This window comes from Microbacterium sp. NFH-22A-Y, assembly GCF_021401375.1.
Lineage (GTDB): Bacteria > Actinomycetota > Actinomycetes > Actinomycetales > Microbacteriaceae > Microbacterium > Microbacterium hominis.
On the sequence record NZ_JACBGF010000001.1, the window covers coordinates 1,189,903 to 1,245,779 of the forward strand.

A 55,877-nucleotide genomic window follows, 5' to 3' on the forward strand; every position below is an offset into this window, starting at 1 on the left:
AACTGACCTGCAAAAGCTGCAGAAGAGGCTTCCCACCTTCTATGAGCTACAGACCGAGCTTGCTCTCCCGATCAGCGTGTCAATCGGCCAGTTGGCAGGAAAGCCAGCCAGCCCCCTTCAGGACCGCGGGAAGCGAACTGGCCTCCTTGGCGCGCTCTTTGGGATCTCGTCACCGGGCGACCCGACCGTGGTCGGAAGTGTCGTCGTGCCGGCGCTTACGCAGAGTGTAGGAAGCGCAAACGCAGAGGCTGAGAAGAAGCGACTGGCGGAGTACAACCTCGCGCGTACCTTGCTTGTCGACATAGCCAACGTTGACCAGTCGACGTTCGTCGACCTCGAGAAGGCGATCGCGGCTGAACGTGAGGGCGAGGTCGCGGCAATTGTTGGTGGGATTAACGCGGCTATCCGTGAGAACCTCAACATTCAGCGCTGGTGGACTCAGGACCGAGACTTCGATCTGTTAGTGGAAGCGCGGGAGCAGGAGCTGGCCTTCACTATCCAAGATCGCACGGCGTCGAAGTACTCGTTTGGAGAACGGAGTCAGGGACTCCGGTTCTTCTTATCTTACTTCGTGCAGCTTACGGCGCATCGCCTGAGTGATCATGTATCCGACATTCTGCTTCTCGATGAGCCGGATGCGTTCCTGTCGAGCGTCGGTCAGCAAGACCTCCTTCGCGTGCTGCAAGAGTATGCGATACCCGAAAGCGGCGCCGCACCCAGCCAGGTCGTCTACGTCACGCATTCTCCGTTCTTGATCGACAAGAACGCGCCCCATCGGATTCGTGTCCTTGATAAGGGGCCGGACGACGAGGGGACACGTGTCGTTCGAGACGCCGCAAACAATCGGTATGAGCCACTGCGCTCCTCTCTCGGCGCTTATGTTGCGGAGACTGCCTTCATTGGCGGACGCAATCTCTTCGTTGAAGGCGCCGGGGATCAGATTCTCATCGCAGGCATTGGGGCCCACCTCACACGCCGTAGCGGGTCTACCGACGGAGGGCTGAATCTCAACGCTGTCACGGTTGTCGCCGCAGGAGGTGCCGACGGTGTTCCATACCTCGCCTATCTTGCTCGAGGTCGAGACTCGGTCAAACCCGCCTGCGTGGCGCTGCTAGATGGTGACCAAGCAGGCAGACACGCGGAATTGGTGCTCAAGCGCGGTGAGGCGCGAAAGAAGCGCGTCCTTGATGACAAGTACATCATCAGGCTTGACCTTTGGGCTCAAACTCAGGAGTTGCAGCTCGAGCCGAAAGTCTCGGTCATCGAGATCGAGGACCTCCTGCCGGTGGCGATCGCCCATCGGGCGGCGCTCAACTACTTGGCTAGGTTCACCGACCTTGCCGAGCATCCCGGTGTAACGCTCTTTACCACCGAGGGGATCTTGAGTCGACTCGACCAACACGAAGGACGCGTTTGGGACTCGCTAGCCGACGCGTACATGACCGCATTCCCAGAGGAACACCTCGAGAAGGCTGGACTCGCGCGGGAAGTCGTCTCTCTCCTCAGTATCGAGCCGGAAGCGGACGGCTCGGACGCTCTCAGGTTGCGATTCTCCGCGCTGCTGTCATACCTGGCCGAGGTACTAGATGACGCCTTCGACGAGGAGGAGCGGTCACGAACCGATGACCGCCTCAAACGTGCCGTGCGGAACTTTTCTCGCAACTACACCGCGGGAATCAAGAAGCCAGATGCTAAGCGCGTGCTCCGCGAGATCGAGGGTGCGATCAGCGACTCGCCGTTCGGGGATGAGCTTCGTACGCGCGTTCGTGCCCTTCATCGAGATTTTGAGCTAGGAGATGCCGCGGACCAGGCGGTACCCCGTTTCGATGAGTTCCGCGAGCGAGTACGCGGTTTCGCCACTGGTGAGCGCATCGCATATCAAGACGATGCTGCTCAAGATCCGGCCGGTGCGATTCTCTCAGAGCCGCTGGACGAACGCTCCACAACGCGTGCGGGCAAAAAGCCTGCCGGCGAGGCGAAGAGGGATAGCGCGCGCACGAGGTCGTGAGTCGCGTCCTCGACGCGGTTCGCGCGATTGGGTCGATCGGATGGTTGCCGTTGACGGCGCGCCGTCGTTCACTGGAGGACTGGCCCACAGTCTCGTTGCCGGTCTGCGGTCTCCTAGAGAACTCGTCCTTGAGTTCTCGGCCGTACCCGTCAAGGAGGTGACCCGCTCATGAGCGAGTCCAACGTCAACATCCGCCCGCCACTGCTGCGTCCGCCAATGGACTTGGCTACGGCCCGATCAAACCCCTCGCGGTCAGACTCAACGAGTCGACCCGGACCCAGCTGGACATCATCGCTGGGCTCAACGACCGGACCGTCACCGACGAAGTCCGCCTCGCCATCGAAGCCTGGATCGACAAGGCCCGCACCGACCCGCACAGCCAACGCCGCGCGAAGGACGTGCGCGATGAGATCGAACGGGAAGCAGCAGGCAAACGCGACGCCATCGCCGCCATCTTCGACGCCACACCAGCAGCGAAGACGCCGCGAACGCCGTTGAAGCCCCAGGGCACCTGACGGCTCGACCTCAATGGGCGGCCGTCTCGAGCGACGTCCCACCCGGACGCTTGCTCGCCGGTCGCCCTGCACCCGCTCGCCCACGCTGATTGCCCGACCTCGTTGTGCTCTGCGATTCCACGAGAACTGTCCCGGTTCCCGGTCGCACGCACAAAGGAGACCCTCGACGGGCGGACGCGGTGAAGTACGCGATTCAATTCACGCATGGATCTCGCCGCCGCGGAGGCGGCGCTTCATTGTGTAAACAACAACCAAGCGCCTTTTGCCACGGCGGCTCGAGTGCCTCATAACGAAGGACGCAAACGAGAATGGCAACATCCGGCTTTTCGCTCGAGGATGAGACACCCGATGACGACAACACCCCTGACAACCGTCGATCTCCGCGCCCGCCTCGGCGCGTCTGAAACGGGCGGCACACGATGAAGGTGCGCCACCTACGAGTCCAGAACTTCCGAGGGATCGAAGACAGCGAGATTCACTTCAAGACGCACACGCTGCTCGTGGGTGGCAACAACGCTGGGAAGTCGACGATCTGCGAGGCACTTGACCTGGTGCTCGGCCCTGAGCGTCTATATCGTCGCCCGGTCGTTGACGAGCACGACTTCTACCTCGGGCGCTACCTCGACGAAGAAGGAGCACCAGTCGAGATCCGCATCAACGTCATCTTGACCCAACTCACCCCGGAAGAGCGGCGCCGGTTTGGAGACCAGCACCTTCGGCTCTGGGACCACAACGCGAGTGAATTCATTGACGAGGAGCAAGGCGGCGTCGACCGTTCCGCCGAAGATGGCTTGGACTGGGCGCTCCCCGTCTGCTTCATCGGTCGGTACGACCGCGAGGAGGACGACTTCGTCGGCGACACCTTCTTCTGCCACCCGGAGCCGCTGATTGATGCCGATGACGCAGAGGCTCTCGCAGAGCTCGGCGCTGGCCTGTCTCGCTTCTCGCGTTCCCACAAGCGACTCGCTGGATACGTGTACCTGCGAGCGCTGCGCACGGGCTCGCGCGCGCTGAGCCTCCAGCGCGGCTCGCTTCTGGACACGATCCTGCAGCTCGGCGGCGACGGATCCGCCGAGATGTGGAGCGACACCCTCAGCAAGCTCGGCACTCTCGACCCAGCCGTCGGCGATATCCCGCAGCTCAAAGAGGTTCGTGAGGATCTTCGCGAGCGGCTCGGGCGTTTCGTAAACATGGCTCCGGGCGATGACTCTGCGGCCTTCTTCGCCTCAGACCTGACCCGCCAGCACCTTCGCGAAGTCGTGCGGCTCTTCGTTGCAGCGCAACCGAGCGACCACCTCGTGCCGTATGCCAAACAAGGCACCGGCTCGATCAATCTGCTGGTCTTCGCCCTGCTCACGATTATTGCCGATCTCAAAGGCACGCAGTCCGTCATCTTCGCGATGGAGGAGCCGGAGATCGCGCTGCCTCCGCACACCCAACGCCGCGTCACGAGGTACGTCCTGAGTGAGATGGGTCAGTCGATTGTCACCTCCCACTCTGCTCCGGTCATCGAGCAGTTCGAGCCCGACAGCATCGTCATGCTGCACCGGGACGGCGCGAAGTTGATCGGCACGCCGATCGATCCTGCCAAGGTGAAGCGCAAGACTTACCTGACGAACAAGCGACAGTTCGCTGAAGCGGTGCTTGCGCGCGGCGTGCTCGTCGTCGAAGGGTCTACGGAGGCGGTCGTCTTCCCTGCTGTGTCGGCTGTTCTCGAACGAGTACGCGCTGACTACACCCACCTCGACTTTTCCGGCGTCTCGATGTTCACCGCCCCGGGCGACGGCTCCATCGCCAAGTTCGGTCCTATCTTCAAAGCGCTCGGCAAGAAGACCTGGGGTGTCTGCGACAAGCCGAACGGACCGTTGCCGCAGGACGTGCTTGACGACCGAGCCGAGTTCGACGAGTTCTGGGAGTCGGAGGAACTCGGTATCGAGGACGTGCTCGTGAAGGGCATCCCGGTCGAGACGCAGCGGCGATTCCTCGAGGACGCATCCACCCGCGGCGACTATCCGACAACGAATCACCCGTTCGATCCAGCGATCGACGACGCTGACGTGCCGACGCTTGTCCGCAAAGTCCTCAAGGCGCGCAAGGGAGAGGCCTACGCCTACGCAGCGGTGCTGATCGAGCACTGCGAAACCGAGGTGGAGCTGCCCACCGAACTCGTCGGCATCCTGGTCGCGATTGATGCAGAACTCCGAGGCGAGCCTGAAGTCGGCTTCGACCCCGAGACTGCCGTGCCGAACACCGACCCCGAAGAGGCGGGACCGGAGGCCGATACGGAAGCCGCTGCGCCCGAGGAACCGACTGAGACATGACGTTCCAGCTGAGCGAGACCGCCCAGCAGGCATTCGACCACGATGGCCGGATCATGGTGCTCGGCGGACCGGGCTCCGGCAAGACCACCTTGTCTCTCCTGAAGACGCAGCGTCTCATCCCGGCGCTCGAGGCTGGACAGAGCGTGCTCTTCCTGAGCTTCTCGCGGGCCGCGGTGCGTCAAGTGCTGAGTCGGACCAAGGACGTCCTGACGCGCGAGGAACGGTCGCGCATTGCCGTGCAGACCTACCACGCCTTCTGTATGGACATCTTGCGCGCCCATGGCCGCTTGCTCACCGGGACCGGAGCACGGATCCTCTTCCCTGATCGCGAGAAGGTCGCGAAAGCCAACTATGAGGGCGACTGGAATGAAGAGCGGAACCGCCTCGCTGAGGAGGAGGGGCTTTTCGCATTCGACAATTTCGCGAGTGGCGCGGGCGCGCTGATCGCGAAGGTGCCGAAGGTGGCTGAGCTCGTCGCCGACCGATTCCCGATAATCATCCTTGACGAGTTCCAAGACACGAGCGATTCGCAGTGGGAGCTAGTTCAGGCTCTCTCCGAGCGGAGCGAACTGATCATCCTGGCCGACCCGGATCAGCGCATCTTCGAGTACGACGACCGAGTCGACCCCGAGCGCCTGAACCATGTGCGCGCCGTGCTTTCGCCGGTCGAGTTCGATCTCGGCGGTGAGAATCATCGGAGCCCGGACGCCGGTATCCTGCAGTTCGCCGACGCAGTGCTGCACAACCGGGAGCTCCCGAAAACCGCCGACGTTCAGCAGATCGCGGTGTACGCCAGCCAACTGGAGATGATCACGCATGTAGCTTCGATATGGCTCTACCAGGAGCTGCGCAACTTGGGCATCAAGAAGCCGAGCATCGTCGTACTGGCTCGCACCAACGCCATGATTGCGGAGATCTCCAATTGGCTATCGAGGCCGCACATCTACAAGGGGCACGAGTACGCGCCCCTCGCCCACGACGTGCTCTGGGATGCCGAGGTCTCAGCAGCAGCCGCGCAGATCATCGCAGGCATGCTCGAGTGGCCGGACATGGAGCCTGCCGAGCGTGCGGCGATGACACTCGAAGCCGTCGCAGACTTCTTCGAAGTGAAGAGCGCAGCCGCGTCGGCTCCGATCAGGAGCGCCCTCACTCTCCGCGATCGGTACCGCACCAACGCTGCCAACCTCCGGGCTGGTCGGTCCGTGCGACCGCGGGGTGCGAAGCACATCGTCGAGCAGGCCGAACATGGCTTGCTCCTAGTAGGCGACCCTCGTAAGGACTGGGTCGCTGCGCGCAAGATCCTCGAGGGCGCGGACGGGCTGAACGAGATCGTGCAGGCTGCTCGGTTCATTCGTCTCTTCGGCGCCACCGACGAGATTGGTGGGCGTCTTGCGGCCCAATGGGATCGGTCTGGCTCCTATGGGCGCGCGACCGACTTGGTGCGAAGAACACTCGATCAGCAGAAGCTCGCAACCGAGCAGCGAGATCCTCAAGGCTTTGTACTGATGAATATGCATAAGTCGAAGGGCAAGGAGTTCGACGGGGTGGTCATCGTCGAAGGCTATCGACGAGCTGAGTTCTTCACCGAGCGCGAGGGTGCCCCGCATCTCCAAACGAGGCGACTGCTTCGGGTGGCGATTACTCGAGCGCGGCACAAAGTTCTATTCGTAAGACCGTCCGGAATGCCAGGGCTCGGCGGGTAGGTCTTCCCCGCACGTGCCATCCGTGAGCGAATCGAATACCCGGTCCGGCCTCGATCTGGACTGCTTCCGGCGGTCGCAGTCCGGAGGGCTACTGAGAATATGGTGCCCACTTGAGCTGGAGGTTTTCCCAACGCTCGATCTTTAGGCGCTCTGCTCCGATGGCGATGAGCTTACGTTTATTCAGCGGATCCTCGAAGACGAAGGGGGCGCCGTCGCGGATGAGCTCGCGAAGCTTTGACGCGGTCACGAAATCGTCGAGTTTGCGGTGTCCGGATGGCATCGCATTCAGTACTGACTCTCGGTAGGGCATGGTCGCACCGTGCAGATATCCGTACTTGACTTCGTGGGCCTCGAAGACTTGTCTTCCTTCGTTCCACGCCAACACGAATAGATCACTCATATCGCGAACTCCCCAGCCCTTGGAGAGCGCAACGATGACGTCTGCGTTCGCGTTCTCCAGTTCATCAAACCCGGGGGAATTGGGTAAGGCTCCGGTGGCGGCATCGATCTTCTCGGACACAAAGACCGCGAGACTCTGGTCGCCCGCGGCGGCGGACGTCGCTGATACTCCTAGGGCGGAGAGGTTACCGAGAACTGATCCAGGAGCTTCCGGGTATCCGGGGCTTCGGTCGACGACAGCAACAGAAGCGTCCTCGGGCACCTGGGCGATGAGGTGACTAGCAACTCGGTCTTCCGGGGGCAGGGAGTAGCCGATGAGCGTCACACTCTCTGCCGTCGATATATGCGATCTCGCCATTCGCCAGAGCGTGTTGGCGAGGTAGGAGCCGTAGTAGACGTCCTTGGTCGTGATCGGTGGAATCAGATAGCGATCAAGAGTTGCGATGCCAGAGAAGTCCGTTTCGGTTGCGAGGGGCGTGTTGGTTCCGAGGGCGTGCTTCTCTCTGATTCGGACTAGTGTCGATCCCGTCGGGTCGCCTGATGCCCAATACCAAGTGAGCGAACCATGCATTTTCAGAAGCTCGAAGGAGCCATCTGTGTGACCCGCTCCTGAGTCGCCGATGTACTGAGCCTGCGGCGCAGGCGGGGCAGGAAAGACGATGTGGTCGCCGAGAACATAACTAACCTGCCCTTCCGGCGTCGTCATCGTCGGGGCGGAGGAATTTACGGCTCGCTCAACTAATGTGTCGTAGTTGAACGTCAGAACCACCGCTTGCTCCATGTGCCAAATTGCGATGAGCTGAAGTAGCCAGAGAGGAGCCGATTCTGCGGAGGCCGTATGCACCCGCTCATCGATAACCCGCGCGATCTCATCGATGATCCGCGAGGCGTTGGCCGACCTTTGGGCGTTCTCGAAGCCTTGTAGGAACGGCAACGGAGTGACCTGGAGGGTGAGCCATGACTCGAATGTCTCACCAGGCCGAAGGTCGAAGTCAACTTTGCCAGCGAGACGCTCCGAGAGTGAGATACCGAGCTCGTTGGTGATGGGCATGGCGTTGTTGACTGCCTTGGAGAATCCCGCGCCAAGCACGTAGATGGGTCGGCGTGACGAGATGAGGCTCACCCTCACAACCTAGCTGGCCCGAGCGCCCACCCCATCCGAGTGCACCAACTTCGCGATAGTCGCGGGGTTGCGACGGAGCGTCTTGGCAATGTCCTTGATGAGCATGCCCGACGCGTACAGCAGCTTTGCCTGTTGCCGCTCGGCATCGGTGATGGTGAGACGGAGCGTGACGCCCGCTTCGACGAGATGGGTCGTCACGGTCTGACGGTGGAAGCCGTGCTTCTCTGCGATGGCGTAGACGCTGAGTCCGGATCGGTAGTCCGAGATGACCAGTTCGAGAAGCGCCGGGGTCATCTGTCCGAGCGAGCGTGTCCCAGCTATGTGCGCACGAGCCGGACCCTGCAGGACGCGCCGAATCTCGCCTCTTCGCAGCGCATCACGCAGAGCTAACAGGGGTCGCGAATTGTTTCCAAACGCTTCCGATGGGGCCGCCACATCGGTCGCTTTGGAACAAGCGACCCCGTAAGAGCCAGTTGGTAGCGGCGTGTTTACCCGAGGAGATACGCCGCTCCTGGTTTTCGCAGTGTACTCAATGAGTGCGACGGCGTGGCGGCATCTTTGGTGCACTGACGGGTGGAGTTCGGCTCCCTGCATCCTCAGGAGGAAGGCCAGTATTGCCATGACGGCGACGAAAAATGGTCCTCGAGTTCCAGCTCTGACGGTCGAGTTTCGTGGCGCGTCGATTCGCGTCTCGACTATCCCCGTCGCGGCGCTCACGGGCACGGCATTCGTGCTCGGAACGCTCCTTCCGACGGGTCGCTTGGGGCTCCCCGCTCTGTTGTTCGGTGTCGTCGGAGCGGTCGTCGTCACGTTACTCATACGCATGACGGTGCTGCGCTGGCGTGGCCTGCGCAGGCGGGCCGATCGCATCCAGGTCCGCGAAGGATACCTCGCAACGATCCTGTTCACAGAGGTCCTGATCACATCGGGAACCAGAGTCTCCAAGAACGGTCCGGGAATCATCGCGCTCACCCCGCAGGCGCTCCTCCTCCTGGACGAGACCGGGGAACACGGACTATCGGAACCCATTCCGAGGTCGTCCCTCGTGCGCGCTCAACGTATCGATCACGCGCTCCGCGCGGCCGTGCCGGCTCTCTCGATCGAATCAGGCACCGTGAGCGTTGCTCTCGCGCTCCCCACGCAATCGGGAGTATCGATCGGAGCGGTCACCGAGCTCGACGTGGATTCTCTGGCGGCGGGGCCTAATGCCTGGATCGCCGAGACCTCATCCTGAGTCCCGGGGTCGACCCACCGCACGCGCGCCGCGCCTCCAGGCGATCGCCGCAACAAGCATCGCCGTGGTCGTCGTGTTCGCGGCGCTGTACGTTCTCGTGCTCCGCGACGTCTTCACAATGCGCCAGGTGGTCAACTCGATGTCGAGCTGCCAGTAGGCCGGGGCGACCCCTCGGATCGCCTCCGACCTTTGCCCGGGCAGCGGCAACCAGAAGGGCGCCAGCCAACTCGGCGGCTTCCCTCTCCTGCGTGTTCGACGTGCCGCCACAGCCCGCCCCCGCTCGCACGCGTGCGCCGGGGAGGGCGCTAATGCGGCGACGGCTGCCGTCGTGACCGACGGCAGCCGTGCAGCGCGCGGCACGGGTGGTGGTTCGGCGCGAGCCATTTCCGGTCGCTCGTCCCAGCCCCGGCGCGATCGCCTCAGAGCTCTCGGCTCCGAGTATGGGGCACCGCTACTTCGCGAGCTGCGGGTACAGCGCCTCGAAGGGTCCGGACAGCGCCGCCTTCAGCTGCACCGAGGTCTCATCGGCCAGCACCTCGTACTCGCCCGCCTCGGTGGCATCGAACACCTTCGCGACGAGCACGGCAGGGTCGAGTTTCGGATCGGTCGATCCTGCGGCCATCGCCGTGTCGACCCAGCCCACATGCACACCCAAGACCTGCACGCCGGCGGGGTGCAGCTCGAGGCGCATCGAGTTCGTCGCCGACCAGAGGGCGGCCTTCGTTGCCGAGTAGATGCCGCCGACGGCGAACCAGGCCATCGCGGAGTGGATGTCGATGATCGCGGTCTCTCCGGCCTGGGCCGACAACAGCGGGGCATAGGCGCGTGCGAGCATGAGTGGTCCGACGAAGTTCGTCTCGATGTTGCGACGGATTTCGTCGTCGGTGTGGTTCAGGATGCCGAAGCTCGAGGGCGATGCGCCGGCGTTGTTGATCAGGATTGTGACGTCGGGCGCGGCGGCGACGGCGGCCTCGATCGATGCGGCATCCGTCACGTCGAGCTGCAGGGGGACGATGCGCTCGTCGTCCCAGGTGCGCGGTGTGCGGGCGGTGGCGTAGACCTTCGCCGCGCCGCGGACGAGCGCCTCGCGCACGAAGTGGGTGCCGATGCCTCCGTTCGCGCCGGTGACGAGGACGGTGGCTCCGTTGAGTGAGGTCATGGGTGCGTTCTCTTCCTGTTTCGGGTCAGACGTGGGTGAGGGTGGGGTAGTCGACGTACCCGCGGGCGCCGCCGGTGTACAGCGTGCCGGGGTCGACCTCGGTGAGCGGGGCATCGGCCTTCAGCCGCTCCACAACGTCGGGATTCGCCAGCGCGAACCGTCCGAGCGGGGTGATGTCGGCCAGGCCCGCCTCGATGTCGTCCGCGATCTGCTCGCGCGTGCGGCCGTAGCGGACGACCAGCACGGCCGTCGGCCAGGCTTCGCGCAGCGCGGCGAGCAACTCGTCGTCGCCCAGGTGGTGCACGTGGAGGTAAGCGAGGTTCAGGGGCGCGAGGCGCGCGACGAGGTCGAGGTACTGGGCGTGCACGTCCGCGCGCGCCCCCTCGTCGATGCCGCCGAGGGGGAAGGCGGGGGAGATGCGGATGCCGGTACGGTCGGCGCCGATCTCATCAGCGACGGCCGCGGCGACCTCGACGACGAAACGCGACCGGTTCTCGATCGACCCGCCGTACTGATCGGTGCGCTCGTTGGCGTTGGGGGAGAGGAACTGGTGCAGGAGGTAGCCGTTGGCCGCGTGGATCTCGATGCCGTCCGCTCCCGCGGCGATGGCGGATGCCGCTGCGTGACGGAACTCCGCGATGACGCCCGGGATCTCGTCGGTGGCGAGGGCGCGCGGAACGGGCAGGGGCTGCGGGCCGGACGCCGTGAACATGTCCTGACCCGCGGCGATAGCCGACGGCGCCACGGGCTGGCGGTGGTGGGGGGTGTTGTCGGGGTGGGAGACGCGGCCCACGTGCATGAGCTGGATGAACAGGTGACCGCCCCCGTCGTGCACGGTGTCGGCGACCTTCCGCCAGCCGGCGATGTGCGCGTCTGTGTAGATTCCGGGAGTGTTCACGTATCCCTGGCCGTCCGCGGAGGGCTGGGTTCCCTCGGTGATGAGCAGTCCGAGCGATGCGCGCTGGCCGTAGTACTCGGCGACCAAGTCGCCGGGGGTGCCGTCGGCATCTGCTCGGTTGCGCGTCATCGGTGCGAGCGCCAGGCGGTGGGGGAGTTCGAGGCGACCGAGCGCGAAAGGCTGCCAGAGAGCGTCGAGAGTCATCGTGAGTGTCGTTCCTTGTGTTGTGGGGCAGGTGGTGTTGTGGGACAGGTCGTCACCGGGTCGAGGATGGGAGAATCGAAGAGGCCCATGACGTTAGTGACTACGCTCATAACCGGGGCCACTCAGTATTCATTCCCGGAGGAGCGAAGATGTCACCGACCTCACCGCCCGTGGGGCGTCGCGAGCGCAACAAGCAGGAGAAACTCGAGCGCATCATGGTTGCGGCCGGCGCGCTCTTCGCCGAGCGCGGCGTCGATGACGTCACGACGCAGGAGATCGCCGACGCCGCAGACATCGGCACCGGTACCCTCTTCCTCTACGCCAAGACCAAGGGGGAGTTGCTCCTCCTCGTGCAGAACGCCCACTACTCTCGAGCCCTCGAAGAAGGTCGCAGCGCCGCGGCTGCCACATCCGGAGCGATCGACGGTGTCCTCGCGCTGCTGGCGCCGGTCGTCGCGTGCAACCGGACGCAGGTCGACAACGGCCGCACATACCTGCGGGAGATGATCTTCGGTGACGCGGCGGAGCCGCACCACGCGGAGGCGCTCCGGGTCGTCAGCGAGAGCGAGCAGACCCTCATTGACCTGATCGTCACGCGCGCCGGTCGCAGCGAGGCCGATGCGGCTGTGTTGGCGCGGGTGATCTCTTCCGGGCTGGTGGTCGCGATGGCCTCGGCTCCGACGGCGGACACGAGCGTCGACGAGATCCTCGCGATCGTCCGCGCTCAGGTCACGGCGATCCTCTCCGGCGTCGAGGGCGAGACGTGGGTGCCGACCACGTAGCCTGCACCCGCCTCGTGATCGCGCCGCTCTCGCTGCGTCCGCCTGACGGGGCCCACGGCCCGGCTCGCACCTGCCGGGTGGCCTCGTCTGCGAGCACTTCGAAGCGATCGGCCTCGAGCCCGTCGCCGCCGGGGTGCGCGGCCATCGGTGTGTCGAAGACGTTGACCCCGAAGATGGTGTCATGCCCGAACGTCGGTGAGGAATTTCGCGGCGACCGGCGCGAACTCCTCCCAGTACTGGAAGATGCCACCGTGTCCGGAGTTCGGGTAGATGATGAGCTCGGAGCCGGTGATGCGGCGGTGCAGGTCCTCCGAGAGGATGCTGGGGACCATGCGGTCGTTGTCGCCGTTGGCGATGAGCGTGGGCGATGAGATCACCGAGAGGTCGGACGGTGCGGAGCGGCCGAACTTCACGATGGCCTTCAGCTGTGTGCGAAACGCCTTGGTGGAGATCGCCTTGTCGCGGTCGATGGTGCGCTCCTTGAGCCGCCCGATGAACGCCTTTCCGGCCCTCTTGCCCTGGGCGTCGCGGTTGAAGAAGAGGAACTCCTTAGGGTCCGAGCGCGTGAGGACCGACCGGAGGATGTCCCCGTAGGTCGTGCCGACGACTTTGTCCATGTCTTTGCCGCCGCGCGGACCCGTGCCGGTGAGGATGAGGCCGCGAACGAGGTCGGGGTGCTTCACCACGAGGTCTTGAGCGATCATCCCGCCCATCGAGAACGAGAACACATCGATCTTCTTCAGGCCGAGACCCCTCGTGATGAACCGGTAGGCGTCATCGGCGGCCTCATCGAGGGTGTCGGGCACGCGGCCGCTGGACGCACCGACGCCGAGCTGATCGAACGTGATCACGTGACGGATCTTCGCGATCGCGTCGATGATGCGAGGGTCCCAGTTGTCGAGGGTTGCGGCGAGGTGGACGAAGAAGACGACGGGGATTTCCTCCTTCGGGCCGAGCTCGCGGTAGGCGAAGGTGTCCGGGCCGACCGCGACGGTCTTCGCGGGGGCGTGGGCGTACGAGGTGATGACTGTTTCGTTCATGGGAGACGTCCTTGGGTTCGGTGGTGAGTGTGAGGGGCGCGGGTGGGCGGTGGGAAGGGAATCACGCGCCGAGGAGGACGGACTTTCCGCGGATGCCACCGCGGTGCAGCGACGCGAGAGCCTTCGGTGCATCCTCGAAGGGGGAGGTGGCGCCCACGATCGGGCGGATCGCACCGGCGTCCACGAGTTCGGCGATGGCCCGCAGCTGCTCGCCGTCGGCGCGCATGAAGAGGAACTCGTAGGTGACGCCGAGTCTCTTCGCTTGCCCGCGCACCCTCCTGCTCAGCGCGCCGGTCACGAGACGCAGGGCCGGGCTCAGGTCGATCTGCCGGGCGAACGCGGGTGTCGGCGGGCCGGCGATGCCGACGGCCGTGCCCCCGGGGCGCAGGACGCGCAGCGACCTCGTCAGGTTCTCGCCGCCGAGGCTGTCCAGCACGAAGTCGTACCCCGACAGCTCTGCCGAGAAGTCCCGGCTGGCGTAGTCGATCACGATGTCGGCGCCGAGGGACCGCACGAACTCCGCGTTCTTCGCCGAGGCGGTCGTCGCCACCTCCGCACCGAGATGCTTCGCCAGTTGGATGGCGATCGTTCCGACACCGCCGGCCCCTCCGTGGATGAGGACCTTCTGACCGGCCTTCACGCCGCCCTTCTCGACGAGAGCTTGCCACGCGGTCAGGGCGACGAGGGGAAGGGATGCCGCTTCGACGAGATCGACCGACGAGGGAACGCGGGCGACATCCGCCTGATCGACCGCGATGCGCTCCGCGAAGGTTCCGATCCGATGGTCGCGCGCCCGGGAGAACACCTCGTCGCCGGGCGAGAAGGAGCGGACCTGCGCGCCCACCCGGATCACCGTCCCGGCCACATCGTGGCCGAGCGTGAACGGCGGTCGGTACGGGAGGAACGCCTTGAAGTCCCCGACGCGGATCCGCTCGTCCAGGCTGTTGAGTCCGGCCGCACCCACCGCGATGAGGACGTCGTTCGGACCGACGGTCGGCTCGGGGACGTCTGCCTCGTGGAGGGGCTTCTTGTAGCCGTCGATGACGAATGCACGCATGTCGAGATTTCCTGTTCTGGGAGAGAGGTTCGGGCACTGCGTCAGGCGCGCAGGAAGGACTGGATCCGACCGGTCACGATGTCGCGGTGCTGCGAGACCACGCCGTGCCCGGCATGCCGGAAGGTCACCACATCGAGAGCGGAGAACGCCGTACGCAGCTGGTTCGCGTTGGCCACCGGGACGAGGATGTCGTCCTCGCCGTGGAAGGTGAGCGTCGGCGTGCTCATCCGCTCGTGGGCTGGGCCGGGCTGGGCTCCCCACCGCGCGACGGCGCGGAGCTGCGCGCGCATGACGCCCGGGGTGACGGCCGCATCGCGGTCGGTGCGGCGGCGCTTCAGCCGGCGTTGATACGCGGCCGCGGCACGCGTCCCGCTCTCTGTGCGGGGGAAGAAGAGGACGGAGGTCGCGGTGCGCGCGGTCATGACGCTGCGCGCGATGCCGCGGAGCATGACGCCCGTCATCCGGGTGAGGCCGGCGCCGCCCCGCGGGCCGGTTCCGGACATCACGAGGTGGTCCACCAGGGTCGCCTCCTCCTCGACGATCGTTTGGGCGACCATGCCTCCCATCGAGAGGCCGAAGAGGTCGATGCGGTTGAGGCCCAGCGCGAGCACGGCGGCGATGGTGTCGCGGGCCATGTCGTCGAAGGTGTCCCGCACCCGGCCGGTCGATCGACCCACGCCGCGGTAGCCGAGCACGATGACCCGGCGATCCTGCGCGAGCGCATCGATCACCTCGGGGTCCCACGCATCCAGATTTCCGCCGAGATGCGTCAAAGCCACGAGAGGCGGCCGGTCGCCCGATCCGATCTCGCGGTAAGCGATGTCGGCCCCGTCGACGTGCACCATCCGCGTGTTGGCGTCGATGATGGACGCTCTGCGGCGGTCGCCGCGCGAGCCCGTGGCCATATGTGCTCCCGGGTCCGATGAGGATTGTGCAGCCCTCGCTTTTGCGAGCACACTCATTATTGACTGAACTCAGTCAGAGATCAAGGAGGCGATGTGATGCGGCGGTCCGGTTCGGTCGGGCGTCGGGGGAAAGCGAGACCGGCGGTGGATACCGCGCTCCTCTGTAGTGGGGCACGCACTGAGCCCTGACCGGTCGTCCGAGAAGCGCCGGCGTCAACTGCCGATGTGAACGCGTCCCGGAGACCTCCGCACGGACCGAACCGTGCTAAAGGCGCCGAATCTCGCCTCTTCGCTTTCGGTCATCGTGACGATCGCGGCGCGTCCTCGCGCGAGACGCGCCGTTGCCCCGTCGCGGCGGGGATGACCAGCATCACGGTCAGCGCGCCCGCGATCGCGTACGCCGCGGGGATCGGGAGCCATGCAGCGAGCAGTGCTCCAGCGCCGAGGCCTGCGAGGCCGGTCGCTTCGACGAGGAAACTGGCCGACGACATCGTGCGTGCGACGTCGTGGCTTCCCGCTCCCGATTGCAGCTCGCCGTAGAGGGTGGCCATCACGAGCGTTCCGCCGAAGGCGGTCGAGAACTCGATCGCCACCAGTGCGACGTACGTCCACGGACTGTTCGCAGGAGCGAGGGCCACACCGATGGTGGCGAGTCCCATCGCCAGGAGTCCGATCACGACGACCGTCGCCGTGCTCCAGCGGGCGTAGAGCCGACCGAGCGCGACGCCCCCTGTGATGCCGCCCAGTGCGCCCGTCGCCACGACAAGACCGAGCAGCGGAGGGTCTACGCCCAGCGTGTTCACGAAGTAGTAGACGCCCAAGGGGGCGGTGAGCGAGGAGAACAGGCCGGCCGCGGCGGCGATCCACAGCGTCGGGTTGCGCGACAACTGCCGGGCGATGAGCCTCAGAGAGGGCCGCGGCTCCTCCGCCGGGTCCGCGTCGACATCGGGGATCCTCGTCCACGACAACGCTGCGATCCACGAGGCCACGGTGTCGATCAACAGCGCAAGGGGTGCCGGCATGAAGGCGATGAGAAGGGGTGCTCCCGACTGGCCGACGATTTCGCCGGTACTGGTCGCCGAGCTCAACAGGCCGACTTGTCGCACGCGGTCTTCGGGTTCGGTCAGGTGGTTCAAGACACCGTGACCCAGAACCGACAGCGCAGTGAGAAGCAGGATGTTCACCGCGAGCCAGGCGATCAGGGTGACGGGGGACAGTGCTCCGACCGACCACATGATCGGCGCCACGGTCGACCACAGTCCTGACAGTGTCGCGGTCAGGATCATCAGCCTCACGTGTCTGCGGCTGCGGTCGGCCCAGACCGCGAGCGGAATCCGTAGAAGCATGCTCGTCGCGAGCATCACGGCCAACAGGACCGCGACGTGGGCAGGCGTCCCGCCGAGTGTCGACACGAGGATGAGAGGCGCGAGGACCTCGGTCGCGGCCCCACCAGCGGAGGTGAAGGCCCGCCCCGCGCGAAATCGTGCGACGTCGGAAATCACGGGCTCCTCCGACCCGAGTGCCTGACATTTGTGGCGATTGCCGTCAATTCTCGAGTTCCTCGCCCGTGTCGCGGGTGTGCCGTGGGAGGCAGGCTATTGCCGCCCGAATACGGCGTCAACGTCCCCGCCGAAATCCCACACTTTGGTCGAGCATTTCGAGCACGTCGTCCTCTCCGGTGAGAGGACGACGTGATGATGCTGAAGGGCTGCGGAACGCCGGCCGGGTGATGACCCGTCGCCCGGGGTCACGCGATGCCTCTGTTCTAGAGCGATGCCGGCGAATGGAATGCGCGGGCGAGGAAAGCCACGACGAGCCACACGAGTGCCGCGACAAGCAGCAGAACGCCGGGCCGTTCGGCGAGGAACGACTGTGGGCACCGATGAGAACGATCGTTCCCAGCGGTGCCCACGGTGTCGTGCGCGTGAATCCGATCAGTGCGCCGCGGTGTACGCCTCGAGCACGGCGGCGGGAACGCGTCCGCGCTCGCTGACGGTGTGACCATTGGCACGCGCCCATTCACGAACGACGCCGAGGTCCTTGCCGGAGGCCTTTCGCGATGAGCGGGCGCCGGTTCGACGTGCGCCGCCGTTCGTCGCGGGCGAGGATGCGCGTGCAGCGCTGATGAAAGGCGCGAGTGCGTCCTCGAGCTTCGCGAGATTCTCGTCGGAAAGGTCGATCTCGTAGGACTTCTTACCGAGCGCGAAGCTCACGCTGCCGCCCTTACCGTGTGCGATCGGGGTGCCATCGAGGTCGTCGACGAGCTCGACGATGACTTTCTGTGCCATGAGTGGGGCTTCTCTCAGGTTGTATGGGGCGCTGGGCAGTCGGGTTATCGACCCGTCTGCGGAAAAGCCTACTCACTCATTTGAGTGAAAGCGGTTCATTCCCCTGCCCCTTGACAACTTTTTCCCGGCGCCGTGGCGAGCGTTCCCGATTCGGTGCGCGGTGACATCGCGGTCGGGTGAATGCCACGTGCAGACACCGCGGGGCGAGCCCCATTCCGTCGCGGGCCGTTTGGCGGCGAAGGGCACCCCTGGTTAGCCTTCGTGAGGACGGGAACGACGCGGAGAAGAGGCTGGTCCCGATGAGCTCCTACCGTCAGGCGGACTGGGACGCGAGCCCGACGCATCCCAGCTCGCTGCGGGCGCCCTACCTCATGAGCACGGGCGTCATCACCGCCGACGACGTCTCGTCGCGACCGATCTCGCCTCCGCACGCCCACCCCGACGCCCTGCTCGCGTGGTGCTACCGCGGCACGGTGTGGGTGTACCTGCGTGACGCCATGTGGCGTTTGGCCCCCGGCCAGGGCATGTGGATCCCCGCGGGCACGCCGCATACTGCACGCCATGAGCGCGACTCGACCGGCTGCTACACCTACATCCCCGACGCCTCGCTCGTCACCCCGGTGGTCGAGGTCACGCGAGTGCTCGTTCCTCGCGCGGTGCAGGAGATGCTGCTCCACCTCGGGACCGATGACATGCCCGACCGTCTGCGCGTGCGCATCCAAGCGGTGCTGCTGGAGATGCTGCAGCAGCCCGTGCGCGAGTCGTCGGACGAGTGGAGCGAGGTGCCGATGCCCGCTGACGAGCGCGTGCGCGCCCTCGTGCAGGCCGTGCTCTCCGATCCGGGCGACGTGCGGACCGCCCGTGAGCTCGTCGCCGCCCACGGCCTGCACGAACGCACGGTGCTGCGCGTGTTCACCCGCGACATCGGGATGAGCTTCGGCCAGTGGAGGACGTGGGTGCGCATGGTGCTGGCGGCGCGATTGATCGTCGACGGAACGCCGATCGGGATGGCGGCCCGCCGGTGCGGCTATGCGACGACGAGCGCATTCTCGGCCGCGTTCAAAGACAGGTTCGGGGTGACTCCGCGCCAGCACGTCGCGCGCGTGAGCGCGGATCCGGCGCACCGCCTCTACGGCCGCTGACTCCGAACGGCGGTTCGGCGGGAGAGGACGCGCCACGTGAGGTGTCGCTTCTGCGACACAACTCGTCCGTCCTGCGACACTGTCGGGCCGCAAGCGGCCCTAGCATCGTGTTGTTAGGTGAGCGTTACCTAACTTCCGGCCGCGTCGTCGCGGCATCCCTCCCACCCTCATCTCGCAAGGAGAACAATGCCGCACGCTCTTGCGCGCCCGAAAGCGCGACGCGTATCCGCACTCGCCGCCGCCCTCGCCGTAGTGGTCGCCCTCACCGGGTGCGATGCCGCCGATGAGACGGCCGCGTCCTCGACGGCCACCTCGAGCGGGGTCGTCATCACGCACGCCCACGGATCGACCACGATCGCCGAGAAGCCGAAGCGCATCGTGGCGCTGGGATGGATGTCCGGTGACATCGTCGCCGCTCTGGGTGAGAACCCCGTCGGCATGGAGAAGGTCTGGGGCGCCGACGACAGCGGTTTCCAGCCCTGGTTCACGGACTACGCCACCGAGCACTACGGCGAGTTGCCCACCCTGATCTCCCCGCTCGACGAGGGTCCGAATTACGAGGCCATCAAGGCGCTCGAGCCCGACCTCATCCTGGGCCTGTACACCGGCATCAGCGACGTCGAGTATCAGCGGTTGAGCGGGATCGCGCCGACCGTGCCGTACATCGAAGGCCCCTGGAACCCCGGCACGTGGGAGGAGATGACCCGCACGATCGGCGCCGCGATGTGGGAGAGCGACAGAGCGGAGGAGGTCATCGCGGACACCGAGCAGCAGATCGCCACGCTCGCCGCCGCCCACCCCGAGTTCGAGGGGAAGACCTTCGTGTGGGGGCTGACTCTCAACGAGGGCGGCACCGACCTCGGGGTCTACCTGAAGTACGACCCCCGCGTGCGCATCACGGAAGCGCTCGGATTCACCTCGACCTCGGCGATGGACAGCTTCCTCGCCTCGGCAGAGGGCGACAACTGGTACACGGGAGTGAGTCTCGAAAAGCTCTACGACGTGCAGGCCGACCTCTTCGTCGCCTGGGGAAGTTCCGCCGCCGAGGGCACGTACACGGTCGAGAACAAGGTCGTATCACGGTGGCAGCCGATCGCCGCGAACGCGTACGTGATCTACGCCGACCAGGCCCAGGCGGCCGCGATCAGCGCCCCGACCGTCCTCTCGCTGGCCTCTGTGCTGCCGACCTACGTCGACGACCTCGCCGCAGCCCTGCGCGGTACGCCGACCATCACGGGCGAGTGAGCGCCGGGGTGTCCGCGCCGCTGTCGTCGCCGGAACGACCGGCGACGCCGGCGGGTGGCGACGCCCCGACCCACCACGCGGGGAGGCGGCGCGAACGGGCCGGCTCCCCGCGCCGCACCGCCAGGCGCGTGGCGGGGGTCGTTGTCGCCGGAGGGATCCTCGGGCTGACCGTGGTCGCGTCGCTCGCGATCGGCAACCGGCCGATCGACCCCACGACGGTGCTCGCCGCGCTCACCGCCTATGACGACGACGACCCGATGCACCTGCTCGTGCAGCAGCTCCGCGTGCCGCGCACCCTCCTGGGCATCGCCGTCGGCGCCGCCCTCGCGGTGTGCGGTGCGCTCATCCAGGCGTTCACCCGCAATCCGCTCGCCGACCCGGGCATCCTCGGGGTCAACGCGGGAGCCTCGTTCGCCGTGACCTTCGCCGTCGCGGTGCTGGGGATCACCGCGCCCGGCGGCTTCGTGCCGTTCGCGCTGCTGGGCGCGCTCGTGCTCACCGTGCTCGTCTCCCTGCTCGGCTCGTTCGGCCCGTCGGGGGCGACGCCCATGAAGCTCACGCTCGCCGGCGTCGCCCTCGGGGCGGCGTTCACGGGATTCACGACCGCGATCGTCCTACAGAACCGCACCTCTTTCGACGTCATGCGCTTCTGGGGCGTCGGCGCGATCGGCGGACACGCGATCGAGGAGCTCGTCTGGGCGGCACCCCTGATCGCGGCTGGACTGGTCATCGCCGTCGTCTGCGCCCGGCCGCTCAACGCGATGGCGCTCGGCGACGACCTCGCCCAGTCGCTCGGCGCGCGCGTGCGCACCACCCGCATCCTGGTGATCGTCGCCGTCACCCTGCTGGCGGGCACGAGCGTCGCAGCGGCGGGACCCATCGCGTTCGTCGGCATCATGATCCCGCACGTCGTGCGCTGGTTCACCGGTCCCGACCAGCGCTGGGTGCTGGCGTACTCGATGCTCGTCGGGCCCACGTTCCTGCTGCTCGCCGACATCCTCGGGCGCCTCGTGCTGCCCAACGGCGAGGTCCGCGTCGGCATCGTCACGGGACTGCTGGGCGCGCCGGTGCTGGTGGCCCTCGTGCGGCGGCGGCGGGTGAGCGGGCTGTGAGCGTCGACGTGCGAACCGACCCTGACCGTCCGCTCGAGCCGTCCCGGCCGTCGCGGCTTCGCTCCACCCCGCAGGCGGTCGACTTCGGCCGGCGTCACCTCCGGATCGACACGCGACGCGTCGCGGCTCTCCTCCCCGTGCGCACCGTCGTCGTCTGCGCGGCCCTGCTCGTGCTGATCGTGGTCGCGGGGCTGTACTCCATGACCCTCGGCGCGTACGACATCGACGTCGCTGGCGTCGTGCGCGGCGTGCTCGATCCCTCGTCCGACCCCGATGTGCGCCAAGTCGTCTGGGAATGGCGGATGCCGCGCATCCTGTTCGCCGTGCTCTGCGGCGCCGCTCTCGCGCTGTCGGGCGGGATCTTCCAGTCGCTGACCCGCAACCCGCTCGGCTCGCCCGACATCATCGGTTTCGGCGTCGGCGCGCAGTTCGGCGTCACGGTGACGATGGTGGTGCTCGAGCTGAACACGTACCTGTTCAAGGCCGCCGGTGCGCTCGTGGGCGGCATCCTCACGGCCGTCCTCGTCTACGCGCTCGCCGCCAAGAACACGATGTCCTCGTTCCGGCTCATCATCGTCGGGATCGGTGTCTCCGCGGGGCTCGGGGCGCTGACTTCGTGGATCCTCCTGTCGGTCAGCGTGGAGAAGGCGATGATGGCGGCGACGTGGGGCGCCGGCTCCATCGCCTCGCTCGGGTTCGACCAGCTCGCCCCGGCGGCCGTCGTGTTCGTCCTCGTCCTCGCGGCATCCATACCGCTGCAGCGCACACTGCCCGTGCTCGAGATGGGCGACGACGCCGCCTCGGCGCTCGGGGTCGCCCCGGCGCGCACGCGACTGGCGGCGATGGTGTGCGGTGTGGCCCTGATCGCCCTCGTCACCGCGGCCGCCGGACCGATCTCGTTCATCGCCCTGGCCGCGCCGCAGATCGCGCAGCGGCTCACCCGCGCGAACACGCCGATGGACATCGTGCCGGTCATGCTCACCGGTGCCGCTCTCGTCGTCGTCTCCGACGCGGTCGCGCAGCTCGCGACGGTGCCCGTCGGGGTGGTGACCGTCTCGGTGGGCGGCCTCTACCTCGCGTGGCTGCTCGCGACACAGTATGCGCGACGCGCCTGACCCGCCCCCGTCCGGAGGAACCCCATGACCGTCTCCCTGCTCGCCCGTGACATCACCCTCGGCTACGGCGACGCCCCGATCGTCTCCGACCTGTCGCTGGAGGTGCCCGACCAGTCGTTCACGATCATCATCGGGCCCAACGCCTGCGGCAAGTCGACGCTGCTGCGCGGGTTCGCGCGTCTGCTGCGCCCCACCACCGGCGCCGTGCTGCTCGACGGTGCGGAGCTGCGCAGTTTCTCCGCGAAGGAGCTGGCCCGTCGGCTCGGGCTGCTGCCGCAGTCGTCCATCGCCCCCGACGGCATCACGGTCGCCGAGCTCGTCGGGCGTGGCCGCTTCCCGCACCAGAGCGCGCTGCGCACCTGGAGTCGCGCCGACGAGCGCGCCGTGACGGAGGCGCTGGCCGCCACCGCGACGACCGCGCTGTCGAGCCGCCTCGTCGACGAGCTCTCCGGCGGTCAGCGCCAGCGCGTCTGGGTGGCCATGGCCCTCGCCCAGCAGACCGGCCATCTGCTGCTGGACGAGCCGACGACGTTCCTCGACATCGCCCATCAGATCGACCTCCTCGAGCTGTTCGCCGACCTGCACCGCGCGGGGACGACGCTCGTCGCCGTCCTCCACGACCTCAACCATGCGGCGCGGTACGCGACCCATCTCGTCGCGATGCGCGACGGCGCGGTCGTCGCGCAGGGAGACCCGCGCGAGATCATCACGGCCGAGCTCGTCGAGGCGGTGTACGACCTGCCGTGCAGGGTGATCACCGACCCCGTCGCGGGGACGCCGCTGGTGCTGCCCCTCGGACGGCGAACGCCATGACGAGCACGGCAGGGCGCCTGTTCCGCATCGCGCTCACCGCACAGGGCCGCGGTCTCGCGCTGGCCGCGGCGACGGCGCTGCTCATGGTGCACGCGCTCGCCGAGGCGGCGATCCCCGTGATCATCGGTGCGACGATCGACCGCGCCGTCCTTCCCGCCGACCCGGCCGCCCTGGCCCTGTGGCTCGGCGTGCTCGTCGCGGTGTTCGCGGTCCTCACCAGCAGCTACCAGTCGGCATCCCGCCTGATGGTGTCGGTGTACGGCCACGGGGAGCAGCACCTGCGTCACCTCGCCCTCTCGCGGATGCTGCGGCCGCGTCTGTCGTCACGGATGCTGAGCCCGGGGGAGGCGCTGACCTTCGTCACGTCGGACACCTACCGGGTCGCCGGCGTCGCCTGGTCGGTGGCGCAGCAGTCGGCGACGGTCGCGGCGATCGCGGGCGCGGCGATCGCCATGCTCGTGATCTCGCCGATCGCCGCGCTCGTCGTGTTCGCCGCGACGATCGCGATGATGGCGGTGATGCAGGCCGTCTCCCGTCCCCTCGAGCGGCGCGGCCATGCGGAGCAGAGCGCGGCCACGGAGGCCGGCGCCGTGGCCGCCGACGTCATGAGCGGTTTCCGGGTCCTGGTCGGCATGGGCGCCCGCCAGGAGGCGGTGCGCCGCTATGTCGCGGCGAGCGACCTGTCGCGCCGGGCGGCGACGTCGGCGGCCCGCGCGCTCGCCGACTACGACGCCGTCAGCGCGGCGCTGGCCGCCGTCGTGGCCACCGCGCTCGCCGGCATGTCGGCCTGGCTGGCCGCCGACGGGCGGATCAGCATCGGCGAGCTCGTCACGGTGCTCGGACTCGCGCAGTTCGTCAGCGGGTCGCTCGCCCACGTGGGATCGTTCCCCTCCAACTGGATCTACAAGGTGGCGTCCGCACGACGACTCGCCGATCTCATCGACGCCGCCGACCTGATCGACGCGCCCGACGACGCGGAGGCCCGGCACCGGGGGGAGGGAGGAAGCTCCGCAGGCGCGGTGCTCGCCGTCCGCACGGGCGCCCGAGACGCCGAACGCATCGAGGTCCACGAGGGAGAGCTGCTCGGCATCCGGCCGTCCTCCAGAGAGGCGGCGCGCCGGCTTTCGCGGGTGCTCGGCCTGCGCACGCGCGTCGCTCGCGGCGCCGTGTCGGTGCGCATCGGCCCCGACCGCCGCGACCTGCGCGACCTCGACCCCGTCGCGTACCGGCGCCACGTGCTGTCGATGCCGCACCGCCACGCGATCGCCACCGGCTCGCTGCGCGACGCGGTGTGCGGACGCTCGGGTGCGCACCCCCGACCGGAGCTCCTGCGCATCGCGGCGCTCGACGACGTCATCCACCAGCTCGGGGGCTGGGAGGCGCCGGTGGGCGAGTCCGGTCGGCGCCTGTCGGGCGGACAGCGTCAGCGCGTCGGACTCGCCCGCGCGCTGCACGCCGCGCCGAGAGTGCTGGTGCTGGACGAGCCGACATCCGCCGTCGACGCCGTGACCGAGTCGCACATCGCCCGGTCGCTGGCCCAGCGTGAAGGGACGACGGTGGTCATCACGACCTCTCCGCTGCTGCTGGCCGCCTGCGACCGCGTGGTCGACCTGCCCGACGACGCGCGGATCGACGCGGATGCCTAGGCCCGTGCTCGCCGCATCGACGCCCGCCCTCCTTCCGATCGCCGCGGCGAGGTCGGTGCGCGCCGTGCTGCGCGCGCTGCTGCGGCACCATCGCGGCCGCCTGGTCGGGGTCGTCGCGCTGCTGATCGTCGCCGCGGGGCTGGGCCTCGTGACACCGGCCTGCCTCGGACGGATCGTGGATGCCGTGATCTCCGGTGCCGGTCCCGCGGCCGTCGCGGCCTGGGTGCTCGCAGCGGGCGTCGGCGCGCTCGCGGCCGTCGGCTGTTCGCTCTGGGGCATGCGGCTGCTGGCCGCGCTCGTGCAGGACGTGCTCGCGCGGCTGCGCGAAGACGTGTTCGCGTCGGCGATGCGCCTGCCCGTGGCGATCATCGACGACGGCGAGAGCGCCGATCTGATCTCGCGCGTGACAGGGGATGTCGACGCGGTCGCCGAGGCCGGCGGCAACGTCGTGCCGACCCTGCTGTCCGCCGTGTTCGCGATCGCCGTCTCGCTCGTCGCCCTCGCCGCGCTCGATCCGTGGCTCGCGCTGGCGGGGCTGGCCTGCGTGCCGTGTTACGTCGTCGGCACCCGCCGGTTCCTGCGGCGCTCGCGAGTGGTCTTCCGCGAGGTGCGTGCGCGGGAAGCCGCCCGCAGCCAGGCGGTGCTGGAAGCGGTGGAGGGCGGCGAGACGCTCGCCGCCCTCAACGAGCAGGACGAGGCCCTCGCTCTCGTGCAGGAGCGTGCTGAGTCGTCGATCGCGGCGCAGATCGACGGCGTGCGGCTGCGCAACCGGCTGTTCCGATGGATCAACGGGGGAGAGGCGATCGGTCTCGTGTGCATCCTCGCGACGGGGTTCGCTCTCCACGCGGACGGAGCCCTCACCGTGGGCACGGTGACGACCGCCGCGCTCGTGTTCCATCGCCTGTTCGACCCGATCGGCCAGCTCATCCTCGGACTCGATGAGATCCAGCGGGCCACGGTCGGACTCGCCCGGCTCGTCGGCGTGATCGAGCTCGCCCGGGAGACCCGCGAGACCCGCGAGGCCCGGGAGACCCGCGAGGCGGCATCCACCGTCTCGACGTCGCGACCCGCGCGGGCTCCGCGGGCGCGCGTCGGGGTGAGCGTGGAGGCGGTCTCGTTCCAGTACGCGACGACACGGCGCGGTCTGCGTGACGTGACCCTCCGCGTGGAGCCGGGCACCACGACCGCGCTGGTGGGGGCGTCGGGCTCGGGCAAGAGCACGCTCGCGCGGCTCATCGCCGGGCACTACCCGCCGTCGGCGGGGCGCGTGCGCCTGGACGATCCGACGGTGCAGCCGTACTACATCTCGCAGGAGCTGCATCACTTCCGTGGGGGCATCGCCGACAACCTGCGGTGGGCCGCGCCGGAGGCGACCCGGCACGAGATGGATGCCGCGCTGCGGGCCGTCGGCGCCGTGTGGGCGCTGGTGCCCGGCGACGGGGTCGACGACGACCGCGCGGGCGGTGGTCCCCGCCTGGACGAGGGGCGCATCCAGCAGCTCGCCATCGCGCGGGCTCTGCTCGCCGACCCGGCCGTCGTGATCCTCGACGAGGCGACGGCCGATGTCGGGCTGCAGCACCGGCCCGCCGTCGAGGCGGCGATCGAGCGGCTGCGCGTCGATCGCACCGTCATCCTCATCGCCCACCGCCTGCACCAGGCGGCCACCGCCGATCGGATCGTCGTCTTCGCGTCGGGCGAGGTGCAGCAGTGCGGCACCCACGACGAGCTGAACGCGGTGGACGGGCCGTACCGCCGACTGTGGCGCGCCCAGGCCGGGCGCGACGCCGACCCCGAAAGGACCGAGATCCGATGAAGATCCACCGCGGCACCGTTCGCCGTGTCCACCCGCTGTCACCCCACATGGTGCGCGTCACGCTGGGCGGCGACGGCATCGCCGACTTCGTGAGCACGGGCGTCGGCGACGAGTACGTCCGGCTGTTCTTCCCGCACGGGGAGGACCCCACCGACGTGTCGCTGCCCGTCGTCGACGGCGACGGGTGGTCGACGCCCGAGGGGGAGCCCGAGGCGCCGATGCGCACCTACACGATCCGTGCCGTCCGCCCCGACGAGGCCGAGGTCGACATCGACTTCGTGGTGCATCGCGACGGCGTCGCGGGGCCGTGGGCGGCCCGGGCACGTCCCGGTCACGTGCTGGGGCTCAACAGCCCGACCGGCCTGTACGCGCCTCCGGACGACACCTCCTGGCAGCTCCTCGCCGGCGATCTCACAGGGCTGCCCGCCGTGGCGCGCCTGATCCCCGGCATCCCGGCGCACGTGCGCACCCGCGTGGTGATCGAGGTTCCCGACGACGCGGATCGCATCGAGATGGATGCCGCCGACCACGTCGAGATCACGTGGATCGTCGGCGGCAACGGTCGGGGTCCGAGCCGGCTCGGCGCCATCGTGCGCAGCATCATCGGCTCCGGGCGGTCGCTGGAGGACGGCTACATCTGGGTCGCGGGGGAGACGGTCGCCCTGCGCGACGTGCGGAAGTTCCTGCGCCGCGAGCTCGGCCTGCCCGCCACGCGGTTCAAGGTCGTCGGCTACTGGACGCCGATCGCCGATTGGGAGGCGAAGTACGCGGCGCTGCCGGAGGGGGTGCAGCGCGAGCTCGAGGCGATCTGGGACGAGGTCTCCGACGTCGAAGACGCCCAAGTAAGCGTCGAGGCGCGGCTGGACGCCCTCGGTCTGTGAGGCGCGGGCGGCGCTCGCCGTGACACGTCGCCGCCGCGCGGCCGGGCGCCGCACTAGGTGGAAGCGCGTAAATCCGGCCCCGAATCGGCTGTGCGCCTCGCATCCCGACCGTCGGTCTGTTTTGCTCGAAGACTGCGGCGGTGGTTGAGCCTGCCTGCCGCAGCCTGGGTGCCGACGAATCCTGGGGGATGCGTCGCCCGAACCGTCGCCGGGCACAGCCCCGTGCGTCGCACTCGGGGTGGGCGCCGCTCGCGGACCCACCACCCAGGCCTCATCTTCCCTGGGCGGCGCTGTCCCGCCGCTCAGCGGATGGCGGCGGCGGACTCCAGGGCCGCGAGGCGCGCGGCGGGCGTGCCGGACAGCTCGGTGATGCGAAGGCGGTCGCCCACGAGGTCGGGATCGTCGATGAGCTCCATCAGGATGTCGTCCGTGACCTGGCGCAGCTCGAGGTGCTCGTCGGGCCCGACGTGGATCGGAGCGCTCGCGGCCAGCGGGATCACGGCGACCAGGTCGACGGTCTCGAGCGCCTCCGAGGTGAGCTGCGTCGCCCTCTCGAGCGTCCCGCGGTCGATCCGCGCCTCACCGATCTCGGCGAGGGCCAGCAGGTAGGCGAGGAAGTCGAGCGGTCCGCGCTCGGCGATGAGCGGTCCCCGGTGCGGCCGGTCCGTCAGCCGGTCGGCCGCGACACGCAGCTGTGCGGCGAAGGAGGCGGCCGAGGGCGTGTCGCTCATCTCGTCGATCAGCTCGAACGGATCGGGGAGGACCGCGAACTCCGGATGCCGCCGCGCGAAATCCGAGATCACCGTGCTCTTGCCGCTGGCATGGGTCCCGGAGACGACGATTCGCACGGGGGCAGAGTACCGCGTCGCCGCAGCCCCGGGGCGGGCGCTAGCGAGTGGGCTGCGCGGGCAGCGGCGGGAGCAGTTCCTGCATGTCGACCTCGAGCGCATGGCAGAGAGCCACGATCGTCGCCAGTCGAGGATTCGTCGCAGGCCCGCCCTTCGTCGTGCTCCCGCGCTCGTACTGCTGGTAGGCGTAGAGGGAGATCTCGGCGCGTTCGGCCATCTGATCCTGCGTCAGTCCACGGAGGGCGCGGAGGCGACGCAACTGCATTCCCAGGTCTCGCGCGAACGTCGCCCACTCGGGGGACGAGGCGAGGCCGGAACTCATTCCTCAAGCGTGGAAGGGATAAGAGTTGGTGTGAACCAATTTAAATCGGTGAAATTCTGGGATACCCTAGGGCGCCTTCCGTCGTCAGGGCGCCAGTCGCGCCAAGAGGGCGCCGAGCTCCGCGTGAAGCCGTGCAGCGCTCTCCGGGGTGAGCTCGATCTGGCGCGTCTCGGTGGCGATCGCGACCCAGGTCTCGCGGTCTGCCAGGTAGCGCACCGCGAGGACGCAGGCCTCCTCGGAGATCGCATCCCGTCGCAGCTCACCTCCGGGGAGGAAGCGGCGCCGGAGGCTCGTCACCGGCATCCACCGCGGCTCCGACTGGTGTCGACGGTCGTCGGGCAGGTCGTGGAGGGCGTGGTCTTCCACGCACCACGGCGGGCAGGCCTCCGCGGTCGGCTCCGGTCGCTCGGTCGTCATGGCGCCCCTTTCGGTTCCGGCAGGGCACAGGCCGTCGGGTCCATTGAACGACATGCCTCCGACATGCGGGGTCGCGCTCGTCCCGACGGCACCGCCGTGGCGTCCGCATGCGGCAAGAGTCGATAGGATTCATTCAGTTGAATTCAATCCGGAAGGGCACTCTCGCCATGACCACCTACAACGTCGGCATCATCATCGGCAGCATCTCGTCGACCTCGATCAACCGCCGCCTCGCGAACGCGCTCGTGCGCCTCGCCCCCCAGGCCGGCCTGTCGCTCACGGAGCTTCCCATCGCGGGCCTGCCGTTCTACTCGGCGGACAACGACGCGGCCATCCCCGCCGCGGCCGCGGAGTTCAAGACGTCGATCGAGGGTTCGGACGCCGTCATCATCGTGACGCCCGAGTACAACCGCTCGGTGCCCGGTGTCCTGAAGAACGCGCTCGACACGGCCAGCCGCCCGTGGGGCCAGAACAGCTTCGCCGGCAAGCCGTCCGCCGTCATCGGCGCCTCGATCGGGGCGATCGGCACCGCCGTCGCGCAGCAGCACCTGCGCTCGATCCTCTCGTTCCTCGCCTCGCCCGAGCTGTCCCAGCCCGAGGCGTACATCCACCTGCGCGACGGCCTGATCACCGACGAGGGCGAGGTCACCGACGAGTCGACCGCCGAGTTCCTCGTGTCGTGGCTGAAGGCCGTGCACACGCACATCGCGAAGTCGCTCAGCCCCGTCGAGTGATCTGACGGTCGCGCCCACCGCGCGTCGTGACGAACGGCGCCCGCCCACCCGGCGGGCGCCGTTCGCCGTCTCGCGCCGTCGACACGCGCCGTCCCGCCCGCGGCCGCGCAGCGGCGGATCGACGACAGATGTCGATGCCGTGGGCGCCGCCGCCGGAGTAGATTGCCCCCGGGAGGTCACCATGGCAGAGTTCAGCAGAGGCTTCGGGGCACGCCGTCGCGCATCGGAGCCGCAGCTTCCACCCGGGCAGTACCTGACCGACGATTTCCCCGTGCTCTCGGCGGGCCCGACGCCGCGGGTGAGCACCCAGGAGTGGGAGTTCAGCATCGTGACCGAGTCCGGGGAGCGGACGTCGTGGTCGTGGCAGGAGCTGATGGCGCTGCCGGTGGAGGACATCCGCACCGACATCCACTGCGTCACCCGCTGGTCCAAGCTCGGCACACACTGGCGCGGCGTCTCGCTCGACACCCTCCTCGCCGGCATCGAGACGACAGCGCCCTCGGCAATGGCCCACTCCTACGGCGGCTACACCACGAACGTGCCGCTCGACGAGCTGCGCGGAGGAAAGGCGTGGGTCGCCGTCGAGTTCGAGGGCGAGCAGCTCGCCCCCGAGCACGGCGGGCCTGCCCGGCTGCTCGTGCCGCACCTCTACTTCTGGAAGAGCGCGAAATGGGTGCGCGGACTCGTCCTCCAGGAGCACGACGATCCCGGATTCTGGGAGCAGAACGGCTACAACCTCCACGGCGACCCCTGGCGGGAGGAACGGTACTGGTGAGCGCCTCCGGCTGGCTCGCCGCACACGTCGCCGCGGTCGCCCCGCTCACCGCGCATTCGCGTTCGCTCCTGCTCGACGTGCCCGGGTGGCCCGGGAACCTCGCCGGCCAGCACCTGGACGTGCGGCTGACCGCCGAGGACGGGTACCAGGCGGAGCGCTCCTACTCCGTGGCGAGCGTCGGGACCGGCACCACGGTGGAGCTGGCGGTCGACGAGATCGTCGACGGCGAGGTCTCGCCGTACCTGGTCCGCGACATCCGCCCCGGCGATTTCCTGGAGGTCAAGGGGCCGCTCGGCGCCTACTTCGTCTGGCGCGGCGACGAGCCCGCACCCGTGCAGCTCATCGCGGGAGGATCCGGCATCGTCCCCCTGCTGGCGATGGTGCGCGCGCACGCGGCATCCGCGAACGAGGCGCCGTTCCGACTGCTCTACTCGACGAGGAGCCCGGCCGACGCGATGTACGCCGACGATCTCCTGCGGTTGAGCGGCCCTCTCCTCGCGATCGACTGGGTCTACACCCGCGCGACGCCCGACGGCTGGCCCCGGCCCGCCGGAAGGGTCCGCCTCGACGAGCTCGCGCAACGGTGCGTGCCGCCGGAGCAGCGTCCGCTGGTCTACGTCTGCGGCCCGACCGCCTTCGTCGAGACGGTCGCAGACGCCCTCGTGCAGATCGGGCACGCTCCGCAACGCGTGCGGACCGAGCGATTCGGAGGCGCAGCATGACCACGCACGACCACGACGACACGTCGACGGACGCCCACCGGACCGCCACGATGGTCGACGGCAACGCGCTCGCGGGCGTGCTCTCGGCCGTCTTCGCCGACGACGCCACGGTGCTCACCCTCGAGTGCGGACACTGCGCAGACGCGCGTCCGTTGGCGCAGGCCCGGGTGGAGCGCGACGCGCAGGTCGCGATCGTGCGCTGTCGCGGCTGCACGCACACCCTGATGTCGGTCTCGACGGCCGGCGGCACCGTCGAGATCCGCCTCGCGGCGCTCGCCGCGATCCGGACGGCACCGTCGGCGTAGCCGCGCCGTCACGGGCGCGGCGCGGCATCCGGTGCGGCTCAGGCCGCCCGCTCGCGCGAGCGCAGATCTTTGCGCAGGATCTTGCCCGACGTCGACTTCGGGATCGCCTCCACGAACTCCACGCGGCGGACCTTCTTGTGCGGTGCGACGTTCTCCGCGACGAAGGCCATGACCTCCTCCGCCGTCAGTCCGGAGTCGGGCGCCGAGACGATGAACGCCTTCGGGATCTCCTGCTTGTCGTCGTCGAGCACTCCGATGACCGCGGCATCCATGATCTTCGGGTGCCCCAGCAGCAGCGCCTCCAGCTCGGCGGGGGCGATCTGATAGCCCTTGTACTTGATCAGCTCCTTCACCCGGTCGACGATCGAGAAGTAGCCGCCCTCGTGGTAGACCGCGACATCGCCCGTGTGCAGGAAGCCCTCGGCGTCGAGCGTCTCCGCCGTGGCCTGGGGCTGGTTGAGGTAGCCGAGCATCACGTTGGGCCCCTTCACCCACAGCTCGCCCGGACGCGTGCGCCCGTCCTCCTCGATCGCCGTGATCTCCTCGCCGGTCTCGGTGTCGACCAGCTTGCACACGATGTTGGGCAGGATCGTGCCCACCGAGCTCACCGGGATGTCGTCGCGCGTGTACGGCATCGCGTGCGAGACCGGGCTCAGCTCGCTCATGCCGTAGCCCTGCATCATGCGCGCGTGGAGGCGGCGCCCCGCGATCTCGGCCGTCTCGCCGTCGAGCGGAGCCGCGCCGGAGAACACCGTGTGCACCGTCGAGATGTCGAACTCGTCGACGATCGGGTGCTTGGCCAGCGCGACCGCGATTGGCGGGGCGATGTAGAGGTAGGTGCAACCGTAGGTCTGGATGTTGGTGAGGAACTGCACGAGGTCGAACCGCGGCATGGTGACCAGCGTCGCGCGCTGCTTCAGCGCGAGGTTCAACAGCACCGTCATGCCGTAGATGTGGAAGAACGGCAGCACCGCGAGCACGCGGTCGGTGTTCTTCAGATCGATGTTGATGCGGCATTGCGCGACGTTCGCGACGAGGTTGCGGTGGCTGAGCATCACCCCTTTGGGGATGCCGGTGGTTCCCGACGAGTAGGGGAGGACCGCGACGTGCGTCGCCGGGTCGATCTCGATCTGCGGCGCCGGACGTCCCTCGCCCAGCAGCTGGCGAAGGTCGGGGTGGCCCTCGGCGCCGTCCAGCACCACGACGCGCTCGACGGGGATGCCGGTGGCCTCCGCGGCCTGCTGCGCCGCGGGCAGCAGCGGGGAGACCGTGAACAGCCACGTCGCGCCCGCGTCGCGCAGCTGTTTCTCGATCTCGCCGGCCGTGTACAGCGAGTTGATCGTCGTCACGGTCGCGCCGGCGCGGAGAGCGCCGTGGAAGACCGTCGCGAACGCCGGGACGTTCGGGCAGAGCAGCCCCACGACCGTGGAGGCGTCCACGCCGCGCGCCGCCAGAGCGCCGGCGAAGGCGTCCACCTGCGCCTTGAGGGCGCCGTACGTCGTCTCGGCCCCGCCGGCGGGATCGATCAGCGCGATGCGCGCGGCATCCTCGTCGGTGAGCCCGGCGAACAGGTCGTCGTAGATGCTGACGTCCGGGATCTCGACATCGGGGAAGGGGCTGGTGAACACGGCGGTCTCCTTCGACGGCACGGCGATCCCCGGCGACGCTGCCGGGTGCGTCCATCATGCCACTGGAGCGGGCGGATCCGACACGCGGTCTCTCGGAGGAAGAGACCGCGTGCCAGGGGTGCCCGCGTAGCAGGGGTGCCCGGGTGGCAGGGGTGCCCGGGTGCCCCTCGTGCGGAGCGGCGCCCGGACGGCGGCCGTCAGGCGAAGACGTCCGCGTGCTGGGCGCTGCGGCCGGCGGCGAGACGCTCCGCGGCCCGCTCCTCCGCGGCATCCAGCGGCGTGATGCCGCGCGCCGCGGCATCCGCGAAGATCGCCCGCACCGTGTCGCCGATGGCGCTCACCCGGTCCATGATCTCGGCGCGGGAGCCGAGCCGCTTGGCCTCCAGGTCGAGATAGACGACGCCGCCCGCGTTGACGACGAAGTCGGGGGCGTAGAGGATGCCGCGAGCGGCCAGTCGATCCGCCCCGGAACGATCCGCGAGGGGGTTGTTCGCCGGGCCGCAGACGGCGCGGGCCGACAGCCGATCGATGACCTCGTCGTCGAGAAGGCCGCCGATGCCGGCGGGGACGAAGACGTCGGCCTCGATGAGGTGCTCCGTGCCGGGCTCGACCCAGCGGGCGCCCAGCTCGGTCGCCAGGTCGCGCTTGGCGGGGTTGACGTCGGTCACCGTGAGCTGCGCGCCCTCGGCGCTCAGGCGTACGGCCAGACGGCTGCCGACCTGTCCGAGCCCGGAGACGGTGATGCGGCGTCCGGCGACATCGGGGGAGCCCGCGACCTGCTCGAGGGTGGCGCGCAGCGACTCGTAGACGCCCAGGCTCGTCGGACCGGCCGGCTCGCCGGAGCCGCCCACCGCGTCGGGCAATCCGACGACGTGGGAGGTGCGTTCGCTGACGACCAGCATGTCGTCGGTCGTCGAACCGACATCCTCCGCGGTGCGGTAGCGGCCGTCGAAGCGCTCGACGGCGTCGCCGAGGTCGAGGTAGGCGGCGCGGCGGCGACCCGCATCGAGCACCGTGCCGGGCGGCACGCAGATCACGGACTTCCCGCCCCCGGCATCCAAGCCCGCCGCCGCGTTCTTGAGCGTCATCGCGGCGGAGAGGCGGAGGGCGTCGCCGACGGCGTCGCTCCAGTGGGGGTAGGTCCACATCCGGGCCCCGCCGAGGGCGGAACCGAGGACCGAGGAGTGCAGCGCGACGGTGATGACCAGACCGCTGCGCGGGCCCGTCGTCACCTCCACGCGCTCGTGGGAGAAGTCGGGCAGGGGCAGGGTGTGCGTCATCGCATCCTCTTTCGGCTGGCCTTGTGGGCTGTGCTCTGCGGATGCCGCGGCGTTACGGCATCCGTCTCCTATTGTGCCCCGAGCCGCGCCGTCGCGGGCCGACGCGGCCGCGCGCCGGAGGGCGCGGCCCGCGCCGTGACGTACGTCGGATCCGCGCGGCGGTGGGCCGCGCCAGGGCGTGGCAGCCGGGCTCGCGGTCCGAGAATCCGGCGTTCGTCACGGGCGGACGGGCGGACGATCCGACCCGCGACGTCGAGGGCTCCTCCCCAGAGCGGCCCTGAGTCGGGCTCTCCACGGGCTCCGCCGCCCGCGGTCCACCCCACGACGGCGAGCCGCCACGATCGGCGGATGGGAGAAGAGGCGAACCCGGGCGCGGGTCCCGTGTCGTGGCCCGTGGTGTCGCGGGCCGAGCTGTACGCGGAGGGGTGGACGTGGCGCCGGATCGAGCAGGCCGTCGCCGCGGGGTCGCTCTGCCGCGCCCGGAGGGACGCGTACCTGCCCGGAGAGGTCGACGCGCAGACGCGTGCCGCCGCCGAGGTCGGCGGTCAGCTGACCTGCCTGTCCGAGCTCGCCCGCCGCGGGGTCTTCGTGCTCGCCACCGGCGGGCTGCACGTCCGCGTGCATCCGCGGCGTGGACGGCGTCGGCCGGTGCACCCGGATGCGCGCGTGCACTGGTCGGGCGACGGTCTGCGGCGCACGGCGAATGCGCCTCTCGTGGAGGCCCTGGCGGCGGCAGCGCGGTGCCAGGGACCGATGGAGACGATCGCCTCGCTGGATTCGGCGCTTCATCGCCGTCTCATCGACGAGGACGACCTGGCCGAGATCTTCCGGATGCTGCCCCGTCGCTACCGCGCGCTCCGGGCGTTTCTCGACCGATCGGCGGAGGCGGGCAGCGAGAGCATCGTGCGCATCCTGCTGCGCAAGATGGGATGCCGCGTCGAATGCCAGGTTCAGATCGCCGGCGTCGGGCGGGTCGATCTGCTCGTCGACGGCTGGCTGATCGTCGAGTGCGACAGCGAGGCGCACCACGCGAGCTGGGCGCAGCAGAAGGAGGACCGCCGCCGGGATCAGGCCGCCGCGGCCCTCGGGTACGTCACCTACCGGCCGATCGCCGAGGACATCTTCTGGCACCGCGACCGCGTGCTGGCGGCAGTGCGGGGGCTCCGCGGCTCGACGCGCGCCGCGCGCCGGCACGCATGAGGCGGGCGACGGTGCGCGGGTGATCGCGGCGGTGACGATCGTCGGAGAAGCCGGGCGAGCGGCGGCGCGCCCCCGTCGTCGCGCGACCGGCCGCGCAGAACTCCGACGCTCGTCACGCCCGGCCGACGGCAGCGGGCGGCGGCCGCCGGCCCGCCGCCGCTACGCTCGTGCCATGACGGAGAACCTCTCACCGCGCAGCCGCATCGTCCACGACGCCCTCCGCGCCGCCGGCGTCTCGGGCGAGATCATCACGCTCCCGGATGCCGCGTCCACCGCCGCGCTCGCCGCCGCCGCTCTCGGCATCGAGGTCGGGGCCATCGCCAACAGCCTGGTGTTCTGGTCCGACGGCGAGCCGCTCCTGGTGATGACCAGCGGCGCCCACCGCGTCGACACCGCGGCGCTCGCGGCGCGCCTCGGGCGCCGGAGCATCGTGCGAGCGACGCCGGAGCAGGTGCGCGCGGCCACGGGGCAGGCCATCGGCGGCGTCGCTCCGACCGGCCACCCCGCGCCGCTGCCCACCGTCGTCGACGAGGCGCTCGCCGCCTTCGACGAGATCTGGGCCGCGGGCGGAACGCCCCACACCGTCTTCCCCCTGACCTTCGACGAGCTCGTCCGCCTCACCGGAGGCACGGTCAGCGCCGTCGACTGAGCGCGCTCAGTCCGCGCGGAGCACCTCCCACGCCGTGACGGCCGCCGCCGCCGTCCACGCCTGCGGGCGGCACGCGGCGGGGTACGGTGCGGGCGCCGACACCTCGTCCGCCCCGTCGCCGGCATACAGCTCGGGCACGCGGTAGGAGAAGGCCTCCGCGCCGGCGAGCATCTCGGCCACGACTCGGCGCGCGTGGCCGTGCAGACCCGCGCGCGCCATGCCGCGCGCGACGATCGCCGTGTCGTGGATCCACACGCTTCCGCCGTGATAGCTGAGCGGCCAGTAGCCGCCGGCATCGGTCGACAGCGTGCGGATGCCGAAACCGGACGACATCCGCGGGTCGACGAGCAGGTCGGCGACGGCCTTCTCCTCGTCGGGGTCGAGGATGCCGGTGTCGAGGAGGTGGCCGATGTTCGAGGTCAGTGTGTCGACCGGTCGGCCGTCGCGGTCGAGGGCGATCGCGGGGAAGCGTCCGGACGGCGTCGTCACCCAGAAGCGTGCGGCGAAGCGGCGCTTGAGCCCCGCGGCCCAGTCCCGCAGCTCCCCGCCGCCCGGCCGCCCGAACCGGTCGAGGAGTGCGGCCCCGCCGAGCGCCGCCTCGTAGGCGTAGCCCTGCACCTCGCACAGCGCGATCGGGCCGTTCGCGAGCGTGCCGTCCTGCCACTGGATGGAGTCGCCGGAATCCTTCCAGCCCTGGTTCGACAGTCCGTGGCCCGTCTCGTCGACGTATTCGAGGAAGCCCGATCGCTCCGCGGACGCGACGATCCAGCCGAGCGCGCTCTCCAGGGCGGGCAGCAGGCTCTCGACCTCGGCGGCCGGCAGCTGCGCGGCCGCATCGGCCAGGAGGGTGACCCAGAGCGCCGTCGCGTCGACGGTGCCGTAGTACAGCGGCGGCAGCACGATGCCCTCCCCGGGCATCGACAGCGTGGACGCGCGCAGCTCGTGCATGATCTTCCCGGGCTGCTGCGCGGTGGCGGGGTCGTCCCGCGTGCCCTGCAGTCGCGCCAGGACGCGCAGCGTGGAGGCCGCGACGGTCGCATCCACGGGCAGCATGAGGCGCGCCGCCCACAGCGAGTCCCGGCCGAACAGGGTGAAGAACCAGGGTGCGCCGGCCGCGAAGAACTCGTCGTCGGGGGCGTCGGGGAGCGCGAGGCGGAGGGCACGGAGATCGTCGAGAGCGCGGTCGAGCCAGCGCTGGAGCCGGGGGTCGGCTCCCGCGGGGGCGATCGGACGCGGCCACGGCGCGGGAGTCCGGGCGCCGCGGACCACGAGCGAGCGGTCGTCGAGGCGCGCGGTCCACGACACGCTCGCCGCGTCGCGTCCCTCGCCGTCGAGGTCCCAGACCAGCGTGATCTCTCCGCCGTCGGCGAGGTCGATCGCCGCCTCCGGAGCGTCGATCTCGAGCGTCGCTCCGCCCCGCCGGGCGGTGACACCGGCCTCGGTGACGGTGGGGTCGCCGGGATCGCCCGTCGGCGTGCCCGCCTTGACCTCCTGCAGCGCGCCGATGTCGATGCCGATGCGCACGCGCAGGCGGACGCGCACGGGCTTCTCGAGGTGGGTGCGCACGGTCAGCGTCTCGGACATCGTGCCGTCGGCCACCCGGCGCTCGCGCACGAGGCGCACCTTCGGGTCGGGGCTGGGGTCGTCGACGCCGCGGAGGAGCGCGTCGATGCGGACGTGCCCGGCACCGACGATGTCGGTCGCGACGTGCTCCGGGGCGAGATAGGTCCCGTCCGCGGCGGCGTAGTCGACGCGGAGCGTCCGGACGAAACGCGTGTCGCCGTGGTAGATGCCGTCGATGACGGCGGATCCCATGTCGCCGTCACGGCCCGACCAGGCCTGCGTGGGCGCCGTCAGCGCCACGATCCGGTCGGAGAGGAATGGCTGCAAGCCGGCCGTCATCCCTTCACTGCTCCTTCGCTGGTGTTCATGATCTTCTTCTGGAAGAGGAAGAAGATCACGGCGACGGGGATCGTCATGATCGCCGCGGCCGCGAGTTTGAGGGGGTACTGCGTGCCCTGACTGAGCTGGCCCGACGCGAGCGAGGCGACGCCCTTGGTCAGCGTGGTCAGCTCGGGCGACTGGGTCGACACGATGAAGTGGCTCAGCTCGTTCCACGATCCCTGGAACGACAGGATCACGATCGTGATCAGGGCGGGTCGTGCCATCGGGAGCACGATCGACCAGAACACGCGGAAGGTGCCGGCGCCGTCGATGCGCGCCTGCTCCTCGACCGAGTCGGGGATCGACTCGAAGAAGTTCTTCATGATGAACACGCCTGCCGCGTCGACGAGCAGCGGCAGGATCATGCCCGCGTACGAGTCGTAGAGGCCGAGCTGGTTGAGCACGAGGAACTTGGGGATGAGGAGCACGACCGTCGGCACCGCCATCACGGCCACGACGAGCGCGAACACGACCCCGCGTCCCCGGAAGCGCAGGCGGGCCAGTGCGTAGCCCGCCAGCGAGACGAAGAACACGCGCCCGACCGTCACGCAGACGGTGACCACGGCCGAGTTCGCGAACCAGAGCGGGAAGTCGCTGTGCAGGAACAGCCGCTCGTACGCCGCCGTCGAGAAGGTGGCGGGGATGAGCGAGATCGGGTCCGCCGCGGCATCCGGCTCGGTCTTGAACGAGGTGGCGAGCTGCACGAGGAACGGGTAGATGTACACGATCGCCAGCGCGGCGAGCATGCCGTAGAGCAGCACCTGCCCCGTCACGCTGCGCGGCGTCAGCCGTCGGCGTCGGCGCGGCGGCGGTGCGGATGCCGCGGCCTGCACCTCCACGGTGGTCAGCGTGGTGGTCATGATCGGGCCTCCTTCGAGGACGAGGACGAGGACGAGGCCGCACCGGATGCCGCGGCTGCGCGCGACTGGTAGGCGCGGATGCGACGCTTCGAGACGGGCCGGTCCCGCAGCACCCAGCGCTGGAGGAGCGTGAAGGCGATGATGATCAGGAAGAGGATGAACGCGATCGCGGCGCCCACGCCCCAGTCCTGGTTCTGGAAGGCCGAGGTGTACGAGAGGTAGGCGGGCGTCACGGTCGTCTTGGCGGGGCCGCCCTGGGTGCCGGTGTAGATCTGATCGAACACCTGCCAGCAGCCGATCAGGCCGAGCGTGATCACGGTGAACAGCGTCGGGCGCAGCTGCGGGAGCGTGATGTGCCAGAAGCGCTGCCAGCCGTTCGCGCCGTCCATCATGCCGGCCTCGGTGAGCTCGAATCCGATGTTCTGCAGCGCCGCGATGAACAGCAGCATGAAGGTGCCGCTGGTCGTGAACACCGCCATGAGGACGAACGCGGACATCGCGACGGACGGGCCGGACAGCCAGTCCCACCACGAGACGCCGAGGAGGCCGCTGCCGGTGAGCGCGTCGGGTCCGTTCGACACGCCCAGCGCGCCGAGGGCGACGTGGACGATGCCGCGCGGGTCGTTGAACCAGTTGGGGGCGGCGAGCCCGATCGCCGACAGGATCTGGTTGACGGGACCCGCGAAGGAGAAGAGGAACAGCCACAGCACGGTGATGGCGACCGAGCTCGTCACCGACGGGAAGTAGAACGCGGTGCGGAAGAAGCCGCGACCGCGCAGGATCCGGCGGCTGACGAGAACGGCCAGGAAGAGCGACAGGACGGTCTGGAGCGGGACGACGAGCAGCACGTACCACGCGTTGTTGCGCAGCGCCGTGCCGAAGTCGCGTTCGGCGAGCCCGCCGCCGGTGGTGATGGCGGCGTAGTTGTCCAGGCCGACGAAGCCGACGGAGGGGGAGAGGGGGCTGCCGCGCCCCGACCAGTCCGAGAAGCTGACCCAGAGCGCCATCAGCACGGGGACGAGCAGGAAGACGCCGAGGATCAGGATGACGGGCGACACGAACAGCCAGCCCGCGCCGGCCTCGCCGCGGCGGATTCCGCGCGAGCGCGGATGCCGGGGCGAGACCGGACGCGGGGGCGTCGCGACCGGAGCGACGGGAGCGGCGGACATGATCAGCCGACGACGGCCTCGAGGTTGGACTGCACCGAGTCGAGGATCTTCTTCGGGTCGCCCGTCTTCAGCGACTCGAGCTGCGCGTTGAAGTCCTTGATGACGTCGGCGGCGCCCTTGTTGGTGGGAACGCCCTGCGCATAGTCGGCGCCGTCGAGGAACGCGACGAGCGAGGGGTTGTCGCTCTTCCAGGTCTCGGCGGCGGACTGCACCGACGGCATCGGGCCGAACGCCTTCGAGAACGCGAGCTGCTGCTCGGCGCTCGTCAGGTACTCGACGAGGTCGAGCGCGGCCTTCTGGTTGGGGCTGTCGGCGGCCATGCCCCAGCAGTTGGTGAACTGCAGGGTGCCCTTGCCGGCGCTGCCGGCGGGCAGCTCCACGACCTTGGCCTTCACGTCGGGGTAGTCGCCGAGGGCACCGGTGATCCAGTTGCCCTCGATCGTCATGGCGCCCAGCTGCTTGCCGAACGCCTCACCGCCCCAGCCCGCGCCCACGTCGGAGGCGTACGCGAAGGTGCCGTCCTGCAGGTGCTGCTGCACGTAGGTGAGCGCGGCCACGTTGGCGTCGCTGTTCGCCTCGGCGGTCGTGCCGTCCTCCGAGACGAGCCGTCCGCCGGCCTGGGCCATGAAGGCGCCGAGGCGGGCGTACTCGCCGCCGAAGACGAGTCCCTTCGTGGTGCCGTTCGTGAGCTTCGCGGCGACCTCTGCGAGCTGGTCCCACGTGGTCGGGATGTCGGCGTCGGTCAGTCCCGCCTGCGTCCACAGGTTCTCGTTGATGACGAGCTGCAGCGTGGAGAAGTCCTTGGGGGCGCAGTAGAACGTGTCGTCGACGGTGAAGTTCTTCACGAGCGACGGGTAGAAGTCGCCCTTGTTGCTCAGCTGGTCGCCGTAGGCCTTGAGCGACCCGTTGCTCGCGAAGCCCGCGAGCTGGTCGGTGCTGAGGTAGAAGAGGTCCGGCGGCGAGCCGGCGGCGAAGCCCTGGGACAGCTGCTGGGCGAGGTCGGTGGCGGCCACCACCGACGCGGACACGCCGGACGACGACGACCAGGCGGCCACGGCATCCTGCACCGCCGTGGTCTCGGCGTCGCCGGACGAGCCGATCATGATGGTCAAGGGCTTGTCGGACGAGGTCAGGTCGCCCGCGCTCGCCGAGCCGGCCGATCCCGACCCGCTGAATCCCTGGCCGCAGCCGGTCAGCAGCAGGCTCGTGGCAACGGCCAGGCCTCCCGCCGCGAGCAGCGTCCGTGCTGTCTGTCGCTTCATCGCATCTCCTTCGATCGCGTGGCCTGCGCCTTCCGGCGCGGCCTCATGGTGCCATCCCGGTGTCGGAACGTCGAAACGGTCCGCCGTTGGATCGATCATTTGATCGTTCAAATTGTGGGATGCTTGAAAAGATAGACGAGGATGCCGAGAGCGTCAAGGGAGGTCCGCGTGAACAGATCGGCGACGATCGAGGACGTCGCGCGCGCCGCCGGCGTCTCGCGACAGACCGTCAGCAACGTCATCAACTCGCCCCAGATCGTGCGGGAGGAGACGCGGGCGCGCGTCACCGATGCCATCTCGCGACTGAACTACGCGCCCCACGCCTCGGCGCGCCGGCTGCGCACCCGACGCAGTTCGACGATCGGCATCCACCTCGACCCCTACGCGGGCGGCATCTCCGGCGTGGTGCTCGACCGCTTCGTGCACGCGCTCACCGAGCAGGCGGGCGAGCGCGGGCTCCGCGTCATGCTCTACGCCGCCCGGACGCCCGACGAGGAGATCCGCCGCATGGGCGATCTGCGGGAGGGTGGCGAGATCGACGCGGTCGTGATCACGGGCACCTTCCCCGGCGATCCGCGCGCCGAGTGGCTCCTCGCCCGCGGCGTGCCGTTCGTCTCCTTCGGCAGGCCCTGGGGGCGCGACGACGTCGGCGCACCGACGCATCACTGGGTGGACGTCGACGGGGCCGCGGGCACCGCCCAGGCCACGACGCACGCCCTCGCGACGGCGGGGGCGCGGGTCGCGTTCTTCGGCTGGCCGGCCGGGTCGGCGACGGGCGACGATCGCGAGAGCGGCTGGCGCCGCGCCCTCGCCGACGCCGACGCGGGCAGCACCTGGGCGCCCGTACGCCTGACCAGCGAGGAGAACGTCGCGCGGGCGCGCGACATCGCCGCCCCGGTCGTCGCCCGCGACGACATCGACGCGCTCGTCTGCGTCAGCGACTCGCTCGCCGTCGGCGCGCACCTGGCCGCCGTCGCCGCCGGGCGCCCGCGGCTGCCGATCATCGGCTTCGACAACACCCCCGCGGTCGAGGCCCTCGGGCTGTCGAGCGTCGAGCAGCTGCCCGAAGAGGTCGCGGTCGGTGCGCTCGACCTGCTCCTGGGCGGTGCGTCCTCGATCGACCCGCGCGACGCCGAGCCGGGCCGCGCGCACGTGCTGGTCGAGCCGCGCCTCGTCGTGCGCTGAGGCCCGCGCCGCGCTCCCGCGCGCCGCGCTCAGCCGTAGAGGCGGCGCCGCAGCTCGCCCGCCGCGACGGCCACGGCGGGAGCGAGGGATGCCGCGTCGTGCGCCGAGTCGGCGGGCCACGTGATCGCGATCGCGGCGACGGGCCACTCGGCGTGATCGTGCACGGCGACCGCCACGGAGCGGAAGCCGAGCGTCACCTCGCCGTCCTCGTCGGCGAACCCCTGCCGGCGCGTCCGCCGCAGCACGTCGCGCAGCTCGCCGGGCCGGCGCGGGCCGCGCCCGGTGCGGTCGGCGAAAGCCGCGGCATCCGGGTAGAGGGCTCGCACCTGCTCGCGGGGGAGAGCGGCGAGCATCGCGCGCCCCGTCGCGGTCAGGTGGGCCGGAAGACGCACCCCGACATCGGTGATGAGCGCCGGCCGTCGCGGCGCGCGCTCCTCCACGATGTACAGCACGTCGCGTCCCGTCATGACGGCGAGATGGGCGCTCTCGCCCCAGCGGTCGGCCAGGGCGGCGACCAGCGGACGGCCGAGCCGGGCGAGCGGCTGCTGGCGCGCGTAGCCGCCGGCCAGCTCGAACGCGGCCGTGCCCAGGCCCCAGCGCCGCTCGTCGGGAAGGTGCACGACGAAGCCGTGCTCGGCCATCGCCGCGAGCAGGTGGTAGACGCTCGAGCGTGCGATGCCGAGCGTCTCGGCGATCGTCCGCGCCGCCACCGGTCCGCGCTGGCGCCCGAGGTACGACAGGATGCGCAACGTCTGATCGGCGGCCGGCACCTGCGGCGCGCTCACCGATGTGTCTGGGATCACAGACACAGATTGCCACAGCCCCCTGTTCGGCGCGCCGTCGCCGCGATGGAATCGGGGCATGACGACACCGCCCGACGCGACCGCCCTGCCCCTCCGCCCCCACGACGGCCCGGCCGAGGCGGGCTCCGTCGTCGTCGGAGAGCGCCCCCTGCAGGTGTCCGAGGTGGTCGCCGTGGCGCGCCACGGCGCACGGGTCGAGCTCGCACCCGCCGCCGCCGCGCGCATCCGCGACGCGCGCCGGCTCGTCGAGCGGCTGGCGGGCGACCCCGAGCCGCACTACGGCATCTCGACCGGGTTCGGCGCGCTGGCCACGACGTTCATCGCCCCCGAGCGGCGTCGTCAGCTGCAGGCCGGCCTCATCCGCTCCCACGCCGCCGGCACCGGCGCCGAGGTCGAGCGCGAGGTCGTCCGCGCGTTGCAACTCCTGCGGCTGCAGACCCTCGCGACCGGACACACCGGCGTGCGCGAGGTCGTCGTGGACACCTACGTCGCGATGCTGAACGCCGGCATCGCCCCCGTGGTGCGCGAGTACGGCTCGCTCGGCTGCTCCGGCGACCTCGCCCCGCTGTCGCACATCGCCCTCGCCGCCCTGGGCGAAGGCGAGGTGCGCGATGCCGCGGGCGTCCTCGTCCCGGCATCCGACGCCCTGGACGCCGCGGGCATCGCCCCGCTCGTGCTCGAGGAGAAGGAAGGACTCGCGCTCATCAACGGCACCGACGGGATGCTGGGGATGCTCGCGCTCGCGCTCGCCGATCTCGACAACCTGCTGACGGTGGCCGATGTGACCGCGGCGATCTCGATCGAGAGCCAGCTCGGCACCGACGCCGTCTTCGCCGCCGACCTCATGGCGTTGCGTCCGCAGCACGGGCAGGCGGCCTCCGCCGCCAATCTGCGCGCACTCCTGGCCGACTCGCCGATCGTCGCGAGCCACCGCGACCCCGCCGTCTGCACCCGGGTACAGGACGCCTACTCCCTCCGGTGCTCACCGCAGGTGCACGGCGCGGCCCGCGACACCGTCGAGCACGCGCGGGCGATCGCCGCCCGCGAGCTCGCCTCGGCGATCGACAACCCCGTCGTCACGTCCGACGGCCGCGTCGAGTCGAACGGGAACTTCCACGGTGCGCCGGTGGCGTACGTGCTCGACTTCCTCGCGATCGCCGTCGCCGACCTCGCCTCCATCGCCGAGCGGCGCACCGACCGCGCCCTCGATCGCACGCGCAGCCACGGCCTACCCCCGTTCCTCGCCGACGAGGTGGGCGTCGACTCCGGCCTCATGATCGCCCAGTACGCCGCGGCGGGCATCGTCTCGGAGCTCAAGCGCCTGGCCGTCCCGGCATCCGTCGACTCGATCCCCTCGTCGGCGATGCAGGAGGACCACGTGTCGATGGGGTGGTCGGCGGCCCGCAAGCTCCGACGGGGGATCGACGGGCTCGCTCGGGTGCTCGCGATCGAGCTCGTCACCGGATGTCGCGCCCTCGACCTGCGCGCCCCGCTGCGCCCGGGGCCGGCGACCGCCGCGGTGCGCGACCGGGTGCGCGCGGCGGGTGTCGCCGGCCCCGGACCCGACCGGTTCGTCAGCCCCGACCTCGAGACCGCGACGGCACTCGTGCTCTCCGGCGAGGTCGCCGCGGCCGCGTTCGCCACTTCCGCCCACCCGGCCTGATCGAAGGAGATCCACGATGACATCCCACGCCGAGACCCCCGACTCCGCCGCCGCCGACACCGGCGCGGCCGCCTCGCCGCGCGGCCCGATCCGTGCCCCGCGCGGAGCGCAGCGCACGGCGAAGAGCTGGGGAGCGGAGGCCGCGAAGCGGATGCTCATGAACAACCTCGACCCCGAGGTCGCGGAGCACCCGGAGGACCTGGTCGTCTACGGCGGCACGGGGCGCGCGGCCCGGTCGTGGGCGGCCTACGATGCGATCGTCCGCACCCTCGACGAGCTGGAGCCCGACGAGACGCTGCTCGTGCAGTCGGGGAAGCCGGTCGGCGTCTTCCGCACGCACGAGTGGGCACCGCGCGTGCTCATCGCGAACTCGAACCTCGTCGGCGACTGGGCGACGTGGCCCGAGTTCCGCCGGCTCGAGGAGCTCGGGCTCACGATGTACGGGCAGATGACCGCCGGATCGTGGATCTACATCGGCACCCAGGGAATCCTGCAGGGCACGTACGAGACGTTCGCCGCGGTGGCCCGCTCGCTGGGGCGAGATTCCCTCGCCGGCACCCTGACCCTCACGGGCGGTGCCGGCGGCATGGGCGGGGCGCAGCCCCTCGCGGTGACCCTCAACGGGGGAGCGGTGCTGATCGTCGACGTCGACGCGTCGCGGCTGGAGCGCCGGGTCGCACACGGCTACCTCGACGAGTACACCGACGACCTCGACGCGGCGCTGGCGCGCGTCGTCGCGGCCCGCACGGCGGGGCAGGCGCTCTCGGTCGGTCTCGTCGGCAACGCCGCCGAAGTCTTCCCGGAGCTCCTGCGACGCCGCCACGCGGGCGGCGCGCCGATCGACATCGTCACCGACCAGACCAGCGCCCACGACCCGCTCGCCTACCTGCCGATCGGGGTGAGCGTGGCCGCCTGGAAGGACGCCGCGGCATCCGACCCCGAGGGCTTCACCGTGCGCGCCCGCGCCGCGATGGCGGCGCAGGTGGCGGCGATGGTCGGGTTCCAGGATGCCGGGGCCGCCGTGTTCGACTACGGCAACTCGATCCGCCGGGAGGCCGAGCTGGGCGGCTACGACCGGGCCTTCGCCTTCCCCGGCTTCGTGCCCGCCTACATCCGCCCGCTGTTCGCGGAGGGTCGGGGACCGTTCCGCTGGGTGGCGCTGTCGGGCGATCCGGAGGACATCGCCAAGACCGACCGCGCGGTTGCGGAGCTGTTCCCGCAGGACGCGGCGCTGCGCCGCTGGCTGGACAAGGCGGGCCAGACCGTGCACTTCGAGGGGCTTCCCGCCCGGATCTGCTGGCTCGGCTACCAGGAGCGCCACCTCGCCGGACTGAGGTTCAACGAGATGGTCGCCTCGGGTGAGCTCGCCGGCCCGATCGTGATCGGCCGCGATCACCTCGACGCCGGCTCGGTGGCCTCCCCGTACCGCGAGACGGAGGCGATGGCCGACGGCTCCGACGCGATCGCCGACTGGCCGCTGCTGAACGCGCTGCTGAACACGGCGTCGGGGGCGTCGTGGGTGTCGATCCACCACGGCGGCGGTGTCGGCATCGGCCGCTCGATCCACGCCGGCCAGGTCACGGTCGCCGACGGCACCGCCCTGGCGGCGGAGAAGCTCGCGCGGGTGCTGACGAACGATCCCGGCACCGGTGTCATGCGCCACGTCGACGCGGGCTACGACCGGGCGCGGGAGGTCGCCCGCGAGCGGGGGCTGATCGTTCCGATGCTCGGGGATGCCGCCTCGTGAGCACGCTGCTGATCACCGGCATCGGCGAGCTGACGACGAACGTCACCGGGCTCGGCGACGACCCCCGCGACCCCACGGGACTGATCCGCGGCGCCGCCCTCGCCGTCGTCGACGGGCGCGTCGCCTGGGTCGGCCGCGGCACCGAAGAGCCGCGTCTCGATGCGCCGCAGACAGGGGCGACGCCGGAGGTCGAGGTCGTGGACGCCGGCGGCCGCGCGATCCTCCCGGGCTTCGTCGACAGCCACACGCACCTCGTGTTCGCCGGCGACCGGGCGGACGAGTTCGAGGCGCGGATGGCCGGACAACCTTATGCCGCGGGCGGCATACGACGGACGGTGGCGGCGACCCGGGCGGCATCCGACGACGAGCTGCGGGCGCGACTGGCCGGCCTCGCGGCGGAGCTGCACGCGCAGGGGACGACCACGTTCGAGGTGAAGACGGGCTACGACCTCACGGTGGAGGGCGAGGCGCGGCTCGCCCGCCTGGCCCGGGAGGTGACGGACGAGGTCACCTTTCTCGGCGCTCATGTCGTGCCGGCCGAGTTCGTCGACGACCGCGCGGCGTACGTCGACCTCGTCTGCGGACCGATGCTCGCTGCCGTAGGCCCGTACGTCCGGTGGATCGACGTGTTCTGCGAGCGCGGCGCGTTCACCGCGGAAGAGACCCGCCGCATCCTGCGGGGCGGCGCGGCCGCGGGTCTCGGCACCCGGCTGCACGGCAACCAGCTCGGACACGGTCCGGGGGCGCGGATCGCGGCCGAGCTGGGTGTGTTCTCGCTCGACCACGCGACCTACCTGCACCCCGACGACGTCGCCCGGCTGGCCGAGGCCGGGGTCGTCACGACCCTGCTGCCCGGTGTGGAGTTCTCGACCCGGCATCCGTACCCCGATGCGCGCCGGCTGATCGATGCGGGAGTCACGGTCGCGCTCGCGAGCGACTGCAACCCGGGCACGAGCTTCACGAGCTCGATGCCGCTCATGATCGCGCTGGCCGTGCGCGAGATGGGGATGACGGTCGCCGAGGCCGTATGGGCGGCGACGGCGGGCGGTGCCCGGGCCCTCGACCGCGATGACGTCGGCACCCTGGCCCTCGGGACGCGGGCCGACCTGGTGATGCTGGACGCGCCGACGCGGACCCACCTCGCGTACCGCCCGGGGGTGCCGCTCGTGCGCGCCGTCTACCGCGGCGGGGAGCTGATCGTTTAGGCGTTTCGACTCGGCGCTGCGCGCCTCGCTCAACGTCCGGGTCCCACCCTCGTCCGCTCCCGGTCGGTCACCGCCGCGAGTCGAAACGCCCTGCCCCGTCTCGCTCCCGGTCGTTGAGCGAGCGGCGCGGCCGCGAGTCGAAACGCCCTGCGCCGTCTCACTCCCGGTCGTTGAGCGAGCGGCGCCGCCGCGAGTCGAACGCCCCGCCCCGTCTCGCCCCCCGGTCGTTGAGCGAGCGGCGCGGCCGCGAGTCGAAACGCTCTGCGCCCCGTCTCGCCCCCGGTCGTTGAGCGAGCGGCCGCGCCGCGAGTCGAAACGTCCTGCGCCCCGCGGCGTCAGGGGCGGTCGAAGCTCCACTGCTCCGGATCAGTCGCCGTCGCGACATCCCAGTCGTCGGTGGCCCATACGAACGTCGCGACGGCACAGGTCGGCATATGACCGATCCCGCCGCCGGAGAGCCGCTCCGCGAGCGCGGTCATCCCCGGGTCGTGCGCGACGACCATGACGGCCGGAACGCCGCGGTCGGCGGCCGCCCGCAGGAGCGTGGCCGCCGCAGCCCCGTACAGGTCGCCGTCCAGCTCCGCGTCGAGGCCGAACGCTTCGGCGAAGAAGGATGCCGTCGTGCGGGCACGCAGCGCCGTCGACGACAGGATGGCCTCGAGCCGGATGCCGGTGCCGGCCAGCCGCGCCGCCAGGGCGGGCGCATCGCGCAGGCCGCGGGCGTTGAGGGGGCGGTCGTGGTCGTCGAGGCCGGGATCTCCCCAGTCGCTCTTCGCGTGGCGGACGAGGACGAGCGTCGTCATGCAGACACCTTTCGTGTGTGGAGGCCCGTCAGCAGTTCCAGCACGCACAGGGCGGCCAGCCGCACCGTACGCCCGTCGGGGGCGTCGGCCGTGGCATCCACTTCGACGATATCGGCGCTGCGCACCGCGGGGGCGGCGGCGATGCCGCGCACGAGCGCCCGCAGCTCCCACGCCTGCAGCCCGCCGGGCACGGAGGCCGGGCACCCGGGCGCCACCGCGCGGTCGCACACGTCGACGTCGACATCGAGGTGGATGCCGCCGCCCCCGCGTCCCGCGATCTCGCGCGCCTCCGCCACCACGTCGTCGATCCCGCGGCGCCGCACCTCGTCGAGGGTGATCACCCGGATGCCGAGGTCGGCGGCGCGCCGGGCGTAGGCGGCGGAGTTGGCGAAGTCGGCGATGCCGACCTGGACGACGCGGCGCGGATCGAGCCCGCCGTCGACCAGCCGCCGCACGGGAGAGCCGTTGGACACGCCGTCGCGCAGGTCGAAATGGGCGTCGAGGGTGATGAGACCGGCGGCATCCGCGCCCTGGGCCGCCGCGTAGGTGATCGAGTTGTCGCCGCCGATCGCGATCACCAGCTCGCTGCGCTCCCGCAGCTCGCCGACGCGCGCACGCAGCAGCGCCTCTCCGTCGGGACCGTCGGGCTCGTCGACGTCGCCCGCGTCGGCGAGCCGGAGCGCGTCGGCGAGGTCGACGGGCGGGGGACCCAGGAGCGTCGGGCTGAAGCGGCGGAGCGCGTCGCGCACGGCCGCCGGCGTCGCGTGTGCCCCGGTGGGCGACAGCGAGGTGCGGAAGGCGGGGGCGCCGAGCAGTGCGGCGTCGAGGCGATCATCGGCGGTGAGGTCGCTGATCGTGGGCCAGTCGCCCGCGCGCGGCCAGAGCGGATCGTGGGAGAGCGCCATCAGCCGACGTACACCCACGCGGTCCGGCCGCTGCCGAGCCTCACCCGGACGCGGCGGTACAGCGACACCTCGTACTCGTCGGCGGCGTCGATCTCGTCGGCCGTGAGGTGCAGTACCCGTCCGACGACCTTGTCGACGGTGTTGCCCGTCTCGCGGAGCACGGGATGCACGGAGGCTCCGGAGAGGTCGACCACGCGCTGGTCCTCGATCTCGACGTAGTCGATCGTGTAGCCCGGGAGCACGTCGGGCTCGCCGGCGATGAGGCGTCCGAACGTGTCCAGCTGCACCTCGGCGTACTGCAGGGTGCCGTAGGTGAAGAGAAGATCGTCGGCCGGATCGTCCATGCCGTCAGGCTACTGCGCGCCGGGTGCCCGCATCCAGATGGCACCGCCGACGTCGGCGCCGTCGAAAAGGGGTGCTCAGCCGAGCAGCGCGTGGGCGACCGCGAAGATCGCGAGGCCGGCCAGGGCGCCGACGATCGTGCCGTTGAGACGGATGTACTGCAGGTCGCGGCCGACCATCAGCTCGATCTTCTCGGTCGTCTCGGCCGGATCCCACTTCTCGACGGTGTCGGTGATGATCGAGGCGATGTCGTGGCGGTAGCGGTCGACGACGAAGACGGCCGCGTCCGCGATCCGGTCGTCGACACGGTGCTGCAGCGCGGCATCCGTGGCCAGACGCTCGCCGATCTCGACCAGCGCCGCCGTCACGCGCCGGCGCAGACCGCTCTCGGGGTCGGCCAGCGCCGCGAGCAGTCCCGTCTTCGCGGTGTTCCACGCGTCGGCGGCGAGCTCGCGCACGCGCGGGCTGTCGAACACCGCGGTCTTCGCGTCTTCGAGGCGTGCGATGGTCGTCGGATCGCTCTGCAGGTTCTCGGCGAGACGGGTCAGGTAGCCGTCGACGGCGCGCCGCGCCGGGTGATCGGGGTCGGCCTGGATGGCCGCGACGAACTTGACCGCCTCGTTGTAGACGGTGTCGTCGACGAGGCGCATGGCCACCGACGGCACCCACGAGGGGAGGCGTCGGGAGACGAGCCCGCTGAAGGCCTCGTGGTTCGCCCGCAGCCACGTCGCGATGCTGTCGACGCCGAGGTCGACGGCGCCGCGATGCGCGTCGGCCGCGACGACCCGCCCGAGCCACGCGCCGACGGTCGGACCCCATTCGGGGCTCAGCAGGTGCTCGCGCGCCAGGTCGCTGATGAGGTCCTGCACCTCGTCGTCGCTGAGGGCGCGCAGGATGCCGGAGGCCACCGCCGACGCCTCGCCCGCCACCGTCTCGGCGTGGGCGGGCTCGCTCAGCCACGTGCCGGCGGTGCGGGCGATGGGGGTCGACTCGAGCTTCGATCGCACGACCTCGGCCTCGAGGAAGTTGGTCTCGACGAACTCTCCGAGGGTGCGGCCGATCTCGTCCTTGCGCCGCGGGATGATCGCGGTGTGCGGAATGGGGATGCCGAGCGGGTGGCGGAACAGCGCCGTCACCGCGAACCAGTCCGCCAGGGCGCCGACCATGCCGCCCTCCGCCGCCGCGCGGACGTATTCCAGCCAGGGATAACGTTCCTGGAGGATGAAGGCGACGACGAACACGACCGCCATCAGCACGAGCGCGCCCAGCGCGACGCCCTTCATCACCCGCAGAGCTCGCCGGCGCTCCTGATCGGCCGGGCTGAGCAGCTGCGTGGGAGTGGGCGCCATCCCCGTAGTCTCGCACGCGGCGTATCCTGGCCGCGTGATCGAAGACATCCAGAAGCGCGCCCTGCACCGCACCAGCATCCTCGAAGGACAGGTGCGCGGGCTCGCGCGGATGATCGAGGGCGAGGAGTACTGCATGGACATCATCGCCCAGTCCCGGGCGATCCAGAAGGCGCTGGCCTCGCTCGACAAGCTCCTGATCGAGAACCACCTGCGCACGCACGTCGCCCACATGTTCGCCGAGGGCGGCGATCAGCGCGACCTCGCCGTCGCCGAACTGCTCAAGGCATACGACCTCGAGACCCGCTGACCGCGTCGTCGGCGGGGCTGTCGGGCCGGGTCGGGCGCCCGAACTGCAAGGCCGTCGGTGCGACACGCGGGGTCCGGCGCGCCGCCGACGGCGCGTCGCGCAGCATCCCTTGCAGTTCGGTCGGATGCGGCGGGGTGGATGCCGCGGCGCGCGCGGTCGGGGAGGCTAGGCGCCGACCGGACCGAGCCAGGCCGCGGCGACGGTCGCGTGCGCCGACTCGGGGTCGGACGGGTGGAACATGCCGGCCAGCACGTCGCGGTACAGGCGGCTGAGCTCGTTGCGGGTGAAGTAGGACGAGCCGCCCGCGACGAGCATCGCCTCGTCGACGATCTGCTTGGCGGACACCACCGCCCGATGCTTCAGGCCCGACAGCTTCGGGAACCAGAGTCCGCCGTGGTCGATGAGCGCGTCGACGTCGTGCGCGATCGCCGCGACCTGGGGGAGCAGGCCGTCGTAGGCGAGCGCCATCTCGGCGATCCGCCACCGGATGTCGGGGTCGTCGCTGTAGGGACGGCCGGTCTTCTTCGAGCTCCGCGTCTTGGCGGCGGTGACGGCCAGATCGAGCGCCCGGCGTGCGACGCCGGTATAGACGGATGCCAGGAGCACCTCGAACACGCTGAAGATGCCGAACACGATGGGATCGGGGTTCGGGCCCGGGTCGACACGGCGCACGACCCGGTCGGCGGGGGCGACGACGCCGCTCAGCACCGTCGTCCGCGACTGCGTGCCGCGCATGCCGAGGGTGTCCCAGTCGTCGCGGGTGTCGACGGCGTCGGTGCGGGGGACGAAGGCGTAGACCATCTTCGGGTTCGCCGGGTCGGTCGTGTCGAGTCCGTGCAGTCCCAGCTGGGTCCAGACCGGGCCGAGCGAGGTGAAGATCTTCGTCCCCGTGAACGTGTACGAACCGCCGGGTCCGGGGACGGCGGTGGTGTCGCTGCCGAAGAGCACGAGGTCGTTGCCCGCCTCGCTGATGCCGAAGGCGAAAACCTCGCCGGCGACCGCGCCGGTCTGCACGAACCGCAGGTCGTCGATGCCACGGTCGGACATGACCTTCGCCACCCCCGTCCACACGAGGTGCATGTTGATCGCGAGAGCGGTCGCCGGCGCGGCGCTCGCGAGTCGCTGCTGCAGCACCGCCGCTTCGGCGAGACCCAGTCCCGCGCCGCCGAGCGCCGTCGGGACGAGGATCGCGAGATACCCGGCATCCCTCAGCTCGGCGAGGTCCTCGTCGGGGAACCGGTTCTCGGCATCCACCGCCGCGGCGCGCGAGCGGATGCGCTCGAGCAGGTCGTCGGGGAGGTACGGGGTCGGGTCGAAGTCTCTCACCCTTCCATCCTGCCCCTCGCCGCGGGAGTCGGGCCGTTCGGCGTCGAGGTCGCGTGTCCCGAACTCCTCCGCTTGGGGCCGGGCCGGGGCCCAAGTGCCGGTGAGGCGGCCGGGGCGTACGAGATTGGAGGAGTTCGGTCCGGCGTGCCGCGATGCCCGGCGCGGCCGGGGCGTCGCGGGATGGCCCGGCCGCGGCGTGGGCGGGGGAGGATGGGGGCATGATCTCGACCGAGTTGGCCGTCGCCCTCCGCGATGCGGGGCTCGTGTGGCGCCCGGCATCCGGTGACCGCTTCCAGCTCGACGAGCCGGAGTTCGAAGCGGACGTGTTCACCGTCAGTGAGATGACGATCGAACCCCGCCAGTACGCGACGGGTGCGATCCTCGCGTTCAACGGGACGACGGAGTGGGCGCTGGATTCGGTCGCGCAGACCGACGCGCTGTGGCTGCCGCGCGAGGATCAGCTGCGCGAGCTGCTGCGCGGCGCGTTCCGCCGCCTGGAGCGGCTGGCCGACACCCATCGCGTCGAGATCGAGTTCGCGGGCGAGCGCCACGTGTTCGAGCATCCGCAGCCCGAGGACGCGTACGCCCTCGCGCTCCTGCACATCCTCCGCCGGATCGCCTGAGCCGCGGGTGCCGCGGCGCCCGGGTCGCGCCGACCGAACGGCAAGGTCCCGCGGGCGACACGCCGACTCCGCGCACACGGATGCGGCGTGTCTCGCAGCATCCCTTGCAGTTCGGGCGCGTGTCAGCGGCCGTGCACGCGCGAGGCGCCGCACCCTCGTACGCGCGAGCAGGGCGGGGCGTCAGGTGATGACGGGGACCGGCTCGGTGTCGGGGATGGGGCTCGCGTCGCGGCCGCGCAGGTCGGGGAAGCCGCGGACGAAGGCGGTCGCGACCAGCGCCCCGACGATCGCGAAGGCGGCGGCCGCCGCGTACGCCCCGGCATGGCCGGTGCCGTCGATGAGGAACCCGGCGATGGCGGAGCCGAGCGCGGCGCCGATGAGCTGTCCGGTGCCGATCCATCCGTAGGCCTCGGCGGTCTCGCTGAACTTCACGGATGCCGAGGTCATCGCGAACATGACGGCCAGCGCCGGCGCGATGCCGACGCCCGCGATCACGAGGCACGCCCCGATCCACCACGGCGTGGAGGCGCCGATGCCGCCCACGAGGAAGACCGCCGCGACGAGTCCGACCGCGACGACGCTCATGCGGCGCGCCATCGCCCACGGCCCCATGGGGATGTGGCCGAACGCCAGGCCGCCGGCGAGGCTGCCGACGGAGAAGACGGCGAGCACGAGGCCGGCTTCGAGGCCGCCGTGTCCGAATGTCGCGACGACGGCCGCCTCGACCGCGGCGCAGGCGCCGATGAGGAGGAAGCCGATGACGGTGGCGAGCAGCACGACGGGCTTGCCGAGCACCTTCCCGAACGCGCGACGGCTGCGCGGGATGCGCACCCGGCCGACCTCGGGGGAGAGGATGAACCACGCGCCGCCGGCGGCGAGGATCGTGACGATGAGCAGGAGCGCCGGCACCGTGCCGACCTGCGTGGCGACGACCGTGATGACGACGGGCGCCAGGATCCAGATGATCTCCTGCAGGCTCGCATCGAGCGAGAACAGGGCGGTCAGCTGCCGTGCGTTGACGAGCTTGGGGTAGATCGTGCGCACCGCGGACTGCACGGGCGGCGTGGACAGGCCCGCGATGAGGCCGAACACCATGTAACCCACGACGCCCATGGGGATCAGGGCGAGGGCGAGCAGAGCGGCGGCGCAGACGGTCGTCGTGAGGGTCAGCACCCGGCGCATGCCCCATCGGCCCATCCACCGGCTCGTCACGGGGCCGGCCGTCGCCTGACCCACGGATGCCGCCGCCAGCACGAGACCGGCGGCTCCGTACGACCCGGTCATCTGCTCGACGTGCAGCAGGATCGCGAGGCTCGTCATGCCGTTCGGGAACCGCGCCGTCAGCTGAGCCGCGATGATGCGAGCCACGCCCTGCGTGCGCAGCAATTCCCGGTATCCCGCCACCCCTCCACGCTACCCGTCGGGGGCGACATCGCGACACGCCCGAGGGATGCCGCGACACGCCGACGACCCCATTCCACAGGCCCGGGAGTGTCGGAGGCGGCGGCTAGCGTCCGAACTGTGGATGAGCGGGCGCGGCCCGGGGGAAATGCCCGTGATTCAGGCTTTTTCCCGACGCCGGATCGCTCGGCCTCCTGTGGATGAAACGGTGGACAACCTGTGTTGTACATGGGGAGAACGGTGCAAAACTACACGGATGTAACTACTAGCCCTTGTGGTGCTATCCAACGTCCGTACCCATATGTAGTATTGGACTCCCGGCGGGGGCAGGGCCGGGACCACAGGCGACAAGACGACGGCAACCGCAGAGATCGATCCGCTGGGATCAAGGGGAGAGAAAGAACGACATGGCAATCACGGTGTACACCAAGCCCTCCTGCGTGCAGTGCAACGCGACCTACCGCGCGCTGGACTCCAAGGGCATCGACTACGAGGTCCTCGACCTCTCCGAAGACCCGGCGGCCCTCGAGCACGTGAAGTCGCTCGGCTACCTGCAGGCGCCGGTCGTCGTCACGGACGAGGACCACTGGTCGGGCTTCCGTCCCGACAAGATCGACGAGCTCGCGAGCCGTCTGGCCTGAGATGCCGACGCTGACGAGCGCCCCGCTGCTCGTCTACTTCTCGAGTGTGTCGGGCAACA

The 55,877-nt window shown here is 70.0% G+C and carries 52 protein-coding genes (2 of these 52 only partly in view); 27 read left to right on the forward strand and 25 right to left on the reverse strand.

Annotated elements, in window-relative coordinates:
- The 3 genes from L0965_RS05645 to L0965_RS05655 form a co-directional block, all read left to right on the forward strand.
- Positions 1-2,008, forward strand: partial view of a hypothetical protein gene (locus L0965_RS05645; RefSeq protein WP_101305932.1) — the 3' portion only. The gene continues 440 nt to the left of window position 1, outside the view; 2,008 of the gene's 2,448 nt are visible here — the last part of the coding sequence; its start codon lies beyond the left edge, outside the window; it ends in the stop codon at positions 2,006-2,008.
- A 934-nt stretch (positions 2,009-2,942) separates the two neighbouring features.
- Positions 2,943-4,844 (forward strand): ATP-dependent endonuclease, encoded by a 1,902-nt coding sequence (locus tag L0965_RS05650; RefSeq protein WP_101305934.1) that lies wholly within the window; start codon positions 2,943-2,945, stop codon positions 4,842-4,844.
- Positions 4,841-6,547 (forward strand): UvrD-helicase domain-containing protein, encoded by a 1,707-nt coding sequence (locus L0965_RS05655; protein ID WP_101305935.1) that lies wholly within the window; start codon positions 4,841-4,843, stop codon positions 6,545-6,547. The genes L0965_RS05650 and L0965_RS05655 overlap by 4 nt, the downstream gene beginning before the upstream one ends.
- Before the next feature lie 88 nt (positions 6,548-6,635).
- Here L0965_RS05655 and L0965_RS05660 read toward each other — a convergent pair whose 3' ends face one another.
- Both L0965_RS05660 and L0965_RS05665 read right to left on the reverse strand, forming a co-directional pair.
- On the reverse strand, positions 6,636-8,069 hold the full coding sequence (locus L0965_RS05660; RefSeq protein WP_157831576.1) for an SIR2 family protein: 1,434 nt from the start codon (positions 8,067-8,069) through the stop codon (positions 6,636-6,638).
- 9 nt (positions 8,070-8,078) lie between these two features.
- Positions 8,079-8,363 (reverse strand): helix-turn-helix domain-containing protein, encoded by a 285-nt coding sequence (locus L0965_RS05665; RefSeq protein WP_101305937.1) that lies wholly within the window; start codon positions 8,361-8,363, stop codon positions 8,079-8,081.
- 325 nt (positions 8,364-8,688) lie between these two features.
- Between L0965_RS05665 and L0965_RS05670 the strand changes: the two genes are divergently transcribed.
- Positions 8,689-9,303, forward strand: a complete 615-nt coding sequence (locus tag L0965_RS05670) for a hypothetical protein (protein WP_101305938.1) — start codon at positions 8,689-8,691, stop codon at positions 9,301-9,303.
- Between the two features lie 451 nt (positions 9,304-9,754).
- Here the strand turns inward: L0965_RS05670 and L0965_RS05675 are convergent, their stop codons facing one another.
- Both L0965_RS05675 and L0965_RS05680 read right to left on the reverse strand, forming a co-directional pair.
- Positions 9,755-10,462, reverse strand: a complete 708-nt coding sequence (locus L0965_RS05675) for an SDR family oxidoreductase (RefSeq protein ID WP_060960044.1) — start codon at positions 10,460-10,462, stop codon at positions 9,755-9,757.
- Between the two features lie 25 nt (positions 10,463-10,487).
- A complete protein-coding gene (locus L0965_RS05680) occupies positions 10,488-11,564 on the reverse strand; it encodes an alkene reductase (protein WP_101305939.1) in 1,077 nt (358 codons plus the stop codon).
- 149 nt (positions 11,565-11,713) lie between these two features.
- Between L0965_RS05680 and L0965_RS05685 the strand changes: the two genes are divergently transcribed.
- Positions 11,714-12,346 (forward strand): TetR/AcrR family transcriptional regulator, encoded by a 633-nt coding sequence (locus L0965_RS05685; RefSeq protein ID WP_060960042.1) that lies wholly within the window; start codon positions 11,714-11,716, stop codon positions 12,344-12,346.
- A gap of 179 nt (positions 12,347-12,525) precedes the next feature.
- Here the strand turns inward: L0965_RS05685 and L0965_RS05690 are convergent, their stop codons facing one another.
- The 5 genes from L0965_RS05690 to L0965_RS05710 all read right to left on the reverse strand — a co-directional run bounded on the left by L0965_RS05690 (position 12,526) and on the right by L0965_RS05710 (position 17,636).
- A complete protein-coding gene (locus tag L0965_RS05690) occupies positions 12,526-13,386 on the reverse strand; it encodes an alpha/beta fold hydrolase (protein WP_101305940.1) in 861 nt (286 codons plus the stop codon).
- 61 nt (positions 13,387-13,447) lie between these two features.
- A complete protein-coding gene (locus L0965_RS05695; RefSeq protein WP_101305941.1) occupies positions 13,448-14,443 on the reverse strand; it encodes an NADP-dependent oxidoreductase in 996 nt (331 codons plus the stop codon).
- Between the two features lie 41 nt (positions 14,444-14,484).
- Positions 14,485-15,348, reverse strand: a complete 864-nt coding sequence (locus tag L0965_RS05700; protein ID WP_157831577.1) for an alpha/beta fold hydrolase — start codon at positions 15,346-15,348, stop codon at positions 14,485-14,487.
- A 299-nt stretch (positions 15,349-15,647) separates the two neighbouring features.
- Positions 15,648-16,850, reverse strand: coding sequence for an MFS transporter (locus L0965_RS05705; protein WP_157831578.1), 1,203 nt, complete (start codon positions 16,848-16,850; stop codon positions 15,648-15,650).
- A 432-nt stretch (positions 16,851-17,282) separates the two neighbouring features.
- Positions 17,283-17,636 (reverse strand): Lsr2 family protein, encoded by a 354-nt coding sequence (locus tag L0965_RS05710; protein ID WP_101305944.1) that lies wholly within the window; start codon positions 17,634-17,636, stop codon positions 17,283-17,285.
- 299 nt (positions 17,637-17,935) lie between these two features.
- Between L0965_RS05710 and L0965_RS05715 the strand changes: the two genes are divergently transcribed.
- The 8 genes from L0965_RS05715 to L0965_RS05750 all read left to right on the forward strand — a co-directional run bounded on the left by L0965_RS05715 (position 17,936) and on the right by L0965_RS05750 (position 27,403).
- The gene (locus L0965_RS05715) at positions 17,936-18,778 is read left to right on the forward strand and encodes an AraC family transcriptional regulator (protein ID WP_101305945.1); all 843 of its coding nucleotides are present in this window, start codon (positions 17,936-17,938) and stop codon (positions 18,776-18,778) included.
- A gap of 186 nt (positions 18,779-18,964) precedes the next feature.
- Entirely contained in the window at positions 18,965-20,023 is a 1,059-nt protein-coding gene (locus L0965_RS05720) for an iron-siderophore ABC transporter substrate-binding protein (RefSeq protein ID WP_101305946.1), read from the forward strand.
- Between the two features lie 128 nt (positions 20,024-20,151).
- Positions 20,152-21,135: an iron ABC transporter permease gene (locus L0965_RS05725; RefSeq protein ID WP_232784012.1), complete on the forward strand. Its 984-nt coding sequence runs from the start codon at positions 20,152-20,154 to the stop codon at positions 21,133-21,135.
- Positions 21,136-21,143: 8 nt separating this feature from the next.
- The gene (locus L0965_RS05730; RefSeq protein ID WP_101307186.1) at positions 21,144-22,250 is read left to right on the forward strand and encodes an iron chelate uptake ABC transporter family permease subunit; all 1,107 of its coding nucleotides are present in this window, start codon (positions 21,144-21,146) and stop codon (positions 22,248-22,250) included.
- Positions 22,251-22,274: 24 nt separating this feature from the next.
- Positions 22,275-23,063 carry an ABC transporter ATP-binding protein gene (locus L0965_RS05735; protein ID WP_061782102.1) on the forward strand — a complete coding sequence of 263 codons (789 nt, stop codon included), beginning with the start codon at positions 22,275-22,277 and terminating at the stop codon, positions 23,061-23,063.
- On the forward strand, positions 23,060-24,709 hold the full coding sequence (locus tag L0965_RS05740) for an ABC transporter ATP-binding protein (protein ID WP_101305947.1): 1,650 nt from the start codon (positions 23,060-23,062) through the stop codon (positions 24,707-24,709). Before L0965_RS05735 ends, L0965_RS05740 begins: the two co-directional genes overlap by 4 nt.
- Positions 24,702-26,522, forward strand: a complete 1,821-nt coding sequence (locus tag L0965_RS05745) for an ABC transporter ATP-binding protein (RefSeq protein ID WP_101305948.1) — start codon at positions 24,702-24,704, stop codon at positions 26,520-26,522. Before L0965_RS05740 ends, L0965_RS05745 begins: the two co-directional genes overlap by 8 nt.
- Positions 26,519-27,403: a siderophore-interacting protein gene (locus L0965_RS05750; protein ID WP_101305949.1), complete on the forward strand. Its 885-nt coding sequence runs from the start codon at positions 26,519-26,521 to the stop codon at positions 27,401-27,403. Before L0965_RS05745 ends, L0965_RS05750 begins: the two co-directional genes overlap by 4 nt.
- 302 nt (positions 27,404-27,705) lie before the next feature.
- On the opposite strand, the gene L0965_RS05755 is transcribed toward L0965_RS05750, so the two are convergent.
- The 3 genes from L0965_RS05755 to L0965_RS05765 all read right to left on the reverse strand — a co-directional run bounded on the left by L0965_RS05755 (position 27,706) and on the right by L0965_RS05765 (position 28,990).
- Complete coding sequence (locus L0965_RS05755; protein WP_101305950.1) at positions 27,706-28,251, reverse strand: AAA family ATPase; 546 nt, start codon at positions 28,249-28,251, stop codon at positions 27,706-27,708.
- Positions 28,252-28,291: 40 nt separating this feature from the next.
- Complete coding sequence (locus L0965_RS05760) at positions 28,292-28,573, reverse strand: helix-turn-helix domain-containing protein (RefSeq protein ID WP_060960029.1); 282 nt, start codon at positions 28,571-28,573, stop codon at positions 28,292-28,294.
- An 84-nt stretch (positions 28,574-28,657) separates the two neighbouring features.
- Positions 28,658-28,990, reverse strand: a complete 333-nt coding sequence (locus L0965_RS05765) for a hypothetical protein (RefSeq protein ID WP_101305951.1) — start codon at positions 28,988-28,990, stop codon at positions 28,658-28,660.
- A gap of 167 nt (positions 28,991-29,157) precedes the next feature.
- On the opposite strand from L0965_RS05765, the gene L0965_RS05770 reads away from it, so the two are divergent.
- From L0965_RS05770 to L0965_RS05785, 4 genes are all read left to right on the forward strand, one after another.
- Positions 29,158-29,724 (forward strand): NADPH-dependent FMN reductase, encoded by a 567-nt coding sequence (locus L0965_RS05770; protein ID WP_060960027.1) that lies wholly within the window; start codon positions 29,158-29,160, stop codon positions 29,722-29,724.
- A 181-nt stretch (positions 29,725-29,905) separates the two neighbouring features.
- Positions 29,906-30,499 carry a sulfite oxidase-like oxidoreductase gene (locus L0965_RS05775; RefSeq protein ID WP_101305952.1) on the forward strand — a complete coding sequence of 198 codons (594 nt, stop codon included), beginning with the start codon at positions 29,906-29,908 and terminating at the stop codon, positions 30,497-30,499.
- Positions 30,496-31,221, forward strand: a complete 726-nt coding sequence (locus tag L0965_RS05780) for an FAD-binding oxidoreductase (protein ID WP_101305953.1) — start codon at positions 30,496-30,498, stop codon at positions 31,219-31,221. The genes L0965_RS05775 and L0965_RS05780 overlap by 4 nt, the downstream gene beginning before the upstream one ends.
- Positions 31,218-31,526 (forward strand): DUF6510 family protein, encoded by a 309-nt coding sequence (locus tag L0965_RS05785; protein WP_232784013.1) that lies wholly within the window; start codon positions 31,218-31,220, stop codon positions 31,524-31,526. Before L0965_RS05780 ends, L0965_RS05785 begins: the two co-directional genes overlap by 4 nt.
- Before the next feature lie 38 nt (positions 31,527-31,564).
- Here L0965_RS05785 and L0965_RS05790 read toward each other — a convergent pair whose 3' ends face one another.
- Together L0965_RS05790 and L0965_RS05795 are read right to left on the reverse strand one after the other, a co-directional pair.
- Positions 31,565-33,154 (reverse strand): AMP-binding protein, encoded by a 1,590-nt coding sequence (locus L0965_RS05790; protein WP_101307188.1) that lies wholly within the window; start codon positions 33,152-33,154, stop codon positions 31,565-31,567.
- Positions 33,155-33,351: 197 nt separating this feature from the next.
- Positions 33,352-34,434, reverse strand: a complete 1,083-nt coding sequence (locus L0965_RS05795; RefSeq protein WP_101305954.1) for a Glu/Leu/Phe/Val dehydrogenase family protein — start codon at positions 34,432-34,434, stop codon at positions 33,352-33,354.
- A gap of 348 nt (positions 34,435-34,782) precedes the next feature.
- Between L0965_RS05795 and L0965_RS05800 the strand changes: the two genes are divergently transcribed.
- Both L0965_RS05800 and L0965_RS05805 read left to right on the forward strand, forming a co-directional pair.
- A complete protein-coding gene (locus L0965_RS05800; RefSeq protein ID WP_232784014.1) occupies positions 34,783-35,634 on the forward strand; it encodes an endonuclease domain-containing protein in 852 nt (283 codons plus the stop codon).
- Positions 35,635-35,806: 172 nt separating this feature from the next.
- Positions 35,807-36,283: a YbaK/EbsC family protein gene (locus L0965_RS05805; RefSeq protein WP_101307190.1), complete on the forward strand. Its 477-nt coding sequence runs from the start codon at positions 35,807-35,809 to the stop codon at positions 36,281-36,283.
- 6 nt (positions 36,284-36,289) lie between these two features.
- Here L0965_RS05805 and L0965_RS05810 read toward each other — a convergent pair whose 3' ends face one another.
- From L0965_RS05810 to L0965_RS05825, 4 genes are read right to left on the reverse strand one after another with little or no spacing between them, the layout of a single operon-like run.
- Positions 36,290-38,185: a glycogen debranching N-terminal domain-containing protein gene (locus tag L0965_RS05810; protein WP_101305955.1), complete on the reverse strand. Its 1,896-nt coding sequence runs from the start codon at positions 38,183-38,185 to the stop codon at positions 36,290-36,292.
- On the reverse strand, positions 38,182-39,087 hold the full coding sequence (locus L0965_RS05815; protein WP_101305956.1) for a carbohydrate ABC transporter permease: 906 nt from the start codon (positions 39,085-39,087) through the stop codon (positions 38,182-38,184). Before L0965_RS05815 ends, L0965_RS05810 begins: the two co-directional genes overlap by 4 nt.
- Complete coding sequence (locus L0965_RS05820; protein ID WP_101305957.1) at positions 39,084-40,256, reverse strand: carbohydrate ABC transporter permease; 1,173 nt, start codon at positions 40,254-40,256, stop codon at positions 39,084-39,086. The genes L0965_RS05815 and L0965_RS05820 overlap by 4 nt, the downstream gene beginning before the upstream one ends.
- Before the next feature lie 2 nt (positions 40,257-40,258).
- Positions 40,259-41,518 carry an extracellular solute-binding protein gene (locus L0965_RS05825; protein WP_101305958.1) on the reverse strand — a complete coding sequence of 420 codons (1,260 nt, stop codon included), beginning with the start codon at positions 41,516-41,518 and terminating at the stop codon, positions 40,259-40,261.
- Between the two features lie 168 nt (positions 41,519-41,686).
- On the opposite strand from L0965_RS05825, the gene L0965_RS05830 reads away from it, so the two are divergent.
- The gene (locus L0965_RS05830; RefSeq protein WP_232784015.1) at positions 41,687-42,703 is read left to right on the forward strand and encodes a LacI family DNA-binding transcriptional regulator; all 1,017 of its coding nucleotides are present in this window, start codon (positions 41,687-41,689) and stop codon (positions 42,701-42,703) included.
- A gap of 29 nt (positions 42,704-42,732) precedes the next feature.
- Here L0965_RS05830 and L0965_RS05835 read toward each other — a convergent pair whose 3' ends face one another.
- Complete coding sequence (locus tag L0965_RS05835) at positions 42,733-43,512, reverse strand: IclR family transcriptional regulator (protein ID WP_061782109.1); 780 nt, start codon at positions 43,510-43,512, stop codon at positions 42,733-42,735.
- A 52-nt stretch (positions 43,513-43,564) separates the two neighbouring features.
- Between L0965_RS05835 and hutH the strand changes: the two genes are divergently transcribed.
- Genes hutH through hutI form a run of 3 tightly spaced genes read left to right on the forward strand, consistent with a single transcriptional unit; the run spans position 43,565 to position 48,121 of the window.
- Positions 43,565-45,169 carry a histidine ammonia-lyase gene (gene hutH / locus L0965_RS05840; RefSeq protein WP_232784016.1) on the forward strand — a complete coding sequence of 535 codons (1,605 nt, stop codon included), beginning with the start codon at positions 43,565-43,567 and terminating at the stop codon, positions 45,167-45,169.
- A gap of 16 nt (positions 45,170-45,185) precedes the next feature.
- On the forward strand, positions 45,186-46,916 hold the full coding sequence (locus L0965_RS05845) for a urocanate hydratase (protein WP_101305961.1): 1,731 nt from the start codon (positions 45,186-45,188) through the stop codon (positions 46,914-46,916).
- Positions 46,913-48,121 (forward strand): imidazolonepropionase, encoded by a 1,209-nt coding sequence (gene hutI / locus L0965_RS05850; RefSeq protein WP_101305962.1) that lies wholly within the window; start codon positions 46,913-46,915, stop codon positions 48,119-48,121. The genes L0965_RS05845 and hutI overlap by 4 nt, the downstream gene beginning before the upstream one ends.
- Before the next feature lie 335 nt (positions 48,122-48,456).
- On the opposite strand, the gene L0965_RS05855 is transcribed toward hutI, so the two are convergent.
- The 4 genes from L0965_RS05855 to L0965_RS05870 all read right to left on the reverse strand — a co-directional run bounded on the left by L0965_RS05855 (position 48,457) and on the right by L0965_RS05870 (position 51,520).
- Positions 48,457-48,924: a histidine phosphatase family protein gene (locus tag L0965_RS05855; protein WP_061782155.1), complete on the reverse strand. Its 468-nt coding sequence runs from the start codon at positions 48,922-48,924 to the stop codon at positions 48,457-48,459.
- The gene (locus L0965_RS05860) at positions 48,921-49,829 is read right to left on the reverse strand and encodes an agmatinase family protein (protein WP_101305963.1); all 909 of its coding nucleotides are present in this window, start codon (positions 49,827-49,829) and stop codon (positions 48,921-48,923) included. Before L0965_RS05860 ends, L0965_RS05855 begins: the two co-directional genes overlap by 4 nt.
- Entirely contained in the window at positions 49,829-50,173 is a 345-nt protein-coding gene (locus tag L0965_RS05865; protein ID WP_101305964.1) for a gamma-glutamylcyclotransferase family protein, read from the reverse strand. The genes L0965_RS05860 and L0965_RS05865 overlap by 1 nt, the downstream gene beginning before the upstream one ends.
- Before the next feature lie 75 nt (positions 50,174-50,248).
- Complete coding sequence (locus L0965_RS05870) at positions 50,249-51,520, reverse strand: DUF445 domain-containing protein (protein ID WP_101305965.1); 1,272 nt, start codon at positions 51,518-51,520, stop codon at positions 50,249-50,251.
- A 34-nt stretch (positions 51,521-51,554) separates the two neighbouring features.
- Between L0965_RS05870 and L0965_RS05875 the strand changes: the two genes are divergently transcribed.
- Positions 51,555-51,827, forward strand: coding sequence for a metal-sensitive transcriptional regulator (locus L0965_RS05875; RefSeq protein ID WP_060959399.1), 273 nt, complete (start codon positions 51,555-51,557; stop codon positions 51,825-51,827).
- Positions 51,828-51,992: 165 nt separating this feature from the next.
- On the opposite strand, the gene L0965_RS05880 is transcribed toward L0965_RS05875, so the two are convergent.
- Positions 51,993-53,153 (reverse strand): acyl-CoA dehydrogenase family protein, encoded by a 1,161-nt coding sequence (locus tag L0965_RS05880; RefSeq protein WP_101305966.1) that lies wholly within the window; start codon positions 53,151-53,153, stop codon positions 51,993-51,995.
- A 218-nt stretch (positions 53,154-53,371) separates the two neighbouring features.
- Here L0965_RS05880 and L0965_RS05885 point away from each other — a divergent pair, with 218 nt between their 5' ends.
- Positions 53,372-53,776 (forward strand): pilus assembly protein CpaE, encoded by a 405-nt coding sequence (locus L0965_RS05885; RefSeq protein WP_101305967.1) that lies wholly within the window; start codon positions 53,372-53,374, stop codon positions 53,774-53,776.
- 180 nt (positions 53,777-53,956) lie between these two features.
- Here L0965_RS05885 and L0965_RS05890 read toward each other — a convergent pair whose 3' ends face one another.
- Positions 53,957-55,180: an MFS transporter gene (locus L0965_RS05890; protein WP_101305968.1), complete on the reverse strand. Its 1,224-nt coding sequence runs from the start codon at positions 55,178-55,180 to the stop codon at positions 53,957-53,959.
- Between the two features lie 404 nt (positions 55,181-55,584).
- Between L0965_RS05890 and nrdH the strand changes: the two genes are divergently transcribed.
- Positions 55,585-55,818, forward strand: a complete 234-nt coding sequence (nrdH, locus tag L0965_RS05895) for a glutaredoxin-like protein NrdH (protein ID WP_005052310.1) — start codon at positions 55,585-55,587, stop codon at positions 55,816-55,818.
- A gap of 1 nt (position 55,819) precedes the next feature.
- Positions 55,820-55,877, forward strand: the 5' portion of a protein-coding gene (gene nrdI / locus L0965_RS05900; RefSeq protein WP_101305969.1) for a class Ib ribonucleoside-diphosphate reductase assembly flavoprotein NrdI. The gene runs 374 nt beyond the window's last position; the window shows 58 of its 432 coding nt (coding positions 1-58); the start codon lies at positions 55,820-55,822; its stop codon lies beyond the right edge, outside the window.

Excerpts from the sequence above, each read along its gene's own strand:
- L0965_RS05765 (WP_101305951.1), bottom strand. The coding sequence starts at position 28,990 with ATGACGACCGAGCGACCGGAGCCGACCGCGGAGGCCTGCCCGCCGTGG.
- nrdH (WP_005052310.1), top strand. The coding sequence starts at position 55,585 with ATGGCAATCACGGTGTACACCAAGCCCTCCTGCGTGCAGTGCAACGCG.
- L0965_RS05745 (WP_101305948.1), top strand. The coding sequence starts at position 24,702 with ATGCCTAGGCCCGTGCTCGCCGCATCGACGCCCGCCCTCCTTCCGATC.
- L0965_RS05815 (WP_101305956.1), bottom strand. The coding sequence starts at position 39,087 with ATGACCACCACGCTGACCACCGTGGAGGTGCAGGCCGCGGCATCCGCA.
- L0965_RS05740 (WP_101305947.1), top strand. The coding sequence starts at position 23,060 with ATGACGAGCACGGCAGGGCGCCTGTTCCGCATCGCGCTCACCGCACAG.
- L0965_RS05680 (WP_101305939.1), bottom strand. The coding sequence starts at position 11,564 with ATGACTCTCGACGCTCTCTGGCAGCCTTTCGCGCTCGGTCGCCTCGAA.
- L0965_RS05710 (WP_101305944.1), bottom strand. The coding sequence starts at position 17,636 with ATGGCACAGAAAGTCATCGTCGAGCTCGTCGACGACCTCGATGGCACC.
- L0965_RS05865 (WP_101305964.1), bottom strand. The coding sequence starts at position 50,173 with ATGGACGATCCGGCCGACGATCTTCTCTTCACCTACGGCACCCTGCAG.
- L0965_RS05870 (WP_101305965.1), bottom strand. The coding sequence starts at position 51,520 with ATGGCGCCCACTCCCACGCAGCTGCTCAGCCCGGCCGATCAGGAGCGC.
- L0965_RS05665 (WP_101305937.1), bottom strand. The coding sequence starts at position 8,363 with ATGACCCCGGCGCTTCTCGAACTGGTCATCTCGGACTACCGATCCGGA.
- L0965_RS05885 (WP_101305967.1), top strand. The coding sequence starts at position 53,372 with ATGATCTCGACCGAGTTGGCCGTCGCCCTCCGCGATGCGGGGCTCGTG.
- L0965_RS05845 (WP_101305961.1), top strand. The coding sequence starts at position 45,186 with ATGACATCCCACGCCGAGACCCCCGACTCCGCCGCCGCCGACACCGGC.
- L0965_RS05855 (WP_061782155.1), bottom strand. The coding sequence starts at position 48,924 with ATGACGACGCTCGTCCTCGTCCGCCACGCGAAGAGCGACTGGGGAGAT.
- L0965_RS05800 (WP_232784014.1), top strand. The coding sequence starts at position 34,783 with ATGGGAGAAGAGGCGAACCCGGGCGCGGGTCCCGTGTCGTGGCCCGTG.
- L0965_RS05670 (WP_101305938.1), top strand. The coding sequence starts at position 8,689 with ATGACGGCGACGAAAAATGGTCCTCGAGTTCCAGCTCTGACGGTCGAG.
- L0965_RS05820 (WP_101305957.1), bottom strand. The coding sequence starts at position 40,256 with ATGTCCGCCGCTCCCGTCGCTCCGGTCGCGACGCCCCCGCGTCCGGTC.
- L0965_RS05770 (WP_060960027.1), top strand. The coding sequence starts at position 29,158 with ATGACCACCTACAACGTCGGCATCATCATCGGCAGCATCTCGTCGACC.
- L0965_RS05695 (WP_101305941.1), bottom strand. The coding sequence starts at position 14,443 with ATGCGTGCATTCGTCATCGACGGCTACAAGAAGCCCCTCCACGAGGCA.
- L0965_RS05860 (WP_101305963.1), bottom strand. The coding sequence starts at position 49,829 with ATGGCGCTCTCCCACGATCCGCTCTGGCCGCGCGCGGGCGACTGGCCC.
- L0965_RS05775 (WP_101305952.1), top strand. The coding sequence starts at position 29,906 with ATGGCAGAGTTCAGCAGAGGCTTCGGGGCACGCCGTCGCGCATCGGAG.
- L0965_RS05720 (WP_101305946.1), top strand. The coding sequence starts at position 18,965 with ATGCCGCACGCTCTTGCGCGCCCGAAAGCGCGACGCGTATCCGCACTC.
- L0965_RS05685 (WP_060960042.1), top strand. The coding sequence starts at position 11,714 with ATGTCACCGACCTCACCGCCCGTGGGGCGTCGCGAGCGCAACAAGCAG.
- L0965_RS05655 (WP_101305935.1), top strand. The coding sequence starts at position 4,841 with ATGACGTTCCAGCTGAGCGAGACCGCCCAGCAGGCATTCGACCACGAT.
- L0965_RS05750 (WP_101305949.1), top strand. The coding sequence starts at position 26,519 with ATGAAGATCCACCGCGGCACCGTTCGCCGTGTCCACCCGCTGTCACCC.
- L0965_RS05760 (WP_060960029.1), bottom strand. The coding sequence starts at position 28,573 with ATGAGTTCCGGCCTCGCCTCGTCCCCCGAGTGGGCGACGTTCGCGCGA.
- hutH (WP_232784016.1), top strand. The coding sequence starts at position 43,565 with ATGACGACACCGCCCGACGCGACCGCCCTGCCCCTCCGCCCCCACGAC.
- L0965_RS05785 (WP_232784013.1), top strand. The coding sequence starts at position 31,218 with ATGACCACGCACGACCACGACGACACGTCGACGGACGCCCACCGGACC.
- L0965_RS05675 (WP_060960044.1), bottom strand. The coding sequence starts at position 10,462 with ATGACCTCACTCAACGGAGCCACCGTCCTCGTCACCGGCGCGAACGGA.
- L0965_RS05805 (WP_101307190.1), top strand. The coding sequence starts at position 35,807 with ATGACGGAGAACCTCTCACCGCGCAGCCGCATCGTCCACGACGCCCTC.
- L0965_RS05715 (WP_101305945.1), top strand. The coding sequence starts at position 17,936 with ATGAGCTCCTACCGTCAGGCGGACTGGGACGCGAGCCCGACGCATCCC.
- L0965_RS05810 (WP_101305955.1), bottom strand. The coding sequence starts at position 38,185 with ATGACGGCCGGCTTGCAGCCATTCCTCTCCGACCGGATCGTGGCGCTG.
- L0965_RS05700 (WP_157831577.1), bottom strand. The coding sequence starts at position 15,348 with ATGGCCACGGGCTCGCGCGGCGACCGCCGCAGAGCGTCCATCATCGAC.
- L0965_RS05690 (WP_101305940.1), bottom strand. The coding sequence starts at position 13,386 with ATGAACGAAACAGTCATCACCTCGTACGCCCACGCCCCCGCGAAGACC.
- L0965_RS05825 (WP_101305958.1), bottom strand. The coding sequence starts at position 41,518 with ATGAAGCGACAGACAGCACGGACGCTGCTCGCGGCGGGAGGCCTGGCC.
- L0965_RS05650 (WP_101305934.1), top strand. The coding sequence starts at position 2,943 with ATGAAGGTGCGCCACCTACGAGTCCAGAACTTCCGAGGGATCGAAGAC.
- L0965_RS05795 (WP_101305954.1), bottom strand. The coding sequence starts at position 34,434 with ATGACGCACACCCTGCCCCTGCCCGACTTCTCCCACGAGCGCGTGGAG.
- L0965_RS05735 (WP_061782102.1), top strand. The coding sequence starts at position 22,275 with ATGACCGTCTCCCTGCTCGCCCGTGACATCACCCTCGGCTACGGCGAC.